Raw genomic sequence first — 57,671 nt, 5'->3', positions numbered from 1 at the left:
ACTTGTTTCATGGCTAAACTATACCACCACATGGGATAGAGATTGAAAATACTTCGGGGATTGACCCCTCGCATTTTCCGCTATCCCCCTACCCCTTACTTCGTTGAAGGGGTAGCCCCTCGCGATTCGGGTGGTGTACATTGCCAATCAGGATATCGCCGATCCAACCTTAGATTTGCTGCACGGGGAAACTCTTGCCACTGTTAAAAGTATGCTACCGAGTAAGGTGGCTTTACATAGCCTCAAAGAAAAAGGAATTGCACCTGCACAACTGTTGGATAAATCCTCCTGGTTAGGAGTAATCAATAGCGTGTCCAAAAACGAAGCCCCTTTTGGAATTGTCTATAAAGACACCTACCAGGAACTCTCATCCAGTACCAAGGCGAGGATTAATGCTTTTGCTGAATCGCAGGAAAAGGTCATCTTTCATAGTATCCATATTAGTCCCAATGCCACGGATCATAAGAGTGAATTAGAGCGTGTTCTCTTAGATGATGAATGCGACTCCAGCCGGAAAAGACGTGCTGCAAGAACTCAACATTGAAGGATGGTGTAAAACGTCATCAGAGGAAATTAGCACGGCTAAGGAAATTATGATGGCGGCTTAAACCATTCGATTCATCCCCAACTAACTTTTTAGTAGAGTCGGGGATGAATCGCCAAATTCGATAAATATACCACTTAGGACAGATGACATTTAGATAATATCTGCATTATACGTTTCCTGTTGTCTGTTCCCTGACAAAATTCCATCATCGTTTTCGAGAACGACTGATATATTGCCCATGAATATTCACTCCATAAGGAACCAGGTAGGTAAGTAATTCAGAAATCCAGCGATCGCGCGTCATCTTGCCCTGTACTACGGCGGTGCCATGATTAATCAGAAATAGAATAGAACCAACCATGGCAGCTACCTTAAGTGCTGTTGGCATAAGATTTTCGTCAACCAGTGCCGCACAGTAATCCTTTAGTGGTTTCATCATTGGCACAATTGAGACATCATTGAATTTCGTTACAAATCTTTTTCTTTGGCTTAAAGACAGTTTTCGGGTAAAATATTAACTTCATAACATAAATCGTATTTATTTAGCGAACCAGACTTGTACTCTAGTAGAGAAGAGTTAGACCATTATCAATGGAGATTCAGACCCCCGATTGGGTGAAGCACGCCGTCTTTTATCAAATATTTCCCGATCGCTTTGCCAAAGGCAATCCACCCCATTCGCAAGTGGCTAAAACCCTTCCCCTAGAACCCTGGGATGCCCTGCCCACTTTACAAGGCTATAAGGGCGGAGATCTTTGGGGCGTAATGGAAAAACTTGATTATTTGCAAGATTTAGGCATTAATGCCATTTACTTTACTCCCATCTTTCAATCTGCCAGTAACCACCGTTACCATACTCACGATTATTATCAGATCGACCCCCTATTAGGGGGGAATGGTACATTCATGAAACTCTTGGAAGAATGTCATCGGCGGGAGATGAAAGTCGTCCTGGATGGTGTATTTAACCATGCCAGTCGCGGCTTCTTCTTCTTCAATGACATTCTCGAAAATGGTCCGTATTCCCCATGGTTAGATTGGTTTAAGATTGAGCGCTGGCCCCTGTCAGCCTACGATGGCGACAAACCCGCTAACTATATCGGTTGGGAAGGAAATCGGGCGTTACCCGAATTCAACCACGATAATCCCGACGTGCGGGAATATATTATGCAGGTTGCCGAACATTGGATTAAACTCGGCATCGATGGCTGGCGCTTAGATGTAGCGTATGAGATTGAAACGCCAGGATTTTGGCAAGAATTTCGCGATCGCGTCAAAGCCATCAACCCAGATGCTTATATTGTCGGCGAAGTTTGGATGGACTCGCGTCAGTGGTTGGATGGGACGCAATTTGACGGGGTAATGAACTACCTGTTCACCGGACCCACCATCGCCTTTGCTGCTGGCGATCGCGTGATTCGGGGCTACGTCGAACAACCCTCTTACCAACCCTATCCTCCCCTAGATGCACCCGGTTATGCGGCTAAAATTGAGCATCTGTTACAGTTATACCCCTGGGAAATTCAACTCACCCAACTCAACCTGCTAGCCAGTCATGATACAGCCCGACTGCTATCTATTGCTGAAGGAGGGAAAAACGATCCATCCGCCGAAGCGATCGAAAGCGTTAAGCTGGCTACGCTATTACTGTTTACCTTTCTCGGTGCCCCCAGCATCTATTATGGCGATGAAGTGGGGTTACCTGGCGCATTAGATCCAGACTCCCGACGGGGTTTTCCCTTAGAATCTCAATGGAATCCAGAGATTATCGATTGTCATCGTCAGCTTATTGCCCTGCGTCATAATCGCCCCGCGCTGCGTACAGGTAGCTATCAAGTGCTGTTGGCAGAGGGAATGACGTATATCTTTGCCCGCAAACTGGAGGCAGATGAATTAATTATTGCCGTTAATGCCGGAACCACAACCGCCCAAGTTCAGGTGGAAGTGCCGCCAGAGGTATCACCACGCCATCAAATCCTGTACGGTGACGCCAGCTTTACCTGGAAACAAAACCATTTGGCGATCGACTTACCGCCTCGGACAGGTTGTATTTTGGGTTAACTTATCCGTTCAGGTACAGGTGTAGGGGGAGTTGTCAGATCACTCCCCCATTTCCCTTGTCTGCTGTTTTTAGCGGATTTCCTGAGTGAAAGTTGCAGTTTTGTAAAGTATTGCTGCTTACATCCGGAAGTCACCACAGTCAGTCCTACAATAGGAGTATCCTCCAAGAGCAACTAAGACCAGCCCTAGCTCTGCTCTATTACGACACAATAGTACAGGACGGAGTAGTCAGTATGAAGCTTGTTATCCAGGGCAAGAACATTGAAATCACTGATGCAATTCGAGAATATGTTAATCAAAAAATAGAAAAAGCGGTCAATCACTTTCAAAATATGACGACTGAGGTGGACGTGCATCTCTCTGTTGCCCGTAATCCTCGGATCAACACGAAGCAAACTGCCGAAGTTACCATTTATGCCAATAAAACCGTAATTCGTGCCCAGGAGAGTAGCGAAGACTTGTATGCCAGTATCGATCTGGTTGCCGATAAGATCCAACGTCAACTGCGTAAATACAAAGAAAAGCAGCAAAAGAAAACTCAGACCCAACCGAAAACAGGCGCTGTTATTCATGAAGCCCCTGTGGTTGACGATCTAATTGGCGATCGCACTCCCGAACTGCCCACAGAAGTCGTGCGGATGAAATATTTTGCCATGCCGCCGATGACGATTGAAGAAGCCATGGAACAGCTTCAACTGGTCGATCATGACTTCTATATGTTCCGGAATGCGAAAACTAACGAGATTAACGTTCTCTATGAACGCAATCACGGCGGATATGGTGTGATTCAGCCTCGCAATGGCAATGGTCATACCAATCATACCAATGGCAAGACTGCTCAAAATGCGGCGGCGGTAACTGATACATCAACAGTTTCATAGCATCTGTTATCAAACTTGGTGTCCTCTCTTGATTCTCCCCCGAGTGACAGGCGGGGGATTCTGTCATTTGTCATTCGTCATTTGTCATTCGTCATTTGTCATTTGGTCAGGGCGGGTTTTGCAGCCACTCTAAGGAAAACCATCAATATTAGTCCCTAAACCCGCCCCTACACACAGATACACCATGGTACGTTTCTACCATGACTGTTCTCATCTCCCCCATCTTCCCCATCTCCCCCATCTTCCCCATCTCCCCCATCTTCCCCATCTCCCCCATCTTCCCCATCTCCCCCATCTTCCCCATCTCCCCCATCTTCCCCATCTCCCCCATCTCCCTCATCTCCCCCATCTTTGGGATTACCATTGAGTTGGGACTGTAGTACATCGAGGATTAGTGGCGTGGCAAGGGCAAAGATTCTAATTGTCGAAGATGAAATTATTACTGCTCAAGCCATTGCTGGTCAACTCAAACGACTGGGTTACGATGTGGTGGATATCGCCAATTCAGGTACAACCGCCCTCGCTAAAGTCGCGGAAACTTGTCCAGATCTGGTGTTGATGGATATTGTTCTCAAACACCGAGACATGGATGGAATTGAAGCTGCTGAGCAAATCCGCAGCCAATTTAAAATACCCGTCATTTACCTAACAGCACACTCCGAGGCGGCTACCTTAGCGCGTGCAAAAGTGACAGAGCCATTTGGCTATATTGTCAAGCCCTTTAATCAGCGTGATTTAGGAATTACCATCGAAATCGCCCTTTATAAGCATCAAACCCAACAGCAGTTAATTGAACGCGAGGAATTTCTCTCCACGATTCTCGACTCAACCCATGATGCGGTAGTCGCAACGGATGCAACAGGCGGCATTACCTATATGAATCCTATCGCCCAAACCTTAACGGGTTGGTCATCTACTGAGGCGATGGGCAAACCTGTTACTGAAGTGGTGCAAATTTCCGATGAAGCCACGAATACAGTTGTGGAAAACCCGGTGATACTGCTGCTGCGGGGTGAACCTGTGCCGAATCAAGGACATAATCGCCTGCTGATTGCTAGAGATGGAACCAAGACGCCCATCGTCGATCACGTTTCCTTAATGCGCCCTAATGATGATCACATCAAGGGTGCTGTTTTAGTCGTTTGCGATATCAGCGAACGTCGTCAAGCCCAAGCCTTAGAACTGGAACGGGTTAAACTATCCACAGAAGTCGCCGAACGCCAAAAAGCTGAGGCAGAAATTCGCAAAGCCTTAATCGCGGAACAAGAATTGAGCGAACTGAAATCTCGGATTGTGGCGATGATTTCCCACGAATACCGCACGCCCTTGGCAGTAATTTTAACCTCAACGGAACTCCTGAAACGCTACAGTGCCCAGTTATCTGAGGAGAAACAACAAACCTATTTAGACCGGATTCAAATGGGCGTCAAGCAGATGGCTCAGCTTGTGGAAGAGGTTCTCACGTTTAATAAAGCCCAAGCGGGTGAACTCCAGTTTAATCCCGAACCGTTGGATGTGGAAGACTTTTGTCTGCAATTGGTAGATGAACAGCGCCTGATGGTTGGCGATCGCTATACGTTGACCTATCATCCTCAACTCTCGTCTGGTGAAGCGGAGTGGGATAAGCAGATGCTGCGACATATTGTCACCAATCTCCTCAGCAATGCGATTAAGTATTCTGCCAAAGGTACTACGGTTTCCTTATCCCTACGCCGCGAGGATGACACCCTGATCATCCAGGTTCAAGATCAAGGGATTGGTATTCCCGAATCGGAGCAACCGCGATTATTTTCCCCCTTTTTCCGCGCCAGCAATGTCAGCACAATTGCCGGGACGGGGATGGGATTGTCTATTGTTAAAAATTGTGTAGATTTGCATCAGGGGGAGATTGCGATCGCGAGTGAGGTAGGCAAAGGGACAACGGTGACGGTGACGATACCTGTCAACGCCAAGCCGTCGTCCGGAGATGCGACCCATTAAGACGTATCAATTGATTAAGTTTTATCCCATCTAAAAAATAATCTATAATTTCGCCTTAATGGGTGATAAAGCCCCGTACAATATAGTTTGATAGAATCTTTTGAGGTGGAGGTAACAGAGCAATCATGCCCGCAGCCGTTGGGACGATTGAAGCGTTAGGGTTTCCCGGGATACTTGCCGCCGCCGACGCCATGGTCAAAGCTGGCGCGGTTACCCTGGTGAAGTTTGATCGCAATGAAAGTGGTCGCTTTATGGTCAGCGTTCGGGGCAAAATATCTGAAGTTAAGGTGGCTGTAGATGCGGGTCTAGAAGCGGTGGAGAAAACACACGGCGCTGAGATAACCGGTTACTACATCATTCCTAATCCCCACGAAAATGTTGACACCGTTCTACCGATTGAATATACCAGTCAAGTTGAACAGTTTCGCTCATTTTAACTGAGTAAGGGAAGGGAAAATGTTTCAGTGACTCTAGGTCTGGTTCGCGATTAAAATGCTAAAGACAAAGAGTATGTTTCTGAGAAAATACCCATAATTCGTAGAATAAGTTTTTGAGTTCATTAATTCATTGATTGAGGAGATTAGCAATGTCAATAGTAGCAGTTGGGTCAATTGAAACCAAGGGCTTTCCCGGTATATTAGCCGCCGCCGATGCTATGGTTAAAGCGGGTCGAGTGACCATAGTCGGCTATATCCGCGTTGGTAGCGCTCGTTTTAATCTGAATATTCGTGGCGATGTTTCCGAGGTAAAAACCGCCATGGATGCTGGAATTGCAGCCGTTGAAAAAACCTATGGTGCAACCTTAGAATCGTGGGTGATTATTCCCCGTCCTCATGAAAATGTGGAGTGTGTTCTGCCAATTGCGTACACAGAAGAGGTTGAGCAGTACAGAGAAGCGGTTGAGAATCCATTAGTCCAAGGTAGAGGAAACGGGTTGCAACGTTAGGAAAATAAGGGAAAGTTTGATCGAGCTATATCAGGACACGATATTATCGTGTCCCTACCCAATCAATTATCCCTGAGCTGTGGTAGGGACACGGCATTGCCGTGTCCTATCATAGCCGTCTGTTATATATAGGGGCGGGCGCGAGCCATTGAATTTTGGTATCTACTGATAACCTCTCAACAAAATCCGTCCTTGATCAAAAAAGACAAATGACCTGAAATCGCCAAGCGATCGCGTCTTCCACCTACCCTCCCCAAAGCCTGTGAAGCCAAGCGATCGCGCCAACGAATCACACCCACGATTCAATCCACCATAATCTGTCGCCTCAACAGACTCATCATTTCTCCGGAAGCACCATAAGGAATCGGTGGACTCCATTCCCTTATCTCGGCAAACCGTAAGCGATGCAGCGTTTTGATAATGCTGTTGATCCCTTTACGGGAACCGATAACCATCACCTTAATAAATTCTTTCCTGGAAACCGGATCAGTAGAAGTCTGAGTAGCATGGTCGGGGAGTGTCAATCCCGATAAAATATACTTAGTTCCTGTATAGAGTCTTAAAACTGTTTAATATCTCTCTAATCCTTCCCTGGCAATTTTAGCAAAGTTGATTCAACCCCTATGAGACGTCGAACTAACCCCATCGCTTCTATCCTGAACGCCACCACCCTCGCCATCCTCGGCGGGATTTTTATCCTGGGAATTGGCGTCGGTATCGCTTTTAGTTCTACAGCGAGTCCTAATCTAGAAAATGTGGCATCCCGTGAAGCCATTGACCGCAGTGCGCCCAATCCAGAATTGTGTATCCAGTATGGTGCCAGCGCCATGGTCACAGATATGCGGGTTTTCGTTACTCTCAACCCCTTTAACGTTTACGTCACCCAGCCGAGTATGCGCCCTGGATGTGTTTTGCGCCGGAACAACTGGGCAATTTTAGAGAAACGGAACCTGGTTACTTCGGATCAAGTGAAATCCTGTAAAAATCGGATGAATACCTTTGGCTTTACCGGTCCATTGGAAGGTAATCCAGAAATTGAATGTATCTATCAGAATGAGGTAGAGGATAACTTATTCCTTACCAAACCAGGAGGAGGCAGTTCACCCTCTGAAACCGATAAGTTTTAACTAATCCTGCCTACCATCTAGGGTGTAGAGACGTTGCATGCAACGTCTCTACATTTTTGTGTAATCGGGCAACGAATACATTCCCTGTCCCCTGTTCCCTTCTTCTAATCCCGATGCATTAAAGGTCGTAGCGCATTTAACCCAGCTACGATCGCACTTCCATTATGCACCCCTGTGGCAACTAGGGGATGAAGTCCCACCGTTGACGCCAATCCCAACGCCGCTACATTAGGCGTAACAGCTAAGGCTGTATTCTGCTGCACAATTGCCAGAGTTTGCTTGCCGATCGCGATCGCATCCAGTAAACTGGCTAAGTCATTCTCCATTAGCACCACATCCGCTGTTTCCCGTGCCACCGCTGAACCATCACCAAAGGAAATCGACACATCTGCATACGCTAGCGCCACGGAATCATTTAACCCATCCCCGGTAAACGCCACCGTTTTTCCCTGTTCTTTTAACCGACGCACCACCTCGGCTTTGGTTTGGGGGAAGGCTTCGGCGTGAACGTGAGACAAGGGAATCTCTAACTCCTGCGCCACGGCGACGGCTTTCGTTTGGCTATCCCCGGTTAACAGATGAATCTCCATGCCATACTCATGCTGCAACTGATGAATCACCCGGCGGCTTTCTCTTCGCAAGGGATCTTTATATTGAATCACCCCTTGGAATTCATCCTCACACGCCACATAAATCAGCGACGAATCAGCAGAAATCGGACAATCTTGCTGACACCCCCAGAGTTGACGACAACAGGGATGTTGATCATAAAAACAATCCACACTAATTCCAGCTTGCCGCAAAAAGCGATCGCTGCCTACTAATACTCTCTCACCGTCAATCTCCGCCCGCACACCTAATCCCACCTCATAATGCCACTCGCCACGAGGTAAGATATCAATACCCTGTTCCTCCACGTAACGCATTACCGCTTCCGCCACTGGATGAGTCAACCGTTGTTCTGCTGCGGCTGCAAGTTCTAAGATACGTTGTGCCGACAAACGATTGGTTACGGTTTCCACCGCCACAACTTGAATATTCCCCTGAGTTAACGTTCCTGTCTTATCGAAAACAATCGTATCCACCTGGGCAAGTTGTTCCAAAGCTCGTCCTGAACGGACTAAAATACCATGGCGCGTAGCATGGGTGAGGGCGGCGAGAAAGGTGGTGGGAATGGAGACGCGCATCCCGGTAACAAAGTCCAGGGTTAGAATAGACGCTGCCCTAGCCGGATTCCGAGTAATTGCCCAAACCCCACTAGCTAAGAGAAACGCAGGCATAATTGACCGTTCTGCCAGTTGTGCCGCATAATTTTCCATACGGGTATCATGGACGGGCGCTTGCTGGGCTAACTGAATACTCGCACCCGCACAGGTATCTGCACCAACCCGTTCCACTTTGATATATAATTCACCCGATCGCAGTAATGTGGATGCATAGACGGTTTGTCCAGCTTCTCGTACCACAGGCATGGATTCCCCAGTGAGTTTCTGTTGATCAATCGTGGCATTTCCCCGCAATACCAAGCCATCGACGGGAATTTGTTCCCCCGGATAAACGATTACAGTATCCCCAGGTTTTACCTCAGTCAATGGAACCTGCTGTTTTTCCCCATTACACTCCACCCAAGCATATTGTCCGATAGAATCGAGTAAATCCGTGGCTTGAGCCTGAGACGAACGAGCCGTGCGATCGCGGATAATATCTCCTAATTCGTGCAGTGTCATCATCAGGGCGGGTGTCAGCCAGTTTCCCTGAATTGAGGATAAAGTAATCGCCACTAAATCTAAGCTATCAATCGTGAGCCGACGTTCCCCCAGCAAACTGGTGATGGCACGTTTCGCCACAGGTAATCCCGCAACCGCGACAGAACCCGCCACCAGCGATTGAGGAATGGGCAGGCGCAACGGACCGGCTAACAGGGCGAGGAGAGTAGCCAGGGCGGGACGTTTCAATTCAGACCAATCATTTTCGTCTAGTGATTGGGGATTGGGATTTGGGGATTGGGATTCCCCAAGTAGGGCGGGTTTAGTCAAGTTAGCGGTTTCTTGGGTAACGTTATCGGTCAAACCCGCCCCTACAAATTGGCTCCTCTGCTTCCTGTCTCGTCTTCCAGAGGTTTGAATCAACTCCAGCAACACCCTACGCATCTGAACATCAGACAGCCTCTGAGTGTTATAGCCAATTACAATAGAGGCGGCGGCGCGACGCACACGCACCTGAGTTACTCCATCTTGGGACGCCATCAACGCTTCTAAACAATGGGCATAATCAGCATCATCCACCAACCGAGGTACGCGAAATCGCACCCGTCCGGGAATCGAATGCACTACGCGACAAGCGATTCTCCCAGACGGTGCAGCCGTGTTCCTTGACGGCTTTGCCCCATTGAAATCATTGGAGTTATCATAACTTGCGTAGCTTGCGATCGCGTCCCATCGGGTGTGCAGATTTACCATGCTCATGCCTCAGAACTGTTGATTGGGTGTTAGGCATTTCTACTATAAAACGTTAATGACGGTTAATTCAGAGTTGGCAATTTTTATTCACAAATTATTAAGATATTAACTTAAAGAGTATACGACGATGAGTTTTAAGGACTATGATGTTGTTGCATTAACCGAAAAAAACTCAGGTGATTCATAAAAAAAGTAAACCACCAATCCAGCTAATAACTGGACAAGTTGACACCATCCTTATGGACTTTGATGGGAATTAATTATGGAAATTCCTATCCAGTGGTTGATTCTATTGTTTACAACCAGTTACCATGGTTTAGCCCGGTGGTGGGACACTAAAACGTATCAACCCCCTGGTCAACGGATTGATATTGGCGGTTACAAGTTACACCTCTACTCAAAAGGGCAAGGCAAGCCAACGGTTATCATTGACCATAGTCTTGGCGGAATTGATGGTTATTTCCTTATCAACAAAATCGCTAAACTGACCCAGGTTTGTATTTATGACCGCGCTGGCTATGGCTGGAGCGATTCCAGTCCGAAATCGCGTTCGACGCAAGAAATTGTTCAAGAATTAGATAGTCTCCTCAACTTAGCAGGGATTCAACCACCTTATATTTTGGTCGGAGACTCGTTTGGGAGCTATAATGTCAGGCTTTATGCTCACCAGTTCCCGGAAAAAGTGGTGGGAATTGTCCTAACAGATGGACTTCATGAAGTCGCCATGTTAAAGATGCCTTTGATGCTGCGGGGATTAAAATTATTTTTTCTGTCGGGATTTGCGATGTCAATCTTGGGTTCAATCCTGGGAATTGTCAGAATTTTAGGTACAATTGGCATATTTGAGTTGCTGAAAAAAGAGCTGCGTCAGTTTCCGCCAAAAACGCGACAACAGGTCAAGCGTTCGTTTTATCATTATCGTCACTGGTTAACCATGTGGCGTGAATTGTGGAATTTAGACCGAAGTAGTTATCAAGTGAGTCAGGTGAAAAGTTTGGGTAATATTCCTCTGGTAAGTATCAAAGCGCATACCTTCTTCAAGCGTTCAATCTGGAATTTTTATATGCCAATTCAAGCGGCTGATACGTTGCGGGATCAGATGCACGCTGAACTGCTTAAGCTGTCAAGCAATTGTACTCAAATAGCTGCGACTCGGAGTAGTCATTTTGTCTGGGTTGATGAACCAGAAATTATTGTAGCCGCGATTCAAACCCTTTTAGCCGATTGAATCGGGCGCACGTCTGTGCGCCCCTACGGTTTCTGGATCTAAATTAGGTGTGCCATGCCACTACCCGACTGACACAGCTAAAATTGTCGGATAGATTTGCCGATTGAATCGGGCGCACGTCTGTGCGCCCCTACGGTTTCAACCGTTGCCAAGGCTTCCACCAAACTGCGGACAGCCGCAACCATCGCTACTTCATTGTCTAACTGATTCACCGCTGAACCCACGCCAACGCCAGCCGCGCCTGCGGCAATTGCCATGGGTACGGTAACACTGGATAAGCCAGAAGCACAGAGTACAGGTACAGATACGGCGCGAGAAATTTCCGATGCAGCGGCTAACGTGGGGGCGGCTTTTTCAATTAAGCCCAATGTTCCCGCCGAACGAGGTTGACTGCTGGTACCGCCTTCGGTTTGAATAATATCTGCCCCGGCTTGCACCAGTTTTTCTGCCAGTTCCACTTGCTGATCTAATGTCAGGATGTGAGGAACAGTAACGGATAGAGTAATATCAGGCAAGCGCGATCGCGTCTGTTGGGTCAAGGCTAAAACCTCTGCTGCCTCAAACCGCCGCCCTTGGGCGTAGAAGCTATCGAAATTCCCAATTTCTATCAAATCTGCCCCGGCTTCTACCGCACTGACAAATTGATGGGGTTCCACAGCAGATACACAAATCGGTAGATTTGTCAACCCTTTTACAAGACGAATCAAATCTGGATCAGCGGCGATATCGACAAACGTCGCACCACCCCGATCCGCCGCCTTAACGGTAGCACTCACCCGTTGGGAGTCAAAGTTATTCAAGCCACTAATAACTTTGAGGACTTGGCGGTGTTCAAAGGCTTTTTGTAGTTTTGGATGCATAGTCATTGTTGCACGTCTGCTCTATTATTACCGATCAACGGTTTATTTTGAGAGAAGTTAATCGCTTCGGTCGCCTACATTTATTCACGAATAGGAAATATCTATTGTGCCACTTATCGGGGCATCGTGTAAATTTGAAGAAAGATAAGATCTTTGCCTAAACTAAGAACAGGCTGGAGAGCTTGTACCATCTGATTCTGGAAAAATGAATTTTGCGCCGGGAAACCTGTCTTCCTTCCACTCGGAAATTTTACAGCAAACCCAACTTGGTCAGCTTTGCGGTCAAAATGAACTCTTTTGCGATCGCTATGAGATCTTGCGAATGTTGGGGCGCGGTGGGTTTGGCGTCACCTTTCTCGCCAAAGATGCTGAGTTACCGGGTCAACCGCTTTGCGTGATTAAGCAACTTTGCCCCAAAGTTGATGACCCGAAAGCCTTGGAGAATGCTCGCCAGCGTTTTGAACGAGAGGCAAAAATTCTCGGCAAACTGGGTAGTCACTCTCAGATTCCCATGTTACTCGATTACTTCGAGACTGAGGGGGAATTTTTTCTAGTTCAGGAATATGTCCGTGGTTCAACCTTAGCACGGCTAGTCAGGCGGAGTGGATGTTTATCTGAGGTAGCCATCAGACAGTTTTTGGCGGAAATGCTACCCCTACTCGACTACATTCACCGCAATAAGGTGATTCACCGAGATATTAAGCCACAAAATATTATCCGCTGCGAAGACGATGGTCGGCTGGTGTTGATTGACTTCGGCGCGGTTAAGGAAAAGTTGGTGCAAGCCCTAGACAGTAGCATGAAACTCGCCTCAACTCATTTTATCGGCACTGTCGGATTTGCCCCACCCGAACAGTTTTCGCTGCGCCCGGTATTTGCCAGTGATATCTACGCCCTAGGGATGACCTGTCTTTACCTGCTAACCGGAAAAGCGCCTCTAAACTTTGAGAGCGATCGCCAAACGGGTGCCTTATACTGGGAACGCTTGGTGCATATCAGTCAGCCTTTGACTCAAGTGCTGCGGAAAATGACGAATGTATCGCTGACGAATCGTTATCATTCAGTTCGGCACATTCTGCAAGACCTGAATTTTAAATCACCCTACGATGATCTGGCGCAGTATTTAGTCAAACAACCCCACCCGAAAACTAGCACCTTAGCTAATCAAGATGAAAGTAACCGCAAGGGTTATCGCACTCCCGCCGCAAAAGAGGCGATTGCCATTCGGGACTGGAAACAACGGCGAGAAAAAAAGCGGTGGCGTCCGAGTCAGCCTCCATTGGGGAATTCTAAGTGAACAGAATAGTCAACCCACCGAGAGGTAGGGGTTTGGGAACCAAACCCCTAGATTTAGGAACCAAACCCCTACCGCCACAACCCGTGATATACCGTAGGGTGGGTTGAGCGAAGTCGAAACCCACCAGCCTTAACCAGCGTGCCATTAAGCTTAACAAGCTCAATCATGTCCTTTACCTATAACCGCACCGTCCGCTTTCAAGATACCGATGCTGCTGGTGTCGTCTACTTTGCCAATGTTTTGGTAATGTGTCACGAAGCCTATGAAGACTCCCTAGCCAAGGCGGGTATTAATCTCAAGACATTTTTTAGCCACGCTGCTGTGGCTGTGCCAATTATCCACAGTAGTGTAGACTTTTTCCAGCCCATGTTTTGTGGAGACAAGCTGCTGATTGATGGGATACCTCAACGGCTAAGTGATAGCAAGTTTGAAATTAAGTATCAGGTTATCGATGCTGCTTCACCGCAACGACACCTAGCAGATGCCTTAACTCGCCATGTTTGTATTGATACGAACACTCGCACTAAAATTATCTTGCCAGACGGGATGATTAATTGGTTATATAGCACTACGAAGAAACGTTAGGACATCAGTTAATCTCCACAGGGAACAGGGAACAGGGAACAGTAGAGAATGTCTTAACCTGAATGCCACTGACTTAAGGTGAATGCCACTGACTTTAGAGTTTGTAGTAAGCGCTTTAGCGCTTCTGGCACGCTTCGTGCCTACTACGAACCCAGCTTAAGTCAGTGCCATTCGTTTTAAGCTTGCCAAGCCACTACACCCGACACCCCACACCCGACACCCCACACCCGACACCCCACACCCGACACCCCACACCCTGCCCCAGTCTGTATTGCACCCAATCGAGAAGTGCCATTGTAGCCGTGCCAATTGGCAAACTGTACATATCCAGATGTTACCCAAGCTACAGATTGGGCGAGATGGATTGGTTATTTAATAGTCAATCAAAAGAGTTACCTATTATCCTCTCTAAACCAAACTATATTTTTCTACTGTTGAAGTATTGACAGCAGGAGATTTAGTTATGGAATCTGTTCTTATCGTGATGCTTTTGGGCATTATATTCATGCTGGAAGTTTTAACCAGAAATGATCATATTTAACTTGAGCTTGACTGGCAAGTAAACGGTTATGGCGTTGTCAGCCCTATTTAGCCATCGCCTAATTGCCGTACCTGAGTCGCCCAAGCGATCGGTAAACTACCCATAATCTTCATCAAATCTTCATTTTATGAAGATTGTTCGGTGAATCTACGCGAAATGGCTGATAGAACAGCCGCAAATTTTTCAGTAAGTTTACTGAAGTTATTTAGGAGGGTTTTTAGTTTATTATTTTACTTGACAGGAAGTTTTATCCCGGTGATTTTCCATCACCAAGTCATAGCTGAGTTTACCACTGGAGTCTTGCCAGTGATTGAGTAAGGTTATTTCAGGGCAATGTTTAACATAAGATTTACGTGTAATTTAACCGCCACGGCATTAGTCTTGGCACTCCTGAGTTATAGCTTAACCTCTGTGCAGGAGAGTTCAGCGCGATCCGTCAAACAAGAGCGATTTGCTCAAATTGAGAGTGGAATTAAATTAGTTGGTGTGGTTCGGGCGCAAAAATGGCGTTATCAAAAGTAGCCGGGAAATAAATTTCCGGAACCTAAAGCTTAAGTAAGCTAAAGCTTACTCCATTAAAGAATTTGAACCCGTTTTAACAGGTTTTAGCTTTTAGCCCGTAGACGCGGAGCGGCTTCTCTTAGAGTACTTGAGTTCAGGGCGACTTGAGTTCAGGGCGACTCCTATAATGTTGCTATTCTAAATTTAACCTATAGCCGGGAAATAAATTTCCGGAACCCAAAGCTTAAGTAAGCTAAAGCTTACTCCATTAAAAGATTTGAACCCGTTTTAACGGGTTTTAGCTTTCAGCCCGAACTTTAGTTCAGGGCTTTAATTCAGGGCTAACCGCACCCGCTCCAATTCTTGCTCCAAATTCGCTAAAACATTTTGCAATAACTGTAACTGATGATGCTCAATTGTCAATTTTAATGGTTCATTCGTCAAATTAACATTAATCACCGTTTCCGCCAGTTTCTCATAGGCTTCCAAAGCGGAAACCGCCTCGCGGCTAAAACAACTTAGATACTCTGTCGCCGCATCAGTATAAGCTTGAGTCACTTGTTCTACATAAGCCGTCGAAGATTTTGGCGGTGCAGAATCGCTGGGATTTTTATTCAACAAATACGTCGCCCCACCCGCCACCGCCGCACCAACGGGTCCACCAAATACCCAACCCAATCCTGTCGCGATCGCAACTGGAGTAACGCCCTTGGTTCCTTTCGCTTGGGGTGGGGGTTCAGGAAGCTTAACTTCTGGGGGTTTGGGAAAGGGAATTATCAGATCAGTGGGGGGTTGGCGATCAAAAAATTCACTGGCTTGATGCACCCATTTAACAATTCCCTGTTGATGTTCCTGAATCGCCTCTTTAAAACCGCCTTGTTCCCACAGATTAAATGTACCCTGTTGTAGCGCTGAAACCAGTTCCGATTGATAGCGTTCTAAAAGTTTCGGTAAATACAGCCATCCTTGGAAATCCGATACACTGGCGGCGAATCCTTTTTGGATCAGGTTTTGGGCTTTTTGTTTAATCTCTAATTTGGTTTGATGCTTTTGTTGAGCCACCGCAATTTCAGCAGAAACGGCTTGCACTTTCACGGTTGCAGCCTGTTGGATTTGAGACGCGATCGCTTCCACACGGGGAAAGCGGATGGCGAGGGTTTCATGGCGCGTGGCGACAATGCTTTGCAGCGCCGATTCCAGCATATCTAACCCCGTGGTTTGGGCGGCGGCAGTATCGCCTTTGAGTCGATAGCGTAAGGCGGGGAGAGCATCGACGCGATAGATATTACTGATATTATTGGGAAGTTGCGATCGGAAACTTTCCGCTACAAACAGCAAACGGTTATAGACTTGTTTCTGCTCGTCGGGTTCCAATAAATTCAGGAAATTCACCACAAAAATAACCGTAGTAATCCCCCGATCCAATAACCAATCTCTCAGGTGTTCTCGTTCCCCTAATGTCATCAACTTACGCCCATCGAGAACCTGAATAATTAAATCAGCCGAGAGCAGTTGGTCACGAACTAAAGCGTCCTGGGCTTCCCGATCATCCGTTCCCGGTAAATCCAGCAATTCTACCCCCGTTTTCAGGAACGGATGGGGACAAAATAACTCAACATTGGTTACATCCTCCCGCATCCGCCGTTGGTCATCTAATATGGCAAACTGTTTCAGGACATCTGTACCGTTTTCGCTAATGTGTTGACCATTACTGAGGGTAATGCGCGTATGTAATTCATTCCCGTAACAGATATGAATCGCCGCGCCTGTGGTGGGGATTAAGTCGATAGGTAGGGTACGTTTCCCTAGTAAAGCATTGAGTAAGGTTGATTTCCCGTAATTAAACGGACCAAAAACAGCAATACGGAAAATCGGATTCTCCAGATAATCGCAGAGTGCGATCGCGTCTTGGCGGAGTTGGGCGTTCTGTTCCCCATCCAGCAACCCAATCGCCGATCGCAGCGTGTTAGCAAGTTCGCGGAAAACGTCCTGTTCCATTGGTTATTAGTCATTTGTCATTGGTCATTTGTCAGAGTTTGAGGAATCTTTCTCTAACTTAGTATAGTTGGCTTTATTTCCATCAACCGTAACTAAGGGTACACCATTTTTCCAATAGAAGGTGGTTCAATCCTTTAATATGAAAGACAGCAACTATTACAGATTTCACCATGATCAAAGCTTATGCCGCTCATGAACCCGGAGGACAACTCCAACCCTTCGAGTATGATCCCGGTACTCTCGGCGATGAAGAAGTCGAGATTAATGTCGAGTATTGCGGGATTTGTCACAGTGACCTGAGTATGCTGGACAACGAGTGGGGAATGACAGAATATCCCTTTGTTCCAGGTCATGAAGTTGTGGGTACAATTGCTGCATTGGGTGATAAAGTCACAACGCTAAACCTAGGACAACGGGTTGGATTAGGGTGGTTTTCGAGTTCCTGCATGACGTGCGAATGGTGTATGTCAGGGAATCACAACCTTTGCTCGAACGCAGAAGGAACTATTATCAGTCGTCATGGTGGATTCGCGGATAAAGTTCGTGCTGATCACAGTTGGGTGTTTCCCCTACCCGAGGCAGTTAATCCCGCTACCGCAGGTCCTCTGTTCTGCGGCGGGATTACCGTATTTAACCCTATTGTTCAGTTTGACATTAAACCGAGCGATCGCGTTGGCGTGATTGGTATTGGTGGATTAGGTCATATCGCGCTGCGTTTCCTCCAGGCTTGGGGGTGTGAAATTACAGCATTTTCCAGTAGTCCAGACAAAGAAGCAGAAGCACGGGAATTGGGAGCAACTCATTTTATCAATTCGGGCGATGTCAACGCCTTAGAATCCGTGCAGAATTCCTTTGACTTTATTCTCTCCACGGCTTGTGCTGACCTCGATTGGAACGCCTACATTGCTGCATTACGTCCCAAAGGTCGGTTACACTTTGTTGGAGTCATCCCCAATCCCCTATCCACCCCAATTTTCCCCTTAATTGTCGGTCAAAAGTCAATTTCAGCCAGTCCCGTAGGCAGTCCAGTCACCATTGCTCGGATGATCGACTTCGCCGCACGACAGGGCGTTGAACCGATTACCGAAACCTTCAGCTTTGAGCAGGTGAATGAGGCGATAGAAAAGCTTCGTAATGGTAAACCGCGCTATCGCTTGGTTTTAAAGCATTCATGAAAAGCACTGATCCTTGGTCAGATGATTATTACACCTTGGATGTAGAAGGACTGATGCAGACGGTAGAATTTGAACATCGTGTCACCGTGGCGAGTGACCCGCCACATCGTACCATTATCGGTCGAAAGCCGGAGGAAGGATAGAGCGCGATCGCTCCGGAATATAGTTTATTGTTTATCGTAGGGGCGACCCGCTTGCACCAATCCACAACGGTGTCCACTCAATTTGATTGGGTCGCCCTTTACTCTTTCGCAGCGACACCATTTATGGGGACAAAGGTGCGTTACGCTACGCTAACACACCCTACGAATAGAGGCTTTACGTAAGTCCTATCCTAATAATTATTGGATTACTTTGACCAACTAGGCGCATGATGTTTGTATCAAACTTATCAATAGAAAAATGGGTTGGCAACAAAAATCAAGGTGACTTAATCGAAAATCCGGATTGGAGTCAGATAGAAACAGCTATCCGCCAGTTAAATGGAAAAAATCAAACATTAGTCACCTTAGCCGCCGATGATGAGACTTACATGACGATTGGCGGTGGTTCTGCTGGAAAATATGTTGTTTCAGTCACCTTCGATAATCTGGATTTTTATAATTTAGTTGATTTATCCAAACCTGAAGCAACCGAAAAACTCGTTATTGGCGGACAAGAAGGACTTTATTCCGCCAAGATGTCTGTTGATTGGCTGCGTTGTTTGCTAGCGGCGCGAACATTTTCAGAATCAGGAAAACTCGATTCATTGCTGTCATGGGAAGAAGATAAGTCATTAGTCACCGTATAATAGATAGGCGACTTCACGATAGTGGGTATTCACTGAGACTCTCCCTTTTAGCCGTCTATCAACCCTTGAAACCGCTGATCTTCCCGAATACTGTCAAAATTTGAGTCGGTTTTAGCCTTTTCTCTGCATTTGTCAGGATTCAACTTGATAGCTTGCTGCAAGTTCTCGATTGCCAAGTCAACATTACCTTGTAAAGCATAACAGTAAGCTTTAAAGTACCAGGCATAGTGGTAGTCGGGTTTAAATTTTAGGGCTTTTTCATAACTGGCGATCGATTCCTCATATCTTTTCAATAAAAATAGCGCAATACCCCGGACGCACCAGGTCTGATGATTATCAGGTTGAATTTCTAGGGCTTTGTTGTAGCTAGTGATCGCTTCCTCATATCTTTCCAAATCAAATAGCGCATTACCTCGACGATACCAAGCATCGTCATTATCAGGTTTGATGTCTAGAGTTTTGTCGAAGCTGGCGATCGCTTCTTCATGTCTTTCCAATAAAAATAGCGCATCACCTCGGTGATACCAGGCATAATGGTCATCAGGTTTGATATCTAGAGCTTTGTCGAAGCTAGCGAGCGCTTTCTCATATCTTTTCAAGAAACATAGCACCATACCCCGGAAAAACCAGGCATAATAATTGTCAGGTTGAATTTCTAGAGCTTTGTCGAAGCTAGTGATTGCGACCTCATATCTTTCCAGCAAAGATAACGCATTACCCCGAAGATTCCAGGTATGATGATTGTTAGGTTGAATTTCTATGGCTTTTTCATAGCTAGCGATCGCTTCCTCATATCTTTCCAAATGAAATAGCGCAATACCCCGAAAGTACCAGGCATAATAATTGTCAGGTTGAATTTCTAGAGCTTTGTCGAAGCTAGCGATCGCTTCCTCATGTCTTCCCAAGTCATATAGCGCATTACCTCGACGATACCGGGCATCGCCATTATCAGATTTGATTTCTAGAGTTTTGTCGAAGCTGGCGATCGCTTCCTCATATCTTCCCAAATAAGATAGCGAAATACCCCGAAAGTACCAGGTATTATGATCGTCAGGTTTGATTTCTATAGCTTTGTCGTAGCTAGCGATCGTTTCCTCATATCTTCCCAAATGATATAGCGCAATACCTCGATGAAACCAGGTATCCTGATCGTCAGGTTTAATTTCTATAGCCTTGTCGTAGCTGGCGATCGCTTCTTCATCTCTTCCTAAATGAAATAGCGCATCACCTCGGTGATACCAGGCATAATGGTCATCAGGTTTGATTTCTATAGCTTTGTCGTAGCTAGCGCTCGCTTCCTCATATCTTTTCAAGAGATATAGAGCAATACCCCGTAAGCACCAGGCATGATGATTGTCAGGTTTGATTTCTAGAACTTTATCGTAGCTGGCGCTCGCTTCCTCATATCTTCCCAAGTCAGATAGTATCATTCCTCGAATCAACCAAATTTGGTCATTGTTGGGTTGGAGTTCTAAGAATTGCTCGAAGCTAGCTAATGCGTCTTCAGATTCATTGCCAGCCAAAAAAAGACATCCTTGTGTAAGCACTAAAGCAGTTTTTTGCTTTAATATCTGATACTCTTCTGTCAGAATTTCTTTGATTTCCAATAGTTTTTGCTTCCGCTCCTGTTCGGGGGGAGCCAGTCTTAAAATCTCTCCAGGGTTAATTTTAGAAAGAAGGTGGCTTGCTTCTTGTTCAACCAAGTCTGAACTCGTCGGAAATTCCCACACTCCCGAACGCCAGTCAAAAAAATCAGGAGCGCGACGGATGAAATATTTAAGAGCGTATAAAGGCAGCAGAAAGACAAAGCAAATCGGGAAATCATCGCGGAATCGTTCTCGCTGAAGGTTCAAATGACCTAAAATGCGGGGTACAGTGTCTTCCTTATAATAGTCACCTTCTCCACCAATCCCAGGCTTGATATAATCCACCAACGATTTTTCAAGCCCCTTGATAAACAAAATATCCAGCTTTTCTTTGTTCGGGAGATGGTCAATAATTTCGTAGAGATTATCAATAGGTTCGTCTAAGGATAAAAGATCAACTGTTTTCTGGGGAATATCCTTTCGTACTCTGGCAATCAACCGTTCCCCTTGGGCGGGAGAACAGCGGACAAACAGCAAGCCAAATCCTCTGCGCCGTTTTAAGGCACGCCGTAGCGGTTGATACTCTTCCCCTAAATCGAGAGAAAAATCATCAATAAAATTAGCTGGGATTGGTTTCATCGGGATTATGCTGATTCTCCTTTCTTAATTGTATCAAGCGCTTCTCGAAATTCATCAATTTCTTTAATCAATGGGTGGGCATCATGCCAGCGCTTAATTTCTCCTGTTTCATCGACATGGCGATACTCTAACAAACAGCGGTTAAATAATAAATTGCGATAATCAAGATCGTTAGGAATACTTTTTGAAACCGAAACTTCGGCTAACTTCTGCCAGTCCTCTGCATCTACTGCATTACGATAGTTATTACGGGCTTTAGTAATCGCTCGTTGCACGGCATTGTTAGTAATGGGTAAATCATCTGTCCAGTCGAGTGCTGTTTGCATCAACTGCATCACTTCCCGCACATGACCCCCACTTGCCAGACACAATCGCTCAATGGTTTCAGATTGATCAAAAATTTCGGTATCTAGGGAAGCATCAGGGGCAAATTGACCGACTCGCTTACCTATCAGTTCTTTGAGTGTTTTTAATCCAGGTTCATAAACCGAGTTATCGGTATTTCGCACCATAATCATCGGTAAAACTTGGCAGTCTCCGTAGTTATCGCGCACTTGTGTAGCTCGATTCGAGTAGACTAATGAAATGGGTACAGTATAGATAACATGACACTGTAACGCCCTGAGTTGTCCGCATCGGTCTAAAAATATCTCATCATGATTGCTGCGTCCATCTGCGCGAGTGACAGGTACAATTCGGTCGAGGTTGTCGGCAATTACAGCTAGTTTCGAGTCTTTTAGATTGGTCTTAGCTTCCGTGATAAATTCATTCAGGGCATCAATTAGAGAAATTGAATGGATATCAACTTGCTTGCGGATGGTTTCTCGTGTACTGGGAACGGCTTTTAATGTGGCTGTTAGTTTGGCAAATTGGGAGATTGTCGTCTCTAAATTCACCTTTTCCAAAGATACTTCTGTCAAGGCTAAACCCTTCAGAGATTCCCATCGCCCTTTCAACCACTCTTGCAAGGGTTTGGGACTCGCCAGATTTTCGAGTTCCTCTAAAATATGCCGGGTACAAGCGAGGAGAATATCGGTATATTGGGCATCTTCCGAGTCAATATCTTCCTGATCCGCCGCAAAGTAAACGACAAAAAAACCTTTTTCTTCCAGATGGTTTTTGAGCCGTTTGAGTTCCGTTGACTTGCCGACTCCTCGATGTCCCGTGTAAAGTTGACAAGTGGGTTGTTTCGATCGGATAATTTTCTTGCCTAACTCGCGAAAAATATTCTCATCCCCGCGTACTTGATGACAGTCCACATAAACTGGATCATCAGGTTCTAACGGTTGAAATGGATCGAAGGCGTTGTAAATATTGGTAATTAACTCCTCGCTCATCAGCTTCCTCACTTATTGTTGCAGAGTATTATCATTAGATCATACCTTTTAACTATTCGGAGTCTGGGATAAATACTCTCATATTATGTATCATGTTCGCTTGAATACCCATAATTAGGACTGACGCGGAGACTCGGAGACTGGGATAATTTTTTATCCTGGGTGATTTGCTGGACATACTATAACTCTACTGGACTGACACAGCTAAAATTGTGGAATAGATTTGACGTTTAACCCTGAGCGAAGTCGAAGGGTTAAACTGGGCGCAAGCCTTGCGCCCCTACAATTCTAATCTACCATTTTAGGTGTGCCACGCCACTACTACCGCTTGTCCCAACCGTTTCAAAATCCGTAGAACCGCACTTAACTCATGTCGCCTAGGAAACAGCGAAAAAGTCCGCGATACATCGTACTCTGGACTATCTCCTTGACTTAGCTTTAAAAACACAAACTCATCCCCATTTGTCGCCATACCAAATGCTGAACTCCCCCGCTGGGGACTCGCTAACATATAAGCCAGTAACTGCGGTAAAGCTGCCGGAACCGGAATACTGGTTCGCTTCGACTCAATTACCAAAATCCAAAGTTGTTCTTGTACAACCAGCGTATCAATTAAACCGCGAATCGTTTCTTCAGGATCATCAAGTTCTAACCCAACCCCATAAGGCGAACGAATGCGGAAAGGTGGATCAAGAAACCCTGCAAGTTCCAATAGTGGCGAAACCACCACCAGATTAATCGTACCTTCCAATAACAAACCATCGCCACGATGATAATCATAGCGTTGCTTAATCCGAGTAATACCCGCCTCTTCTTGTTCGTCGAGTTCAGGTAAATTGCCAACCCACTCACAGAAAAAACGATCATCATCCGCCTGACGCAAATTACAGCGCACCCGCAGATCGTTTAAGCTTTTTATAGTGTCCGTAATTCCTACACCCGTAACCATCTGTTGCTATCTATTTGTTAACCTTAGTGTAGCAAACTGTTCCGGATACCCCATCTCCTCCAAGCCAGTGATACCGAATCGAGTTGACTCCATTGATAACCAAACCTGCCCATTTCCCACCACCCGCGATCGCACCATGATAGTGTAGGGGCGGGTTTAGGGATTAAATCAGTGGACACACCCCATATAAAACAACAAAACCCGCCCATTCTCCACCACCCGCGATCGCTATTTTCTTTGTTTATGGTTCGGATTAACCTTCTAGATACTCGCACAACTAGCTTCGGCGATTTAATTAGCAACGGAAAAATCTATCGAGTTCCGCCGTTTCAACGGGATTATTCCTGGACAGAGGAGAATTGGGAAGACCTTTGGCAGGATATTTTAATGCTGCATAATAATGTTAGTATCAGTCATTATATGGGAGCCATTGTCCTGCAACGTTCTGGGACGACTGATCAATCGTTTACCATTATTGACGGTCAGCAACGCCTAGCCACACTTAGTATTATTGCCGTTGCTGTTATTGAAATGCTCCAAAAGCTGGTTGAGAAAGGCATTGATCCTCAAGCTAACCAAGAACGACAAGAAATTCTAAAGCGTACTTATCTCGGCGATCGAGACCCTCGTTCTCTACGATATTCAAGTAAACTGATTTTGAATGAAAATAATAATGATTTTTATCAAAGTAATTTAGTTAACCTGAGAAAACCCCTAAATATTCGTTCTCTCTCGAAATCAAATCAACTCCTATGGCAAGCTTTTGAATACTTCTTTACTCAATTAGAAAAACTGCCAGAGGTGACTCAAGATGGCGAAAAATTGGCAATGTTTATTACCGATACCGTGGCTCAAGGACTGCTGTTAATTCAAATCAGCGTTGAAGATGAACTGAATGCTTATACGGTTTTTGAGACATTAAATGCTAGAGGAATAGAGTTAACCTCCACTGACTTGTTGAAAAATTACCTCTTCTCACTCTTTCGAGGACCTGATGACTTACAAGAAGCACAGCGCCAATGGCGACGCATTATCAATACGGTTCAGATGGAGAAGTTCCCAGAATTTCTGCGTTACTATTTGAGTTTAAAACATACTCGAGTGCGGCGTGAACGTTTATTCAAGCTGGTTCGATCATCGGTTAATGATGCAACCAAAGCGTTTGATTTATTGGATCAGCTTGAGAACTTTAGTGGTTTATATGTCGCCCTCAGCAATCCCAATGATGAATTCTGGCGTGATACTCCGGAGAACCAACCTTACATCCGTGAGTTGAATTTATTTCGAGTCAAACAGGCTTACCCGACTCTATTTGCTGCCTATCAGCGGTTTTCTCCGGACAATTTTACGCGCTTACTTAAGCTTATCGTTATCATCTCGTTCCGCTATAGTATTGTTAGCCGCTTAAATCCGAATGAATTAGAATCCCTTTACAATGCTATTGCCACTAATATTGCTGAAGGAACTATCACAACGCCACGACAAGTATTTGATACTCTTCGTCCGGTATATGTCACCGACGAAAAATTTAAACAAGATTTTTCTCTACTCTCAATCTCGACAAAAGGGCAAAAGCGTAGACTGGTTCGTTATATCCTCAGTCAGTTAGAGGTAGATGCGTCAGGTATACAGGTGGAGGAAAATAGTTTTTCTATCGAACATATTCTCCCGGAAGTGCCCACCGATGAATGGCGGCAATATTTTACGGAGCGGCAAATAGAGGAAATGGTTTATCGTCTGGGAAATCTGACCCTCTTAGAACCCTCGTTTAATCGGGATATTGGGCAGAAAAACTATCAGAGTAAGCAAGAAAAATATCAGCAGAGTGTCTATCAGCTCACTCAACGAATTACGGCTGAAGAATGGAACCCGGATACAATTGCTGCACGCCAGAGGCATTTGGCTCAACGTGCTGTTCACATTTGGCAATCGGATTTTTTATAGCTCAGACTCTGCTAAGATTTTAAACATGAGGGCAAAATTTTTACAATAAATTGATGTTTGTCGGTTAAATTAAGTAGACACACCCCAAATAAAACAACGAAACCCGCCCTATTCTTAACCGTAAGTGGTGGATTTTGAATTGAGGTTATCGGTTAGGTTCAATACCGTTGAAGGGCGGGTTTTGTATGAAATGTATGGATTTACCCGTTCATTGAGTTCCTAAACCCGCCCCTACATTGGAATTTTCCTGTAAACTGATTTCTTTCTGGCAATATCTAGGGTTGTATGACATTATTGAACCCTTTTCTTACCCGATTGTAGAGACGTTGCATGTAATGTCTCTACACAGTATCTTGCAATCGCGCCACTAACTCCGCACGCGCCGAGACATTCAACTTACGGAACATCCGTTTCAGCGCCTGTTTTACTGAATTTTGGGTAATCCAAAGTTCTGCACCAATTTCTGCATTTGTCAACCCCTTAGCAACTAAATCAGCAATTTCCCGTTCTCGTGGAGTGAGGCGATTAGCGACGAGAGACTGGGATTTTTTGGCTTGCGATCGCAAGGTAGCCAGACGTGATGATAAATGCAAGCATAATCCGGTTAAGTCAGCCAAATCTTTATAATCAAACGCAGGCGCATCAGAAGCACGGGCAAAATATACCCCACCCATTAAACGCCCCCCACTGACAATCGGACCCATCATCACATGTTCGTGATCGTAGCGAGCATAACAATTCTGGTACAGTTCAGATTGTTTCCAAACCTCTGGAGAGAATACCAGTTGTTCATGGGCGGGAGCATGGTGTTCGATGACGTAGCGTAACACCGGATCGACCTTTCGCGCCAGCTTATTGTAATCGGCGACAAACCCCTCCGTATCCGCTCCCCCTTGCATCTGCACCTCAGCCGCGTGAGAATCTTCGTTGAGCAGACACAGCCCCCAATACTGCGCCTGAAAATGCTCCCCTAATTCGTCCATGATTTGCAGGCGAAGTTCCTGCTCATCACGAGCATCTGCGATCGCTTGGAAGAAACTGTGGAGAGAACGGTTCATCGTACTTGGCACGGTCATAATCTATCATTTTGAACGAATTGTTAAATAAGTCAGCATGGTTTAACCTGAACGCTTAGGAGAGTTCATTTTTTTTATCGGGGTGAACAGTAATTACAGTATAGCGACATTATCTTGACGCTAAAAATTTTATTTTGATATAATTTGCCATTTTTATATGCTACTCTGAAGAGGTACTACCACAGTAGAGTAGCTAGGAGCGAGAAATCTACTCTTGATGATCTGACGGGCTTTGAGCAATAAAAGCCTTAGCCAATCACGACACCTCCAAGACAATTAATGGTCCCTCGGTTGAGTCGTACCGATAAACCGTTTTTCGTGCTGGATACGACTGACACAGCCAATTCATTGACCCAAAGGAGGAGTATTAATGAACATTCAAGCACTCGATATTAAAGTTGGCGATCGCATCATTGCCTACTGCAAGAATAAGAGGCAACCCTGTACGGTGCAACGGTTACTCGATTCGACCCCTAACACGATCACACTAAAAGTATCTACCTGTAGCCGTATCCATTATCGGGAATCAGCCTCTTGTGTGATTCAGTTTCACCGAGAGGCTGTGGTTGAAATGGCTAGCTTAAATAGAAGTTTCTCCAAGACGGTTTAAGGGACAGTTTAACAGGAAGCTTTCCAGGAAAGGATTTCAAGTATGTAGATAAAATTCTAAATTGTCGAAATACTTGGCAATTACCAAAAACTATCCTGATGAGTAAAAAAAATAAAAGAAACTAATTAAAATGACAATCAGAAAAGAAACGGCTTTAATTTACTGCGAAAATCAATTTAGTTTAGCCGACGGAAAAACTGCCGCTGGGTTGGTTCGACACTCTGAACGGTATACAATTGTTGGGGTGATTGATAGTTCACGAGCGGGTAAAGACGCCGGGGAAGAATTAGGGCAAGAAAAGAATGGTATACCCATTTTTGCTAATTTAAATGAAGCATTAATTAACCTTTCAGAGGTTCCCAACTGTTACATTTATGGCAAAGCTCCTTTAGATGCCTTTATATCCCAGGCAGAACGGCTTCTTATCTTAGAAGCCATGGAAAAAGGAATGGATATCATTAACGGTCTTCATCAGTTTTTCTCTGAAGATCAAGAGTTTACCCAGATGGCTGCCCAACATAATATCCAAATTAAAGATATCAGAAAACCTCCACAATTACAAGATTTGCACGTCTTTACGGGTCAACTCTCTAAAATTAATGTTCCTGTAATCGCCATATTAGGTACAGATTGTGCTTGCGGCAAAATGACAACCGCAATAGAACTCAACAAGTCCCTCAACACTCTCGGCATAAAGTCAGTATTGGTAGCGACGGGTCAAACTGCTTTGATGCAGGGAGCAATGTATGGCATATCGATTGATGCTCTGATTTCCCAATTTGTGATTGGTGAAATAGAAAACTCTATTATTCAAGCCTTTGACAACGAACGTCCCGACATCATTTTAGTTGAGGGACAGAGTGCCGTTAGTCATCCCGCTTTTATGGGTTCTCTCGGCATCTTGAAAGGAAGTATGCCCGATGGTATTATCCTTCAACATCCACCAGCTAGGAAATTTCGGTGCGATTTTCCTCATTTGTCAATGCCAACTGTTGAAAGCGAAATTAAACTGATTGAAGCGATTTCTCAAGCTAAAGTTATGGCGATTGCATTAAGCCATGAAAACCTAGCAGATGAAGAGATTTTGACAATCATAGAGGATTATGAGAGGCAGTTTCAATTGCCGACAATGGATGTCTTGAATCATGGATGCCAAAAAATCATTCAAGCTTTAGGTGATCATTTTCCCAACTTGAATCAAATTATCAAGCGGAAGACTTTAGAAAAAATGCCTGTATTGGGAATGAGGTAGACGTAATCGTCTGGAAATAATCAATGAAATTGTTTATGCCAAGGATAGAAATTTCCCTATCTAAAATACGGGACAATGCCCGAATGCTATGTGAACTTTATGGGCACAGAGGAATTTCATTGATGGGAGTCTCCAAAGCAGTGCTAGGAGAACCTTCTATTGTCGAGGCAATGATTCAAGGTGGAGTCAGATTTATTGCTGACTCTCGCATTGAAAACATTCAAAAAATGAAAAATGCTGGGATATCCACTCAGTTTGTGCTTCTACGCACTCCTTTCAGTCAGGCTGAAGCTGTGGTTACAAGTGTAGACATTAGTCTAAACACTGAAATCGAGACGATTAAGCAACTTTCCTATTATGCAAAACTACATAATAGAAATCATCAAATAATTGTGATGGTAGAGTTGGGAGATCTGCGGGAAGGGGTACTTCCTGGTGATCTTTCTCAATTTATCAGAAAAACTCTTTCTCTATCCCATATAAAAATTGTTGGTATTGGCTGCAATTTGGCTTGTTATGGTGGAGTAAAGCCAGACAATAAAAATATGCATAAATTGTCTGAACTGGTTAATGACATCAAAAAAGAATTTCAGATTGATTTGGAAATAATATCCGGCGGTAATTCGGCTAATTATGAATGGTATAAATCGGCTCAATATATCGGCAATATCAACAATCTTCGCTTGGGTGAATCCATCCTTTTAGGGTGCGAAACTGTGAACCGAAAAGCGATTCCAGGTTTACACACAGAGGCATTCAAACTCGTTGCCGAAGTTATTGAGTCCAAGACAAAGCCCTCCCTACCATTTGGCGAGATCTGTCAAGATGCTTTTGGAAACGTTCCTAGTTTCTCAGATCGAGGAATTAGCCAGAGAGTGATTATTGCTTTGGGAAGGCAGGACGTTCTGGTATCTAGCTTGAAATCGAAGAAAAAGCTAGAAATACTCGGAGCTAGCAGTGATCATATTATTCTCGACGGCAAGAACCACAACTTACAAGTTGGAGATGAAGTGAATTTTAACCTGGATTACGGGGGTCTTCTGTCCGCGATGACTTCTCCTTTTATTAGAAAGCAATTTATCCTGGCAACTGAAGCTATAATTCCTGTGGTTAAAACGTTAAAAATTGTCTCACCTATAAATTAAAAGTTGTAAGTCAATAAATGGGGTTGATGTTAAAATCTTTGCCGTTTAACTTACATCTTGCACCACTCACTATTTTCCCCTGCTCCCCAGTGGCGTAGTTTACGCAGACAGTACCCACTTGGGGTCTATACAGGCTAGATAGTCCCGACTATGCTAGTTTACAGCAACGCAAAAGTAAACATATAGGAGAAGCAGATGGTTGGAGTTCAAACATCAGCGCGTGATTTCTTTCGGGCGGCGTATGAGAACCGCTACACCTGGGATAAAGATTTCCCCGGTTACACCGCAGATGTGACATTCAAACAGGATGATCAGGTAGTTACAGGGAAGGTTCGGGTTAACCCGGATATGAAAGCCGAAGTCTTCGATGTCGAAGACGAAGACGCCAAGCAAGCGATTCACTCTCAACTTTGGGAAACCGCGATTCACCGGGTTCGTCGTTCCTTTGAAGACACCCACGCAAAGAACACCTTCTCCTTCGGGGATACCGATGAGACAGGTGCTGTGGAACTTTTAATGGGTGGTAAAGCAGAAGGCGATCGCTATAAAGTCCGTGATAATGAAGTAACCCACGTCCACCGTCACATTCACGGTGTTGTCGTTACGATTAACACCTTTAGTTCCCACAACACGGGCGAAGGTTATCTTTCTCACCGTTATGATTCCGTCTACCATGACCCCAAAACGGGTGAACAAAAGGGCGGTAAAAGTGTGTTTGAAGATAATTACGAAAAGGTTGGCGACTATGTTATCCTGACCCAGCGCATTATTCGCACGGAGACTGATGGTAAAGAATCCGTTCAGGAGTTTAATTTCTCGAATATCAAACTTCTGTAAATGGTGAATAATTCCCTAATTTTTCCAAAGTCCGCCTCGGCGGGCTTTGTTTTGTTTAGTTACGCGATTTTAGCCGTTCGAGTTCCCTCCCCTTGGCAAGGGGAGGGTTAGGGAGGGGTCGATTTAGGGAGGGTTAGGGTAGGGTTATAAGGTTCTACGCAGCCGTGCGATCGCCAGCCTTGAACCAACTATAATCAGTGAACAAGAGACTCTCCGGTAAAGACATGACGACAGTTGCTATCTTGCCAGTATCCAATGCGAGCGGTGGTAGACTTTATCGAGCGATTGCAGGTAACAAGCAATCAACAGGTAAAACCGCAGGTGAAGCGCTAGATGCATTGACCGCTCAGTTAGAAGGGAATGAATTAGATACCCTACTAATTCTCCAAAGTTTTCGTCCTGACTGGTTTTTTAGTGCTTTTGAACAACAGCGTTTATCTGAATTGATGAATCAATGGCGAACAGCACGCGATCGCGGACAGACGGTACCTCCAGAACAACAAGCTGAACTCGATAGTCTTGTCGAGGCTGAATTGAAAGCAGCCACAGCCCGAAGTGCAGCTTTGGTGTAGCAACGAATCGCAAAACCTGTGTAGAGACGTTGCATACAACATCTGGAACAATCTAGACAAAACAGGATTTTATCCCCCAGACCCTTTAAGATCGAAGGATGAAGAAATCGTTCGGGCTTGGGTCTATGAAACGCATCGTCTTAATCGCTGGGTTTGAATCGTTCAACGCCGACTTGTACCGCCAAGCGGCTGATTGGGCGACAAAGCGCTGTCCAGACTTGGATATTCGCGTATTTAGCGACCAATCCTTGACCACAGAACCGGATATCGTCGCCGCCGCCCTCCAGGATGCTGATGTCTTCTTCGCCAGTCTGCTGTTTGATTATGACCAAGTATTATGGCTGCGGGAGAGAACGCAACATATCCCCATCCGCCTTGTCTTTGAATCCGCCCTAGAATTAATGAGTCTGACTCAAATCGGGGCGTTTAAAATTGGCGACAAGCCCAAAGGAATGCCCAAGCCGATTAAGTTTATTCTGGATAAATTTAGTAATGGACGAGAAGAAGATAAACTCGCGGGTTACATCAGCTTTTTGAAGACGGGTCCCAAGCTGCTGAAATATATTCCGGCGAAAAAAGTTCAGGATTTACGCAACTGGCTGATTATCTACGGGTATTGGAATGCTGGCGGTTCGGAAAACGTGGCTTCAATGTTTTGGGTACTCGCTGAAAAATACTTAGGATTACAAGTTGGAGACATTCCCCCACCAGTCGAAACCCCCAACATGGGATTATTACATCCCGACTATGACGGGTATTTTACCTTGCCACGGCATTATCTGGAGTGGTATCGGCAAAAGCACAATAATGCTTCCTCCCCATCTCCCTCTAACACCCCCCTTATTAAGGGGGGCTGGGGGGGATCTCTTCCCGTTGTCGGGATTCTCCTTTACCGCAAACATGTTGTCTCTAAACAACAGTATATTCCTCAATTAATTCGCCAGTTTGAGAAGGCTGGATTAATCCCTGTTCCTATCTTTATTAATGGTGTGGAAGGACATGTGGCTGTGCGAGATTGGCTGAGTTCGGCGGATGAAACTGCCCAACGAAAACAGGGAACAATTGATACACCCTCTTTATCCAAAGACGCTGTTGAAGTTGATGCAATTGTTTCTACAATTGGCTTTCCATTAGTCGGAGGACCCGCCGGTTCTATGGAAGCAGGGCGTCAAGTTGAGGTGGCAAAACGCATCCTCACGGCGAAAAATGTTCCCTATATTGTCGCCGCACCGTTACTGATTCAGGATATTCACTCTTGGACGCGACAAGGAATTGGTGGCTTGCAATCGGTGGTACTCTATGCATTACCGGAATTAGATGGGGCAATTGACACGGTTCCTCTGGGCGGATTGGTGGGAGAGGATATTTATCTGATTCCCGAACGGGTGAAACGGTTAACTGGGCGTCTGAAGCGTTGGATTGAACTGAGACAGACACCCACCTCAGAACGGAAAATTGCCATCATTCTCTATGGTTTCCCGCCCGGATATGGGGCGACAGGAACAGCAGCTTTACTCAATGTACCGCGATCGCTCCTGAAAGTCCTCCACGCCCTCAAGCAGCAAGGCTATACCGTTGGCGAGTTACCGGAGGATGGCGAAGAACTTATCCGTCGGGTTAAAGAAGCCGATGAAGCAATGAGTCATGAGGGTTCACCGACAAACTCCGTCAACGTTAAAACCCTAGAAAAATGGCTCGGCTATCTGTTCACCACTCGCATCGAAAAGCAGTGGAAATCCCTCACCGGAACCGGGATTAAAACCTACGGGGATGAGTTGCAAATTGGTGGCATTCAATTAGGAAATATTTGGATAGGCGTACAACCTCCGTTAGGTATTTCAGGTGATCCGATGCGGTTAATGTTTGAACGGGATATGACACCTCATCCTCAATATGCCGCGTTTTATCAATGGCTCCATCATGAGTTTAACCCTCATGCTGTGGTTCACTTTGGGATGCATGGCACAGTAGAATGGTTGCCCGGTTCTCCATTAGGAAATACGGGCTATTCTTGGTCAGATATTTTGCTCGGTGATCTACCCAATCTCTATATTTATGCTGCCAATAATCCCTCAGAATCCATTTTGGCAAAACGGCGCGGCTATGGTGTCCTAATTTCTCATAATGTCCCTCCCTATGGGCGGGCGGGATTGTATAAAGAATTAGTCGCACTGCGAGATTTAATTGCTGAGTACCGAGAAGATCCAGATAAAAACTATGCCTTAAAACCTGACATTTGTCAGAAAATTGTGGATAGTGGCTTAGATGCTGATTGTCCCTTTGATGAGGCGAAGAAATTAGGGATTACGTTCACACCTGATAATGTCCGTTTATTCAGCGCTGAAGCATTTAATCATTATCTAGTCAAATTGTATGAATACTTACAAGTCGTAGAACAACGACTATTTTCCTCCGGATTGCATACCTTGGGTGAACCGCCAAACTCAGAAGCCTTGGCGAGTTACTTAAACGCTTATTTTGGCGACAATGGTGCAGCGGATTTAGTTAAGGAGGTAATGGATAAAATAGGAGATGATAAAACGACTCAATTATCGACAACATCTCTGGTTAAGGATAAAAATGGCAAATCCGATTCCCTTGCTACTGAAATAGAAACAATTGCCCATTTATTACAGCAAAATACTGATGAACTGACCAATCTATTACGGGGATTAAATGGAGAATACATTCCCCCAGCACCGGGCGGCGACTTATTACGAGATGGTGTAGGCGTATTACCCACCGGACGAAATATTCATGCCTTAGACCCCTATCGGATGCCCTCACCGGGAGCCTATCAACGAGGACGAGAGATTGCCAAAAAAATTATCGCCCAACACCTCCAAGAACAGGCAGACTATCCGGAAACCGTGGCGGTGATGTTATGGGGATTGGATGCAATTAAAACCAAAGGAGAATCCTTGGGGATTTTACTCGAATTAGTGGGGGCAGAACCCATCAAAGAAGGAACGGGGCGAATTGTTCGCTATGAGTTACAACCCTTAGCAGACGTGGGACATCCCCGGATTGATGTCTTGGCAAATTTATCGGGTATTTTTCGGGATAGTTTTGTGAATATCATTGAATTACTCGATGACTTATTTAAACGGGCGGCGGAGGCGGAGGAACCCGAAGATCAGAATTTTATTCGCAAACACGCCTTAGCGTTAGAAGCCCAAGGAATCCAGAATAATTCTGCCCGATTATTTTCTAATCCAGCGGGTGATTTTGGTTCCTTAGTCAATGACCAAGTGACGGATGGAAACTGGGAATCGGGAGAGGAATTAGGTAAAACCTGGGAAAGTCGCAATTCATTTAGTTATGGGCGTCAAGATAAAGGACAAGCGCGTCCAGAGGTTCTAACTCAACTCTTAAAAACAACCAGCCAGGTGGTTCAAGAAATTGATTCCGTGGAATACGGTTTAACTGATATTCAGGAATATTATGCCAATACCGGGGGATTGAAAAAAGCGGCTGAGAAACAACGGGGGAAGAAAGTGAGTGCCAGTTTTGTGGAAAGCTTTTCTAAAGATACAACCCCGCGCCAATTAGATGACTTACTGCGGTTAGAATATCGCACCAAGTTGCTGAATCCCAAATGGGCAGAAGCAATGGCAAGTCAAGGTTCAGGTGGTGCTTATGAAATCTCCCAACGGATGACGGCGTTAATTGGTTGGGGTGGGACGGCAGATTTTACGGATGATTGGGTGTATGATCAAGCAGCAGATACTTATGCTTTAGATGCGGAAATGGCAGAGAAGTTAAGACAGGCAAATTCTGAGGCATTTCGGAATATTGTCGCCCGGATGTTGGAGGCAAGTGGACGAGGATTTTGGCAACCCAGTGAGGAAAAGTTACAGAAGTTGCAGGCGTTGTATGAGTTGACGGATGAGGAATTAGAAGGGGTGACAGTTTAAAGATTAGTTTAGGAATGGGTTAACGTACTCATGGGAGGGAGTATGTCACCTTTATAGTGGCGTGGCACACCTTATTTTATGAATTAGATTCGGCTTGTAGTAGGGAACCTTGGTTCCTAGATTCCGTTGGGTAACATGCGTCAACCCAACCTACAACCTTAATGGTTAAATCTATGCCACCATTATAGCCAGTAGGGTGCGTTACGCTTTGCTAACGCACCATTGTTCAATGATTTTGCAGCAGTATTACTCAAAAATTTTGCTGATTTTCGGGTTTACTGTTCAAGGTTTAATATAGGAATATAACGTTAATAAAATATAAGCGTTAAGCCCTTACTACAAACAAGATGACGACGATTAGCCCAAAGGTTGAGGTATCTAGGGAAGAGATTGCTGCATTTTGCCAGCGCTGGCAAATTACTGAGTTTGCCCTATTTGGTTCTATCTTACGAGATGATTTTCGTCCCGATAGTGATGTCGATGTACTGATCAGTTTTGCGCCGGAGGCTAAGTGGAGTCTGTGGGACATCATTAAAATGAAAGAAGAACTGAAAACGATGTTTAGGCGGGAGGTTGATTTAGTGGAAAAGGAGTGTTTACGTAATCCTTTCCGGCGTTATGAAATTCTAAGTACAAAACAGGTAATTTATGCAGCCCAATAGTCGCGAATCGGGTTATCTTTGGGATATGTTACAGGCGGCACGTCGCCTTCAAGAATTTACGGCTGGTTTATCCTATGAAGCTTATCTAGAGAGTATTTTGCTTCAGAGTGCCGTTGAGCGACAGTTAGAGATTCTAGGCGAAGCGGCGAGACGAATGTCAGATGATTTCCGTCAAGCACATCCGGAAATCCCCTGGAGTGATATTATCGGACAACGGAATGTTATTGCCCATCAGTATGAGGAGATTAGGCAAGAACGAATTTGGTCTGTTGTGACTTCCGATATTCCCACGCTGATTACTCAATTAGAACCTTTGATACCACCCTTGCCACCGGAAATAGAATAGTCCTAAAATAGTCCTTATTCGCTAGAAAAATACGGCTCGATCATATCGGAGGACTATTACTTGCCCGATACTTATGATAGACGCTGCCAGCTTGGTGCTTCTCGGCGTCGGTGTGAAGATGCTCAAGTGTTACATGACCAAGGGCGTTGGACAGGTTCTATTTATTTGGGGGGCTATGCCATTGAATGCTCTCTCAAATCTCTTATTTGTGACAGGGAAGGAAAAACTAACTTTAAAGATACTCGTGTATTTAAACAGGGACTATCTGGTTCACAATTACATAGTCTGAGCAAGTTACTGGAAAGTGTACCTGCATTACAACGTGCGATAGAATTAGACCGCACTAATCGTTATCGAGATGCCTGGAATACAGTTTCAGACATTTGGCGTAATGATTCCTTACGCTATTCAGATAAAATGGGAGATGAGCAGGAGAGTCAACGCTTTATCAAAGCTATTAAAGTATTGCATCGGTTTATTTTAGATCAACAAGGGGAGACGTCATGACCCATTCAACTCAATTTTCTCAACAGATTGAAGACCATATTATTAATTCTTTAAAATCTGAAGATACTGAGGCACAGGTAAAAATAAAGCTAACTTCACTAGGATGGTTGAAACTTAGGGTTATTACTCATTTGTTTACAAACCAGCCCTTAGAATGGCGCGAACAAAAAATTGATTCTTTTTTAGAACCTATTAATACTGATTTGGGTCAATACCCCATTGCTGGCTATGAGTTGTTAACTCCCCAAGAAGCAACAGAAAAACCTTCATATACTATCCAATTACCACTGTGGTCAGACATTTTAATGGCTCCAGAATCTGACCAACCGATTCAGATCGATGAAGATAGTCCTAAGCGTCCTTTGATTGTTACTTTTTACTCATTCAAGGGAGGTGTAGGACGTTCTACTGCTCTCGGCTTAGTCGCCAGTATATTGGCAAGGCGTAATCGTCGAGTTGTTATGGTCGATTTTGACCTAGAAGCCCCAGGAATTTCGATTATGTTTCGCTCAGATACAGAAACGTTCAATGGAGAAATATACGGGGTACTGGATTACTTGCACCAACGCTATTTGACTCCTGATCAGAATATTCCTCCCATTGAGAGTTGTGTCTATCCTATTAACTTACCCACTCGTGGGGAACTGTTTTTAGTGCCAGTGGGAGAGTATAATGAAAATTATATTCATCGTTTAGCTGATCTGGATCGACACACTCTAGAAAAGTTCTATCAAGGTGAAACCAATCCCGTTAATCAGCTTATAGAAGATATCAACACTCAGATAAATCCAGATGTGATTTTGGTTGATGCACGTCCTGGATTTAATGATACCAGCGCGATCGCACTTTTTGATCTCGCTGATACGGGTATCCTCTGCTTTTCACCCACAGACCAGAGTTTTGAAGGATTACGCTGGGTTGTAAAAGGGGTGCGGAAACACCGTGACTATCAAGGAAAACCTGATCTTCGCTTTCTGCTTACGCCTATGCCTCTAGTTGCACCAGAACAGCGTCAAACTTGGATCACTAGGGTTGAAGATTGGATTGAGGAAAACTGGGGTTTACCGAGTGAAATGACTGTGGGAGAACTTTACTATGAAATTCCCTATAATCCCAGCATTACAAGTTCATCCAGTTTAATTGATATTTCTAGAAATTTACTGAATAATTATTTGCCAATTGCTGATGCTATTGATGCAAGTTTACCTGATGTAAAGCCTGAACTAGAAAAAGATGAAACTTCAGGAAAACGTGAAGATATTTTAAATGAATTAAGCTTTGATGCAGCAACCGCCCAAGAAATAGAGGCAGATAACATACCAAATATATTTCACCGCACTGAAGATTTTCCCAGATTTTTAAGCAACAAAAATTGGTTAATTCGGGGGGCTAAAGGGACTGGAAAAAGCTTGCTGTTTCGTCTGTTTGTCGAACAAGCCCAAAAAGCGAAAGAATTAGCCCATTCTGAGGTTAATTTAAGCAATGTTAAGTTTTTAGCCGCCCATGGTCAACCTAGATTACCTGGACCCATCCTAGAAAGTAATGATTTAGCGAGTTATGAGCAACAAGTGGGTGAGAATAGTTGGTCAATTTTTTGGCTAAACTATGCTCTGTTGCAACTGTGTTATTCTATACCAGAATTACGTTCACTCCCTGAATTAGATCAACAGTTAGTTGAATTAGTAGATCAAGACAACCCTCCCCATTCTCCAATCGTTAAGTGGTTAGTCCATCGAACTCAATCTCCACAAGCTTGGTCGCAAGCGGCTGATGAATTACGAGCGATTGACCGCTGGTTGCAAGAGAATAAACAGGTCGTATGGCTGCTTTATGATGAGTTAGATGCTGGTTTTGGTTCGACTCCAAAAGACTATGTTCGTCGAAAACAAGCACTTGGAGCGTTACTGGCTTGGTGGCTGGAGAGTGGGACAAGTCTCAGATGTATTGTCCCTAAAATATTTTTACGGGAAGATATTTGGAATCAACTTAACTTTACCAACAAAGGGCATTACACTGGGCGATCACTCCAACTCCGTTGGGATGAGGCTGATCTCTGGAGACTTGTGCTACGCCAAGCTTTAACCAGTTCGGCTACTCTTAGCCAATTTTTAGAGCAAAAATTGGGGGTAACAGTGGAACGACTAAATGCCATTGAGCTAGAACAACTTCGGACTAGCTTGTATCCTCTCTGGGGTGAGCGGATGGGACGGACGAAAAAAGCGTATACTTATCATTGGGTGCGGACTCGTATTGCTGACGGTCAAAAGAACTGTTTTCCGAGAAGTTTAGTATTGTTATTACAAGAAGCAGTTAAACGGGAAAAAGACTTCTCGACAGAGTATAGTAAAGAGATAGTCCTGCGCCCCAAAGCTTTGATTGATTCTTTTCCCTATGTTTCCGAACAACGTGTTGATGAATTCCGCAACGAGTATCCTGAACTTCAAGTTTATCTGGATAGATTACGAACTGAACGTTCTCCGATTGATGAAGAGAGACTAGGGGAAATTTGGAAACTGGAGGATAACGAATTAACGGAAACTATCAGGGATATGATCGAAGCTGGTATTCTCACAGAACGTTCTCGTGCCAATGATCCGCCGCCTCGTGTCTATGCGGTTGCTGAACTGTACCTGTATGGATTGAATATGGTTCGCAAAGGACAACGTTAACATTGCTTAATTTGGCTAATCCCACACTTATGGGAAATAATGCAGGTGCAAACTCTAATCATAAACGAGATTGTGATGACTGCATTTTTATTCATAACCGACTTAGATAACACTCTAGTTGGCGATGACGATGCCCTTAAGGAACTGAATCAGCAGTTAGATCAGCATCGCCAAGACTATGGTACTAAGATAGTCTATGCTACCGGGCGATCGCCTGCCCTCTACCGGAAACTGACTAGCGAAAAGTCCCTGCTGTCACCGGATGCGCTGATTACCTCAGTTGGCACCGAAATTTGCTTCAATCCAGAGGAAGAAATCGTTGATCAAGAATGGGCGGATATGCTGGCACAGGGGTGGAACCGGGATGCGGTTGTGGCTATTGCTGCCCATTTTTCTGATCTTGTGCTGCAACCTGAAACCGAACAGCGCCCGTTTAAAGTCAGTTATGTGGTAAGTGAAGAAATTTCCTCAGACGTTTTGCCCCGTCTTGAATCCTCTTTAAAAGAAAAAGGGTTAGATGTCAAGTTGATCTATAGTGGAGGTCAAGACTTGGACATTCTACCTCGTAAAGGGGATAAAGGTCTAGCGGTACAATTCCTGCGGAACAAATGGGACATGGACGCCACAAAAACCGTTGTCTGTGGTGATTCTGGTAATGATATCGCCCTGTTTAGTGCTGGGGAAGAACGGGGTATTCTGGTGGGAAATGCTAAACCTGAACTGCGTCAATGGTATGAGGAAAACAAAAAAGATTACCATTATTTCGCTCAGGCAGATTATGCAGATGGTATATTAGAGGGTCTGCATCATTTAGGATTTCTGGTTTAGGAATTGGGGATAGGAGAAGAGGGAACAGGGAAGATCGCCAACAGTGTAGAGACGCGCCATGGTGCGTCTCTACTGATGTAACGGTCAGTCTAAATTTGGATACTTATAATTAATGATTAGTTATCTCAAGGGAACAGTCGCGACGATTCAGAAAGGGAATGGGAATCGAGTTACTCTGATTCTAGAGGTGAACCAAATCGGGTATGAGGTGCAAATTACTCGACAGCTATCCCAAGAGGTTCAGATCGGATCAGAACAAGTGGTACAAGTCTTTACTCACCTGCAAATCCGGGAAGACCAACAAATCCTCTATGGCTTCGCATCCGCCGCCGAACGGGATTTATTTCGCCAGTTGGTGAGTGTGAGTGGTATTGGCGCCCAATTAGCGATCGCACTTATCGATACCCTGGGACTACAAAGTCTGGTTCAGGCGATTGTCACCGGGAATACTCGCGCCTTAGCCAAAACACCGGGAGTGGGTAGCAAAACGGCTGAACGCATCGCCTTGGAACTGAAAACCAAGTTATCTGAATGGCGAAAATTCGCGGGTGTGGAAACCCCAGCCAGTGCAACGGGACCCTCCCCCGCTATTTTAGAAGATGTGGAAATGACCCTATTAGCCCTAGGGTATGAAACCGCCGAAATTACGCAGGCGCTGAACGCGATTAGTCAGGATGCACTACTGGCGAAAAACCCCAACGCCGAGGAATGGATTCGACGCGCGATCGCATGGTTGAGTCAGTAGCTGTGGGAGTGATTATCTCCGGTCAAATACCCTGCGTCAAAATAGCCTAAACTCCTTATAGCATGGCAATTATGGGCAATCATCAAGACATGAGCGGATCAGGATTCGATTTGTGCGATCGCCTCCTCTGGTGACATACCACTTTCAAGGACTAATTTAATCCCTGGTAGGTATTCATCCATCATTGTCACGTTGGCATAAACTAATCGTTTGAGTAAGGCTAAACTGAGTCTATCGCCTTCAACATCAATACTGGTTTTGTAGCGAATCTCACCATCGGTGAAGTCTAATTCAAAATTACCAATCATCATGCCATAATTGGCTCTAGCGATAAACTCTCCCAGAATTCGACGCTTGGCTTTTGGCACTTTTATCGGGCAAATTGAGTAAAAAACAAATTGCTCTTCGTCTTCTCTCGCTTTAGCGTAACAGTTCCAACTCCCATTGTCTCCCTCAAATGCCAAGTACAAAGCAGGTTCTCCTTGAATTTTGGCATAAGACCAATCATCTTCTGTAAAGAAGTTGACCATTGTCTGGAAAATGGGTTGGGTTGTAATAGTGTCTTGAGGTGTTGGTTCTGGCGTATCTTGAGCTAATTCTTGAAAAAAGTTAGATATTGAGCCGATTGTTTCATTGGCAAAATCTTTCGCAACAGTATCCAGACTACCACCGACTAAATCTGTAAAGAAGTTGGTAATAGCTTGAGATATTTCTTCAGAGTCAGATGTTTCTTTGGATAGGGCTTGGGGACTAAGATAAGACCAAAAGGTACGATAGCCTGTTTCCCCTGATTCCTGTGGCTGTTTGACGGATAAAGCTAACCAACTTTCGGTGGATAGTAAGGAGTAGGGGGATTGGTAATTATCGGGTGATTCGTCAGTTTCCTGTGTTCCAGATTTTTCATTAGTAGACTTGGATGTTAGTTCAGGTTGCTTTTGGCTAAGGTTTACAAGGTAGGTTGCGACTTCTTCAGCGTTGGTGGCTTTTTCGAGTAGGAGGGGAAGTAAGTCTGGTTTTAGGCTAGCTTCGATTTGGATATCAGGTGAGGGTTGGAAGTCGCCGTTGGTGAAAGGGGTGCGGACTTCTGGTTTGAGGTTGAATAAGGCTTCAGTGTCGATGCGGTGGTAAAGTTCGGGGGTTACTTGGAAGGTGAGACGGCATTCGATGATTTCTTCGTCCTGCTGGGTTAGGGATAGGGAAACTGAGTAAATGGTTAGGGAAGATTGAAAGTGATTGCGTAAAGTTAGTTCGTTGTTTAGTTGATATTTATCCGTCTTTTTCATCATCAGCTAGTAGAGCCAAAATTACGTAATCAGTTGTAATCCATTTTTTAAAATAGTTAGACACTAAATAACTTAATATTTACTTATGAATTGTTGTTGTTAAATTTATTCACAAAAAACTTTCAAACTATGTATTAATATTTCTTTCTTTTTTTAATTAAATTAACCGCGAAATTTCTTCATCATTAATACCTTGAGTAATTAAATTGAAGCACTGTTCAATAACAGCACAGATTTTATATCTATCTCTTGACTCTAATTTAAGTATCACATTATTCCAATTTCCTCGAAGTAATGTAATACGGTAACAACCATTCGGATCTGATTCTGGATACCAGCCAAGATCCAATGCGTATCCATTGTGATCGATAATCCAAGTTGTTCCGTTGAAGCGGATAGGTTCAATTGATAATAAATCCTCACTATAGAACTCGTCATTAACAATACAACCATTATCAATAACTGGATCTTGATCTCCAAAAGAATTATGAATTACAGCCCAACCACTAGGAATTTTGAGTGGAAATAGTTTTGTATACATCACGTACTACCTACTAAGTCGTGGATGAGAATGAATAGTGGGTGCGCCACTATTTGCACCAGTCAACTCTGCTCTAAGCCAGTATGCATCCTCTCCATTAGCATAACCGATTTGTTGAGAAAATTGTTTATAGGCATGATATGTACCGCTACCCTTATCAATAACATCACCTGTAAGCAATGTGTCTTTTTCCAGTTGTCTTACCGTATCAGGCGTCATTGAGTATAAAAATTGTCCTGGACCTCCATTGGCACTGTTTTGGCGACGCTCCTCTTCAGAGTTACCTCTCCAGTGTTTAGCTCGCGAATATTGCGCTGGCGGTATATGAGTTGCTTTGTTTACAATAGCACTCAATTCTGCCTTTTCATCCCTTTCCTGTTTCGGTAGTTTTTCTTCAAGTCCTTTTAACTTTGCTTTCGCTTCTTTGAGTTCTTGACTTACCTCATTAATATCTCCTTCAGATGGTCGATCTCCTAACAACTCTCTTAGGGCTTCAATATCTCCTTTAATCTGCTGTAACTCCGTCTTACACTCCCACTTTTTAGGATTATTATCAGGAACACTATTTATCTTTATTTCTAGCTGATTAGCACGTTTTTCTAGAGAAAATACTGGATTGATTCCATTTTTACCATTTTCTTTGTTCGGAACCTTAGCATTCGTTGTATCTTCTTCTTTAGGATTAATTTCACCATGGATTCCCCAATATTCACCTTTTTTAATTGGCTCCAGTACTTTAAGCTTATATTTGCGTTTTATTCGGTTTAACCGAGGTTTAATAGTTTCTTGTTTTACTTCTTTTCCACTAAATTCATTCAGGTAGCTTTTAGCCGCGTTTATGGCTTGGGTAAGCTCTTGTGCTTTTTCTTTCTTGGTGCGCTTGTCAGATGTACCTTTCTTATCCTTATTCCCTTTACCTTTCTTCCCCTTAAACAGACTCTTCGCCTTTTTCAGAACCTTATCGATCGCCTTATCAATCCGGCTGCGAATCTTCTTGACAATATTCTGTACCTTCTTCGCCAACCCACTAATACCCAGCAGTGACGCCAAGAAACCAATCACCACAGGGAGCGATCGCACCAAGGCATTCTCCACCAACTTCGCTGCACCACCAACCGCACCGGATGCGATCGCGGTTATCGCTTCAATCACCGCATTCACCAGTTCTACCACCTGGCTACCCTGGTTAATGAAGAACATCACAATGTCATAAATTGCCATCGCCGCCTTCACAAATGCTGAAGCCGGATTCAACAACCCAATAATCCATTTCACCCCAGCCGTAATCACCTGGGTGATCAGCATCCCCTTGATTTCCTCAATTACCGTCTCTTTCAAGTCACCGAACTGCTCTTGAACCTGTTCCCACAGTCCCATTGGTCCCTGATTCGCGATAATTTGGAATATCTCAACACTCTTCTCCATCCCAGCAACCATTGGTTCGCCGAACAACTTCACCGCCTTGCGACGGATGTAGTCCCACGTCATCCCTAATATCTGCGTTACTAAGCTGAAAATCCCCTTGAGACTGAAGATATCATCGGGTAACAGAATCCCCATCGAACCCATCGCCCCCGTCAGCCAGCCAATTAAACCCCCTTGCAGGTGGTTCATAATGTTGGCAATAAAGTTATCCAACCCCTGCTTCACACCACTGACGAGATTACCCAAGAACCCAATCGGATCTTTTATAATTGACCCAATCGCACTCGCTGCTTTGGCTAACACGTTTTGCAGCATGTTCTTGAGCTTATTAATCGTGTCGATTACCCCAGCCATCGCATCAAACGCTTGAGCAAACCACGGTTGATTCGATGCCTTCATCTCCTTAATTTGAGCATCCAGTTGCTGGAGATTCTCCTGGTACTGCTGTGCTAGTTTATCGACTAATTCCGTCTCTTTATCTTTAACACTCTGTTCTAGATCATCAAACTTGGTCTGAATATCCTGTGCTGCTTCGGTACCCACTTGCTTAAGCGCTTCCGGTAAACCCGCAACGTACTCTTTAATTTCCTCTCTGCCTTCAGTGATTCTCTCTTTCGCCTTGTTTAGCTGCTCACTGACATAGTTGGCAATATCGGTTAGACCTTTATCTATCTCATTTAGATACTGATTACGTCCTTCATCAAAGAAGGCTGTTACTTCAGGGGGTACACCCATCAATTTGTCTTTTACCCAACGTCCAGCCCCCCATAGCCCGTCATACCGCTTTTTATACTCTTCCATCTGAGGAGCAACATAGTCCTCAAATTTTTGTTTGGCGGTATCAGCAGTTACCTTGAAACGGTTGGTAACTTCTGTATCTAAACCATTGAGGATACCTTCAACGTCTGTTTTCGTCTCCTGGTAAATCCCATCAATGTCTTTAGCGACTTTATCCCGTTCCTGCTCATCCTTCGTTTTCGTCTCATCCTGACGCCCCATCACTTGAGCCAAGAGCTGCTCCCGCTCACCATGCATTCCTTGGAGCTGGGTTTGACTGGTCGTTTGGGCTTCAGACTGGGCTTGATTTAACGTCCCTTGCTCCTGCTGACGATACTCCTGTGGTGCTTCAACGGCTCGTTGTTGAGCGCCTTTCTTCGTATCCAAGGCTTGCACAAATTGTGGTTCATTGGAAGAAGCCAGTTGTTCTGGCGTCACATCAGCCTCAGCCATTTGCTGATCAAGTTTCTGACTCTCAGCTTGCATGGGTGCAGAAACTTCGGATTCCGGTTTGGGTTTCGGTGTGGCTTGAGCTGCACCGATATCTCCTGGTGTTGAACCTGCATCCGGCTGATCTAAGGGTTTTACCTGTTTGGGTTCAATCTCACTGGTATCAGGAGCTTCCTGGGTTTTCTCGGCAACGGGACCGGCGGCTTGTTCTGCTGTTTCTTTCGCCTGATTGGACATATTGTCCTTCACCGAAGAAAGCAGATTATTGTCTTTAAATTTATCAGCATCTTCTAGGGTTTTGGGAGCCGCCTGGTTCACCTTGTCCATTACAGCAGCTTTAAAGGCTTCGGCATTAAATTCCCCAGGGGGCTGCTGCTCCATCTCCTGGACTTGCTTGTCTTGCGCCTTACTTTCTACTTCATTGCTGGGGGGTTCAGAGGCATCCTGGGCTTCTTTTGATTCAGACTCGGCGGGATCATGTTGTTTTTCTTTCTCAGCAACTCCCTTAGCTTTTTTGACTGTAGCTTGGAAATCGGGGTCAGCCTCTGGGGAAGCTGGCGATGCAGCGCCACTGCCAGCCGCTTCACTCTTGGGAGCATCACTTGCAACCGCTGGCTGAGTACCTATTTCAGTTGCACTCGCGGGTGCGCCACCTGCTGCCATTTCCGGTGCAGCCGCCATACCCCCAGGTTCTGCTGTCTCTGGTACTGCTCCAGTTCCCCGACTGTCTACTTGGGGAGTGGCTGGAGTCATCTCACCACCTGATTCGGGTGCTGCCGAGGGTGCTGCTGGAGCTGGTTGTGCTGGCTGGGGTTGGACGCCTGCACTGGATTGTTCGTCTTGAGGATTTTCTCGGCGTTGGATTTTCGGTTGTGGGATAGAAGTCGGTGTCAGGTTTGGTTTCGGCTGTAACTTATTGCTTTTCGTCGCGACTTGCTTAACTGATTTTGCCTGAACCTGATTGCCATTTTGCTGCACGACATGAGTTAACTCATGTGCCAATAATTCCTGTCCCGGTTTACTATCGGGTTGATATTCTCCCTTTTTAAAGAAGATGTCTTTACCCGTTGTAAATGCCTTTGCCTGTATCGACTTATTCAGTTTGTCTGATTCAGAATCAGTATGAACTTTTACCTGACTAAAATCTGCCCCAAACGCCTGCTCCATCGGCTGGCGCACGTTCTCGGATAGGGCTTGTCCACTACCGCGCTTCTGTTGAATGGATTGTTCCAGAGATGGTGTAGCTGTGGCGTCAGAGGATTGTGACTGTGCTTCTTTTTTCTGAACCGTTTCTTCTTCGGGTTCCTGGAAGGGCTGGTTTTGGATGTCTTCATCCTCAGTATTATCCTGACGTTGAACCGTTTGAGCGGGTGACTGATTCAATACAGGATTAACTGGCTTTACAGGTGACTCAATTCGCTGGGATTTAAAGGTATTGAGTCGATTTAATCCGGGGTTAGAAATGGGTTTTATTGGTTGGACAACCTGATTCGACAACCTGCCCAAATTAACCTGTCTGGGGATCGAGGATGACGGTGTACCGGGAACGTTGACCGGAATTTCGAGAAAATTATGATACTCTTCTGATTGTTCAGTTTGTTGATCGGGTGTATCTGAAGTTTCTCCTTGGCGTTGAACAGTTTGAGACTCACTCGATGATATCTCGTCTGCTTCCGCCTCTGGTATTTCCTGGCGTTGGATGGTTTCATCCGATTCCTGCGCCTCTTGTTCAGCGTCTGGCTCAACCTTTTCCTCGTTTTCAACGGGCTGCTGTTGAATGGAATTGCCTAATTCCCCCAAGTTCCCTTGTCTTTGTATAGAGGATGGTGATGTACCCGGAGCGTTGATGGGAAGTTCTAGGAAATTACGAGCAGGTTGTTTCGCTTTCGCTTGAATTTCAGTTTCTTCTTCTGACTTTTCAATGTTATCTGTATCAGATTCAGGTATTGCCTCGGCTTCACTATCGGGTATTTCCTGACGCTGGATACTACTATCTGCTGCGGAAGCATCTGAGGCTTCAGCAAAAGCAAGATCATCTGGCTCTTTCGTCTCGTCTTGAACTTCCGACGCATCCGCTTGAATCTCTACAGCATCAGTAGTGGGTTGCTGCTTTGTGAGATCACCTGCCTTTGAGTGAATCGGACTGGCTTCGGCTGTTGGCGCAGGAGCTTGAATTGGAATTTTTTGAGAGTTATAACCTAACTGGGAAATTTGATCGGCTTGTTGTTTGAGCTGTAATTTTTCCTGGGGCGATAATGTCGGTGACAGCACTTTGGCACGACGCCTCTGTATCTTGAAGGGATTCGGCACGGGGGTCGAATTGGGCTTTGAGAAGCCTTTTTTCCAGAGGTGTTCGTGAGAAGACATTGCCGAGTGCCTCAACGATCGCAGTCATGCTGCGGCATAATCCTTCTATTCTACCTGCTTAGTGCTGGACATTGATTAAATTTTGATCAAAATTTAGGCGGCTAGCTAAATAAGTTTTGTGAAGGAGCGCGATCGCATGGTTGAGTCAGTAGCCGTGGGCGCGATCATCTCCGATTAAAGAGAAATGGTATGATCACCTTTTAGAGTACGTTCCGGTTAACCTATCGCCGTTTGCCGACGTCTGAACCAGTTAATCACCAGTTTTTCCAGTTCAATCCAAACAAACATTAAAGCGCTAAAACCAATACAAATTAAAAGTTCGAGAGGACTTAACCAGTGAGTGCCGAAGAAATCCCGCAGGGGAGCCACGTAAATTAGCATTAATTGTAATGCTGTGGTCAAGGTGACAGCACTCAGAACATAAGGATTGGAGAAGGGATTGAGTTGCACCGTTAGCTGAGTATGGGAACGAATCGCGATCGCGTGTCCCATCTGGGCTAAACATAAGGTGGTGAATACCATCGTTTTCCACCGATCAGGATCTCCCGATTCCTGGGCGTAGTTATATGCCCAGACCATGAGTATGATGGTCAATATGGCAAAGATAATCCCAATCCGCACCATGTAAAGCCCCAACCCACGGGCAAAAATACTCTCGCGTGGATGGTAGGGGGGGCGCTGCATCACGTTGGGTTCAGCGGGTTCCATGGCGAGGGCGAGGGCGGGTAATCCGTCGGTGACGAGGTTCATCCAGAGAATTTGTAGGGGGGAAAGGGGAACGCCTCCCAAGCCAATTAACGGCGCCGCCGCGATAGTCAACACTTCCCCAATGTTACTCCCCAGAATATATTTGATAAAGCGGCGAATATTGGTATACACCACTCGACCTTCTTCCACCGCATGAACGATAGTGGCAAAATTGTCATCCAGCAGAATCATATCGCTGGCTTCTTTACTCACATCAGTTCCCGTAATACCCATCGCTACGCCAATATCCGCTTGCTTGAGGGCGGGGGCGTCATTCACCCCATCCCCCGTCATTGCCACAAATTCACCTTGAGTTTGCAAGGCTTGGACAATTCGCAGTTTATGTTCCGGGGAGACGCGGGCGTATATACTCACCTGGTTCACCTGTTGCTCTAATTCGGCTTGAGAGAGTTTTTGCAACTCTTGCCCGGTGAGAACAATATCCCCCTCTTTAGCAATGCCCAAATTAGTTGCGATCGCGCGTGCCGTTAACTGATGATCTCCTGTAATCATCACCGGGCGAATTCCCGCCTCCCGACATTGAGCCACAGCCTCCCGCACCTCGGAACGCGGCGCATCCAGCATTCCTACTAATCCCAACCAGATTAATCCTTGCTCACTCTCCTCCCAAGAACCATCCGGGGGAATGTCTGACAAGAGCTTATAGGCAAATCCCAATACCCGCAAGCCTTTCCCAGCCATCTGGTTATTTTGTTCCAGAATCTGCCCCCGTTGTTTTGGCGTGAGTTCACCCTCCTGAATCTGGGTGCAGCGCTCTAAAATTAGCTCCGGTGAGCCTTTGGTAAACATGATGTAGGATGTAATGTCTTCCCCATTCTGTGTCTGGCAAATCGCACTCATGCGCTTGCGTTCGGAGGAAAAGGGAAACTCGGCGACTCGGGGAAACTGTTGACGCAACGACTCTTCAAAAAAACCTGCCTTACCTGCCAAGGATAGCAATGCTCCCTCCGTGGGATCGCCCAAAATCGTCCATTCCTGCTTTTCCTGCTGCAATCGGGCATCATTACATACGACACAAGCGGTTAGCAGAGTTTTCAAGTCGGGATAGTCTTCAACGGTGATCGCTGATTCCTGAATCCGGAATTCTCCAATCGGTGCATACCCGTCACCCGTCACCGCAAAGGTATCTCCAGGGGTGTGAACGAACTGGACAACCATTTTATTTTGGGTAAGGGTACCCGTTTTGTCGGAGCATATTGTTGTCACAGAACCCAGGGTTTCCACCGCTGGTAGCTTACGAATCAGGGCATGGCGGCGCACCATCCGCTGAGTGCCAATCGCCAGGGTAACGGTAACCACAGCAGGCAAGCCTTCCGGGACAACTGCCACTGCCATACTTAAGGATACTTCTAAGAGTTCTTCAAACAGTCCCAACCCCCGGTTCAGCATACCCCCGACGACAACCAGCGCCACCAAGAGTAGGGAACCACTGACTAAAACATTTCCCAACTGAGACATCCGCTGCTGTAGCGGCGTGGGTTCTGTTTCCACCGATTGCAGCATTGTGGCAATTCGCCCTAATTCCGTCTGCATCCCGGTGTTAGTCACCAGTACCTTGGCTCGCCCCTGAATTACTTCGGTTCCCTGAAATACCAAGGTTATGCGATCGCCTAAGGGGGCGTCTTCACTCAGTTGCACATCCGGTTGCTTGTGTACCGCCTCGGCTTCCCCGGTTAGGGCAGATTCGCGGATTTGCAGGTTTTGGGCTTCAATTAGACGACCATCGGCAGAGACTTGTACCCCAGCTTCTAATAGCATGACATCTCCCGGCACCAATTCCTTACCGGAAATTTCCATCAATTTCCCGTCTCGCAGCACCCGCACTTTGGGGGAGGAGAGGCGTTTGAGGGCGGCGAGGGCTTTTTCAGCGCGGCTTTCTTGGAGATAGCCGAGCAAACCATTTAAAATCACAATCGCAAAAATCGCGATCGCGTCTTTGGGAAACACCTCATTTCCTAAATCCAGGATGGCTGACACGATGGCTACGGCAATCAGCATCACTAACATGATATTTGTGAACTGATCCCATAAGATTGCCAGGGGACTACGCCCCCCTGTTTCTGTTAATTCATTTAACCCATACTGCTGCTGTCTCTGGGTAATTTGTGCGGGTGTTAAACCCCTGTCAGGGTCACTTTTTAGACGTTCTAGTGCTTGCTCAATGTCCAGAGTATGCCAGGGTTGAGTGGTATCGGGAAGAGGACCTGAAGTGGCAGATGAGAGTGTAGGAAATGACATAGTTGGCGGTGATTAGTTTAAGGGAAGAACGTTTAGGGGGAAACCAAACCAAGAAACGAGGCACCTGAATCCTGAAAGGGATAAACATTTCACAGAATGGGGAAAACTAAAAGCCTTATCCGGAGCCGGAGAGAGGTTTTACAGATTCCGTGAAAAGCAAGGGGTATGGGCGGGTTTTATAGCGCTACGCGCTAGGCAATAGGCAATAGGCAATAGTGAAGAAAAACGCTTACTCATCAAGGGATTTACCCTTCGACCCTTCGGCACACTCAGGGCGTCGCTTCGCGGCAATTGAGCGTTCGACTGAGCGCTCACGCCGAAGTCCTGTCGAAATTCAGGGTCAAAGCGATTTGAAGTTTTCTTTTATGTCCTAACTAGAGTGCGTAGTGCTATAACGTCAACTAAACCCGCCCTTGGGGGAATTTTTCAAATTGGCGCTCCCGGTGAGTTGTTTTGCCGGATACCTGACGTTGATTATTTTTTATTCATAAAAAATCGTCTATTACTCGATTAGTTGTATCCAATTTTATTATCCCTTATTTTTCAAAATGAAATAGGCAGTAAATGAGTACTTTGCCAGAGTGCATAAGCAATAAAAGCAAAAGCTAGAGTCACTAAAGCGGTTAATCCGTATCCCACACACATCAGCAAACCATCTTGCTCTAAAGTCGCAACAACCAATAACAAGATGGCGGCAGTTGGCATTGGATTCGTGAACGGAAACGGTAAGATCAGTAGCAGGGTTAGCCAAGCCATACAACACCCATTCCAGCGCCATACTTTAGGACTTTCCGCCACCTTTAGCCAACGAGGGCGCACAATTTTTTCCAGCACCCTCATCACTCTCTTCAAGTTTTTTAGCAGTTTTAAACTCAGGCTAGGGGGAAATCGAAAGTTGGTAACTTTTCGCGGTAACCACGGTTTTCGCCTTCCTAAAGCCATTTGCACGGATAACACTAAGCAGCCTAATCCTAATACGCTTGATGCTCCAGGAGGCATGGGAAACAAAAAGGGTAAAACTAATAAGCCAATTACCAAGCTGAATCCCCGCTCAGAGGTTTCTGTGAGAATATCTCTGAGGGTTAGGGGCTGATGGGTTAATCTGCTGAGTAGGGATTCGATGTCTTGAGTAAATTTTAGGTGCATTGCTCATTTGTCATTTGTCTTATGTCTTATGTCTTATGTCAGGGTCTAAGAACTATTTATATAACTTAATAGAGTTGAGTTTATTTCCACTAAACTAATTAAGGCAGGGAACAAAATAGAGCGAATAACTGTAGCCATATCATTTAAATAGATATAATTTGACAATTTATTGAGTCGGTGCTAAACCATACAACCAAATAATCAGCATCGGCGTTATTACCGTCAGCAGCAAATTGAGAGGCGCACCAATTCGAGTGAAATCCAGAAACTTATAACCACCGGGTCCATAAACCATGGTATTCGTCTGATAGCCAATTGGAGTTAGGTAGCTGTTAGAAGCGGCAAAGGTGACAGCAAACATAAAGGCAAGGGGATTGAGTTCCAGAGTGGTGGCAACGTTAGCGGCAATGGGTATCATCAGAATTACGGCAGCATTATTGGAGAGGAGTTCGGTGAGTAGGGATGTCGCTAAGTAGAAGAACATTAAAAGCCAATAACCAGAAAGATTCCCACCCATGGCAACTAAATAGCTGGCTAACCATTCCGTTGCTCCCGATTTATCCATAGCAATGCCAAGGGGAAAAAGTCCGGCTAAAAGGAAAATAATATCCCAGCGCACGGCACTATACATCTCTCCCGGTTTCAGACAACCTGTTACAATCATCAAAATAACTCCTGCCAATGCCGTTACTAAGATGGGTACCCAATCGAAGGCAGCAATAACCACTACACCCAGCACAATCGCCAGGGCAATTCCTAGCTTATCTTGGCGGAGGGTTTCCGTGTCTCGCTGTTCAATGACTAGTAAATCGCGACTGGTTTGTAATCCGATTAAACTTTGCTTAGGTCCTTGTACTAAAAGCAAATCGCCAAACCGTAAGGGAATTTTACCGATTCGTTCTCGCCGCAGTTCTTCTCCTCGCCGAATTGCCAATACAGTAACATTATAGCGTTGGCGAAACCGTAATTCTTTTAGTGTCGAACCAACAAGATTGGCATTTGAAAGAATTAAGACTTCAGCCACGCCTTCTTCCACTGAACTGAGTTCAGTTTCCCCGAAAGCTTTCCCGCCAAACTGAACCTCTGGCAGAATATCTAGTCCCCGTTTGGTTCTAATTTTTAATAAATCCTCTCGACTACCCCGCACGAGTAAAATATCACCGACGGCTAATATTTTATCAGCCAAGGGTTGAGGGAAGTGGATGTCATTACGAATGATTTCCAGTACGTCTAAATCGAACGTCCGCTGAATTTTACTGGAACGTAGCGTTTGTCCGACTAAACTTGATCGCGGGGTGACGACAACTTCGCTAACATAATCATTAAGACCGTAATCTTGGGCAACTAAATCGCTGGTGGACGGTTTGCGATCGGGCAGAAGTCGGGGTGCGGCGAGAGTCAGGTAGAGTAGTCCGACAAAAAAGGTAATAATACCCAAAGGCGTAAACTGAAATAATCCGAATTCGCCATATCCCAATTCCTTAGATATACCACTTGCCACAATATTAGTGGAGGTGCCAATTAAGGTAATCATTCCCCCTAATACCGTGGCATAAGATAGGGGAATGAGCAGTTTAGACACGGAGATATTTTGCTTTTTCCCCCAATCTTCTACAATGGGTAAAAAGACAGCGACAACCGCTGTATTGTTGATAAAGGCAGTAATCGAACCGACAATCGCCCCCATGACAAAAATTTGTTGTCGAGGATTCTTTCCGCCCCATTTAAGCAACACGTCTCTAACGACTTGAATCACACCCGTGCGTCCAATTCCCTCACTCAGGATAAACATTGCCATTACCGTAATGGTAGCAGAGTTACTAAAGCCAGAGATTCCTTCTTCCGGGGTAACTAATCCCAACAGCATTAAGACAACGGCAATAAGCAGAGCGGTGACATCGACGGGCAGCCATTCGGCAATAAACGCAATTAAAGCGAGAATTAAAATGCCAAGGGTGAGGGCAATTTGCATAGATTATTTACAGGTCAATTGGGAATTATAAGAAAAAGCGAATTGTAATATATAAAGCTGCCGTTACGAGTTGTATTACCATTACAGGTACGCCGTAACGCAAAAAGGTTTTAAACGAAATCCGGCGTCCATGGAGTTCAGAAATACCCGCCGCTACGATATTGGAAGAAGCGCCAACGAGTGTGCCATTTCCTCCCAAGGTAGCCCCAAACATCATGGCATAGAAAAGGGGTAGTACTTCTGGGGGAAATTGACCCTCAAAGGTTGGAGATAGGACATCTGCTCCCACAGAACCCACGTTAACCAGGTACTGTTTAAGCAGTGGCACCATTGCCACAACTAGAGGAATATTGGGAACAACACTGGAGAGTAAACCAACTAAGAAAAGTAGCAAGAGTGAACCGAGGAAAATATTTCGTCCCAATAGTACGGCGAGTAGTCTGGATAAACCGCTGACGATACCCGTTTTTTCCAGTCCACCAATAATCACAAAAATAGACATAAAAAATAGCAAGGTACTCCAGTCTACATCCCGTAAGATGTTGTTAACCGTATCAATCTTGCTATGGTGAGCCAACAATAATGCTAACGCTGCTCCCATCAAAGCGACAGCCGCTGGGGAAATTGGAATAGGCAGAGATTCTCCTACGACAAAAAACACCAGCACAAACGCCATGATAAACCCCCCAGCGATTAAAACTCTAGGATGATTGATTTTAGGTTGGGGCAGTTGATTCAAATTATCCAGCTTTTTATGCCAAGTTTTTGGGAATAAGAAGGGCAGCATGACGACGATCACGGCAACAGCAATGACCCCCCCTAAACTTAACTGAAGCAAGTAGTCGGTAAAGCTGATATTGACGGCATCTCCTACAATAAATGTTGCCGGATCGCCGACAAGTGTGAGTAATCCAGCACTATTAGCCACCAGCACCATTAAAATTAGTAATGGCACGAAGTTTACCCCAAGTTCCTGCGCCAAGGGTGGCACTAAAGGGGCTAATAACATTACCGTTGTCGCATTCGGCAACATGGCACAAATCGGGGTAGTAATGGCAACGATTCCCAGCAGAAGTCGCTTTCCTTCTCCTCCCGCTAATACCACCATTTGTGTAGCCAAGTAGTCAAACACTTTAGTTGGTTCAAATGCCCGGACTAGCACCATTACGCCAAAGAATAAAGCCAAGGTGGCATAACTCTGACTGATGTAGTCAACGGCTTCGTTCAGCGTCATAACGTGGACAAAAATTAGCAGTAATGCCCCCAAAAAAGCCGCAATTGTTAGATGCATCCATTCGGTCATAACCAAGAGAATTACACCGACAAAGGTTGAAAATGCAATAATCTGAGACCAAGTTTCCATAAATTCCCTGATGATTGAAGTGGATAAGGGGAAGATGTTCAACGAACAGTAAAAAAGTACCCCAAGCATAAGGGGATAACAAAAGCAGATTGGGTAGAAAAAACCAACTCCATGCCTAACACCTAGGTTTAGTTATAGGAGTTAGTAGAGACTTCTAAGAAAAGTCTCTACCAAAGGGCTAATTGGGTTGCTTTTATTACATTATTGTGGGCATTCTTGCATCGATTTGGAGTACTAGACTGGTGTTTTAGTCAGTGGTGTCCTCGCGTCACCGTATACCAATTACACCCGGAACAAATTGTCGCAAAACTGAACTGAAACGACATGGACAACGCCTCAACTTCAAAAAGCAGGTACAAAAAACTGAGCAGTACCAGCGCCTGAAACTGATGAAATCGAGACATTCCTAAAAATGCTGATTCTTCAGTCTCCTCCCAATGCCTACGGAGTTAGCTGACGGGCTAGGACTGAGAGTTGTCCCTCTCGACTCGGGTTTCGAGTCTGAGATATGCCCCAAAAGTTGGTTCCCCCGCTCCAGCTTCACCTTGTCACTGAAACAGATTTCTCGGTGAAGTCTTGGATTAAGCTGACTTACTCGACTTAACCTATCATTATATTGCTGTGGGCAAAAAAAGTCAATAGAGTTTGTTCACAACTCAAACCGAATCATTGTAAGGTAAGAGCGTCACGAAAATTTGACTTCTACCATTTTTCACCCTATGGTTTTTTGGGATTAAGGATTCCAATTGCTGTTCGAGTTCGGTGATGCGATCGCGTAACGCCCGTAGCGCGGCGGCTTGTGTATCAGGGAGTTGTCCATGTTCTAACGGATCAATGCGTTTGCCAGACTGACGTACAATTCGCCCTGGTACTCCCACCACGGTGCAATCGGTGGGGACATCTCCCAACACGACGGAACCCGCCCCAATGCGAACATGATCACCAATGTGGATATTCCCCAATACCTTGGCACCTGCACTCACCACCACATTCTTCCCTAATGTGGGATGACGTTTCCCAGTTTCTTTACCTGTTCCTCCCAGGGTTGCGCCTTGGTAAATTAAACAGTAATCACCCACAATTGCGGTTTCGCCAATTACCACGCCCATGCCATGATCAATAAACACGCCCTTCCCCATCACCGCCCCTGGATGAATTTCGATTCCGGTGAAGAATCGCGCCAGTTGAGACAGGAAGCGGGGAAGGAATGGTACTCGCTGACGATGCAGCCAATGGGCGAGGCGATGGCTGATCAGCGCCTGTAAGCCGGGATAGCAAACGAATACCTCGAACCGATTCCGGGCGGCTGGATCACGTTCAAAGATAATCTGAAAGTCAGTTAAGAGGGTTCGCCAGCCTTGCTTGATTACCTGAAACGGTGTTCTGACTCTAGGGATTTTATCGGTGTCGCCTCGTTCTATTTCCCTATCCTCTATAGGTTGCTGACAATGGGTTATCCAATTGTGCCTTCTGCCTTCTGCAACTGGGGTGGCAAGCTGCGATCGCGTTGTTGAGTAATTACTGGTGGACTGTAGCATTGCATATCGCCCCTGAAACGAAGTTAATCTTTTTGAAGCTTATACCAGATGTCTGATGGCTAGGTTGCACATTAGCTACAGATTAGACTGGATTCGCTTATTAATGATGTACTCAACGCTCAAGGTTCTGATTTTATGGGCATTTCCCCGTGTTGGGGGGATAAAGGTTCTCGTATTTTTTATCCCGGATGGCAAGATTTTCGGGTCGAGGTTCTAGTATTTGTGTACTCAGAACCTGACGATAACCTCACTGTTCACGGTATGTGGAAAACCTCTCTCCAAACCTCTCTCCTGCAAGGAGAGAGGCTTTGAATTCTTCACCCATGGAACAAAAAGCGAAGCATCTGCTGGCTTCCCCCATGGAACAAAAGCGAAGCAACATCTGGTTTCCCCCATGGAACAAAAGGCGAAGCAACATCTGGTCTCCCCCTTTTGAAGGGGGACGGAAGGGGGATCTAATAGGGGAACGGAAGGGGGCTGGGGGGTTTCGATTTTTCTAGATGACGTGAAAAGTCAGGACTAAACCCGCCCCAACGATCAGTTGACACGTCTGTAGGGGCGGGTTTCACTACTATCGTTTGAAATGGTGCACCCTACACCCGCCCGGAAAAAGAGGATATAAAAGAGTAGAAACAACATAGAGGAAATAGTGTAAGATGAGGACGTTTTTGATATATGCGTTAAGTCTTTCAGCATCACTTTTTTCAGTACAGAAAGCCTGGGGATTACCATTACCCCACATTAACCAAAATCAGTCCTATCGGGCTTTAAGACAAGAACTCATCCAGATGGGATGGCAACCTGCTGCGTTTGAGCTGGAAAATGAATTTGGAGCAGTCAGGAACCATATACACCAAGTAGAAGGATGGCACGAGCTAGAAGACTGCTCTGGAACGGGTCTGGGTTTTTGTAAGTTTATCTTTCAAGACGAGCAGGGTAATCAACTGAGCATTACCACGGTTAACAACGATTCTGTTTTTCCAGCTTCAGAACGTTATCGCATTTATGGCTGGGATTATACGCCAGTTAAGTAAAAACGCCATTTATGGTAGGGGCACGGCAATGCCCATTGGTGTCAACTTAAGGTGAAAGCTCGGTTGAGCAAGGGTGTCGGGTGTCGGGTGTCGGGTGTCGGGTGTCGGGTGTCGGGATGGAATTGTCTGTTGGAGGCGAAAAAACCTCACACCTACCACCATTCACCTCACC

The 57,671-nt window shown here is 45.3% G+C and carries 48 protein-coding genes and 1 riboswitch (1 of these 49 running past the window's edge); of the genes, 28 read left to right on the top strand and 20 right to left on the bottom strand.

All coding sequences use genetic code 11. From position 1 onward, the window contains the following. Positions 1 to 74: the start of an RNA-guided endonuclease InsQ/TnpB family protein gene (locus RIG66_RS17955; protein ID WP_446380131.1), read on the bottom strand. Its footprint begins 1,210 nt before the window's first position; 74 of the gene's 1,284 nt are visible here — the first part of the coding sequence; it begins with the start codon at positions 72 to 74; its stop codon lies beyond the left edge, outside the window. Positions 75 to 133: 59 nt separating this feature from the next. Between RIG66_RS17955 and RIG66_RS17950 the strand changes: the two genes are divergently transcribed. Continuing rightward, a complete protein-coding gene (locus RIG66_RS17950; protein ID WP_446380130.1) occupies positions 134 to 544 on the top strand; it encodes a hypothetical protein in 411 nt (136 codons plus the stop codon). 208 nt (positions 545 to 752) lie between these two features. Here RIG66_RS17950 and nrtS read toward each other — a convergent pair whose 3' ends face one another. Then, positions 753 to 983 carry a nitrate/nitrite transporter NrtS gene (gene nrtS / locus RIG66_RS17945; protein WP_446380189.1) on the bottom strand — a complete coding sequence of 77 codons (231 nt, stop codon included), beginning with the start codon at positions 981 to 983 and terminating at the stop codon, positions 753 to 755. A gap of 155 nt (positions 984 to 1,138) precedes the next feature. Here nrtS and RIG66_RS17940 point away from each other — a divergent pair, with 155 nt between their 5' ends. Further along, positions 1,139 to 2,608: a glycoside hydrolase family 13 protein gene (locus tag RIG66_RS17940; RefSeq protein ID WP_446380129.1), complete on the top strand. Its 1,470-nt coding sequence runs from the start codon at positions 1,139 to 1,141 to the stop codon at positions 2,606 to 2,608. Positions 2,609 to 2,841: 233 nt separating this feature from the next. After that, positions 2,842 to 3,489 carry a ribosome hibernation-promoting factor, HPF/YfiA family gene (hpf, locus tag RIG66_RS17935; protein WP_446380128.1) on the top strand — a complete coding sequence of 216 codons (648 nt, stop codon included), beginning with the start codon at positions 2,842 to 2,844 and terminating at the stop codon, positions 3,487 to 3,489. 148 nt (positions 3,490 to 3,637) lie between these two features. On the opposite strand, the gene RIG66_RS17930 is transcribed toward hpf, so the two are convergent. Beyond that, positions 3,638 to 3,874 carry a hypothetical protein gene (locus RIG66_RS17930; RefSeq protein ID WP_446380127.1) on the bottom strand — a complete coding sequence of 79 codons (237 nt, stop codon included), beginning with the start codon at positions 3,872 to 3,874 and terminating at the stop codon, positions 3,638 to 3,640. 14 nt (positions 3,875 to 3,888) lie between these two features. Between RIG66_RS17930 and RIG66_RS17925 the strand changes: the two genes are divergently transcribed. The 3 genes from RIG66_RS17925 to RIG66_RS17915 all read left to right on the top strand — a co-directional run bounded on the left by RIG66_RS17925 (position 3,889) and on the right by RIG66_RS17915 (position 6,415). Further along, positions 3,889 to 5,469, top strand: coding sequence for an ATP-binding protein (locus tag RIG66_RS17925; RefSeq protein ID WP_446380126.1), 1,581 nt, complete (start codon positions 3,889 to 3,891; stop codon positions 5,467 to 5,469). A gap of 125 nt (positions 5,470 to 5,594) precedes the next feature. Next, complete coding sequence (locus RIG66_RS17920) at positions 5,595 to 5,906, top strand: carbon dioxide-concentrating mechanism protein CcmK (RefSeq protein WP_446380125.1); 312 nt, start codon at positions 5,595 to 5,597, stop codon at positions 5,904 to 5,906. A 149-nt stretch (positions 5,907 to 6,055) separates the two neighbouring features. Then, positions 6,056 to 6,415, top strand: a complete 360-nt coding sequence (locus tag RIG66_RS17915) for a carbon dioxide-concentrating mechanism protein CcmK (protein WP_446356939.1) — start codon at positions 6,056 to 6,058, stop codon at positions 6,413 to 6,415. Between the two features lie 302 nt (positions 6,416 to 6,717). Here the strand turns inward: RIG66_RS17915 and RIG66_RS17910 are convergent, their stop codons facing one another. Continuing rightward, positions 6,718 to 6,939: a hypothetical protein gene (locus RIG66_RS17910; protein ID WP_446380124.1), complete on the bottom strand. Its 222-nt coding sequence runs from the start codon at positions 6,937 to 6,939 to the stop codon at positions 6,718 to 6,720. Between the two features lie 99 nt (positions 6,940 to 7,038). Here RIG66_RS17910 and RIG66_RS17905 point away from each other — a divergent pair, with 99 nt between their 5' ends. Then, complete coding sequence (locus tag RIG66_RS17905; protein WP_006098983.1) at positions 7,039 to 7,542, top strand: DUF3172 domain-containing protein; 504 nt, start codon at positions 7,039 to 7,041, stop codon at positions 7,540 to 7,542. A 104-nt stretch (positions 7,543 to 7,646) separates the two neighbouring features. On the opposite strand, the gene RIG66_RS17900 is transcribed toward RIG66_RS17905, so the two are convergent. Then, positions 7,647 to 10,001 carry a heavy metal translocating P-type ATPase gene (locus RIG66_RS17900; RefSeq protein WP_446380123.1) on the bottom strand — a complete coding sequence of 785 codons (2,355 nt, stop codon included), beginning with the start codon at positions 9,999 to 10,001 and terminating at the stop codon, positions 7,647 to 7,649. Between the two features lie 262 nt (positions 10,002 to 10,263). Here RIG66_RS17900 and RIG66_RS17895 point away from each other — a divergent pair, with 262 nt between their 5' ends. Continuing rightward, the gene (locus RIG66_RS17895) at positions 10,264 to 11,229 is read left to right on the top strand and encodes an alpha/beta fold hydrolase (protein WP_446380122.1); all 966 of its coding nucleotides are present in this window, start codon (positions 10,264 to 10,266) and stop codon (positions 11,227 to 11,229) included. Positions 11,230 to 11,306: 77 nt separating this feature from the next. Here RIG66_RS17895 and RIG66_RS17890 read toward each other — a convergent pair whose 3' ends face one another. Further along, positions 11,307 to 12,095 carry a DUF561 domain-containing protein gene (locus tag RIG66_RS17890; protein WP_446380121.1) on the bottom strand — a complete coding sequence of 263 codons (789 nt, stop codon included), beginning with the start codon at positions 12,093 to 12,095 and terminating at the stop codon, positions 11,307 to 11,309. A gap of 199 nt (positions 12,096 to 12,294) precedes the next feature. Here RIG66_RS17890 and RIG66_RS17885 point away from each other — a divergent pair, with 199 nt between their 5' ends. Both RIG66_RS17885 and RIG66_RS17880 read left to right on the top strand, forming a co-directional pair. After that, a complete protein-coding gene (locus tag RIG66_RS17885) occupies positions 12,295 to 13,386 on the top strand; it encodes a protein kinase domain-containing protein (RefSeq protein WP_446380120.1) in 1,092 nt (363 codons plus the stop codon). 165 nt (positions 13,387 to 13,551) lie between these two features. Continuing rightward, positions 13,552 to 13,971, top strand: coding sequence for an acyl-CoA thioesterase (locus tag RIG66_RS17880; RefSeq protein ID WP_446380119.1), 420 nt, complete (start codon positions 13,552 to 13,554; stop codon positions 13,969 to 13,971). Between the two features lie 193 nt (positions 13,972 to 14,164). Here RIG66_RS17880 and RIG66_RS17875 read toward each other — a convergent pair whose 3' ends face one another. Continuing rightward, entirely contained in the window at positions 14,165 to 14,296 is a 132-nt protein-coding gene (locus RIG66_RS17875) for a hypothetical protein (protein WP_446380118.1), read from the bottom strand. Between the two features lie 549 nt (positions 14,297 to 14,845). Here RIG66_RS17875 and RIG66_RS17870 point away from each other — a divergent pair. Continuing rightward, a complete protein-coding gene (locus tag RIG66_RS17870) occupies positions 14,846 to 15,034 on the top strand; it encodes a hypothetical protein (RefSeq protein ID WP_446380117.1) in 189 nt (62 codons plus the stop codon). A 309-nt stretch (positions 15,035 to 15,343) separates the two neighbouring features. Here the strand turns inward: RIG66_RS17870 and RIG66_RS17865 are convergent, their stop codons facing one another. Next, a complete protein-coding gene (locus RIG66_RS17865) occupies positions 15,344 to 17,011 on the bottom strand; it encodes a dynamin family protein (RefSeq protein ID WP_446380116.1) in 1,668 nt (555 codons plus the stop codon). 170 nt (positions 17,012 to 17,181) lie between these two features. On the opposite strand from RIG66_RS17865, the gene ahr reads away from it, so the two are divergent. From ahr to RIG66_RS17850, 3 genes are all read left to right on the top strand, one after another. After that, positions 17,182 to 18,186, top strand: a complete 1,005-nt coding sequence (gene ahr, locus RIG66_RS17860; RefSeq protein ID WP_446380115.1) for an NADPH-dependent aldehyde reductase Ahr — start codon at positions 17,182 to 17,184, stop codon at positions 18,184 to 18,186. Then, positions 18,183 to 18,329, top strand: a complete 147-nt coding sequence (locus tag RIG66_RS17855; protein WP_446380114.1) for a hypothetical protein — start codon at positions 18,183 to 18,185, stop codon at positions 18,327 to 18,329. The genes ahr and RIG66_RS17855 overlap by 4 nt, the downstream gene beginning before the upstream one ends. 227 nt (positions 18,330 to 18,556) lie before the next feature. Further along, a complete protein-coding gene (locus tag RIG66_RS17850; RefSeq protein WP_446380113.1) occupies positions 18,557 to 18,976 on the top strand; it encodes a hypothetical protein in 420 nt (139 codons plus the stop codon). Between the two features lie 47 nt (positions 18,977 to 19,023). Here the strand turns inward: RIG66_RS17850 and RIG66_RS17845 are convergent, their stop codons facing one another. The 3 genes from RIG66_RS17845 to RIG66_RS17835 all read right to left on the bottom strand — a co-directional run bounded on the left by RIG66_RS17845 (position 19,024) and on the right by RIG66_RS17835 (position 23,487). Continuing rightward, on the bottom strand, positions 19,024 to 21,201 hold the full coding sequence (locus RIG66_RS17845) for a tetratricopeptide repeat protein (protein ID WP_446380112.1): 2,178 nt from the start codon (positions 21,199 to 21,201) through the stop codon (positions 19,024 to 19,026). Between the two features lie 5 nt (positions 21,202 to 21,206). Beyond that, positions 21,207 to 22,538: an ATP-binding protein gene (locus tag RIG66_RS17840; protein ID WP_446380111.1), complete on the bottom strand. Its 1,332-nt coding sequence runs from the start codon at positions 22,536 to 22,538 to the stop codon at positions 21,207 to 21,209. 301 nt (positions 22,539 to 22,839) lie between these two features. Further along, complete coding sequence (locus RIG66_RS17835) at positions 22,840 to 23,487, bottom strand: type I restriction endonuclease subunit R (RefSeq protein WP_446380110.1); 648 nt, start codon at positions 23,485 to 23,487, stop codon at positions 22,840 to 22,842. A gap of 243 nt (positions 23,488 to 23,730) precedes the next feature. Here RIG66_RS17835 and RIG66_RS17830 point away from each other — a divergent pair, with 243 nt between their 5' ends. Continuing rightward, a complete protein-coding gene (locus tag RIG66_RS17830; RefSeq protein ID WP_446380188.1) occupies positions 23,731 to 25,431 on the top strand; it encodes a DUF262 domain-containing protein in 1,701 nt (566 codons plus the stop codon). 341 nt (positions 25,432 to 25,772) lie between these two features. Here RIG66_RS17830 and RIG66_RS17825 read toward each other — a convergent pair whose 3' ends face one another. Further along, positions 25,773 to 26,507: a helix-turn-helix transcriptional regulator gene (locus tag RIG66_RS17825; RefSeq protein WP_006098879.1), complete on the bottom strand. Its 735-nt coding sequence runs from the start codon at positions 26,505 to 26,507 to the stop codon at positions 25,773 to 25,775. A gap of 370 nt (positions 26,508 to 26,877) precedes the next feature. Here RIG66_RS17825 and RIG66_RS17820 point away from each other — a divergent pair, with 370 nt between their 5' ends. From RIG66_RS17820 to ruvA, 12 genes are all read left to right on the top strand, one after another. After that, entirely contained in the window at positions 26,878 to 27,117 is a 240-nt protein-coding gene (locus RIG66_RS17820; protein WP_446380109.1) for a hypothetical protein, read from the top strand. A gap of 130 nt (positions 27,118 to 27,247) precedes the next feature. Continuing rightward, entirely contained in the window at positions 27,248 to 28,369 is a 1,122-nt protein-coding gene (locus RIG66_RS17815) for a DUF1611 domain-containing protein (RefSeq protein ID WP_446380108.1), read from the top strand. A gap of 23 nt (positions 28,370 to 28,392) precedes the next feature. Continuing rightward, complete coding sequence (locus RIG66_RS17810) at positions 28,393 to 29,514, top strand: alanine/ornithine racemase family PLP-dependent enzyme (protein WP_446380107.1); 1,122 nt, start codon at positions 28,393 to 28,395, stop codon at positions 29,512 to 29,514. Between the two features lie 195 nt (positions 29,515 to 29,709). Then, entirely contained in the window at positions 29,710 to 30,351 is a 642-nt protein-coding gene (locus tag RIG66_RS17805) for a DUF3386 domain-containing protein (RefSeq protein ID WP_446380106.1), read from the top strand. Between the two features lie 224 nt (positions 30,352 to 30,575). After that, positions 30,576 to 30,923: a hypothetical protein gene (locus RIG66_RS17800; protein ID WP_446380187.1), complete on the top strand. Its 348-nt coding sequence runs from the start codon at positions 30,576 to 30,578 to the stop codon at positions 30,921 to 30,923. 125 nt (positions 30,924 to 31,048) lie between these two features. Beyond that, the gene (bchH, locus tag RIG66_RS17795) at positions 31,049 to 34,840 is read left to right on the top strand and encodes a magnesium chelatase subunit H (RefSeq protein ID WP_446380105.1); all 3,792 of its coding nucleotides are present in this window, start codon (positions 31,049 to 31,051) and stop codon (positions 34,838 to 34,840) included. Positions 34,841 to 35,187: 347 nt separating this feature from the next. After that, entirely contained in the window at positions 35,188 to 35,502 is a 315-nt protein-coding gene (locus RIG66_RS17790; RefSeq protein WP_446380104.1) for a nucleotidyltransferase family protein, read from the top strand. After that, positions 35,489 to 35,848: a HepT-like ribonuclease domain-containing protein gene (locus tag RIG66_RS17785; RefSeq protein ID WP_446380103.1), complete on the top strand. Its 360-nt coding sequence runs from the start codon at positions 35,489 to 35,491 to the stop codon at positions 35,846 to 35,848. Before RIG66_RS17790 ends, RIG66_RS17785 begins: the two co-directional genes overlap by 14 nt. A gap of 60 nt (positions 35,849 to 35,908) precedes the next feature. Continuing rightward, positions 35,909 to 36,355, top strand: coding sequence for a hypothetical protein (locus tag RIG66_RS17780; RefSeq protein ID WP_446380102.1), 447 nt, complete (start codon positions 35,909 to 35,911; stop codon positions 36,353 to 36,355). Further along, positions 36,352 to 39,024, top strand: a complete 2,673-nt coding sequence (locus RIG66_RS17775) for a P-loop ATPase, Sll1717 family (RefSeq protein ID WP_446380101.1) — start codon at positions 36,352 to 36,354, stop codon at positions 39,022 to 39,024. The genes RIG66_RS17780 and RIG66_RS17775 overlap by 4 nt, the downstream gene beginning before the upstream one ends. A 75-nt stretch (positions 39,025 to 39,099) precedes the next feature. Further along, positions 39,100 to 39,852 (top strand): sucrose-phosphate phosphatase, encoded by a 753-nt coding sequence (locus RIG66_RS17770; protein WP_446380186.1) that lies wholly within the window; start codon positions 39,100 to 39,102, stop codon positions 39,850 to 39,852. Between the two features lie 112 nt (positions 39,853 to 39,964). After that, positions 39,965 to 40,597: a Holliday junction branch migration protein RuvA gene (gene ruvA / locus RIG66_RS17765; RefSeq protein ID WP_446380100.1), complete on the top strand. Its 633-nt coding sequence runs from the start codon at positions 39,965 to 39,967 to the stop codon at positions 40,595 to 40,597. A 98-nt stretch (positions 40,598 to 40,695) separates the two neighbouring features. Here the strand turns inward: ruvA and RIG66_RS17760 are convergent, their stop codons facing one another. The 8 genes from RIG66_RS17760 to cysE form a co-directional block, all read right to left on the bottom strand. Then, entirely contained in the window at positions 40,696 to 41,883 is a 1,188-nt protein-coding gene (locus RIG66_RS17760) for a YbjN domain-containing protein (protein ID WP_446380099.1), read from the bottom strand. Positions 41,884 to 42,037: 154 nt separating this feature from the next. Beyond that, positions 42,038 to 42,421: a hypothetical protein gene (locus tag RIG66_RS17755; RefSeq protein WP_446380098.1), complete on the bottom strand. Its 384-nt coding sequence runs from the start codon at positions 42,419 to 42,421 to the stop codon at positions 42,038 to 42,040. A 6-nt stretch (positions 42,422 to 42,427) separates the two neighbouring features. After that, positions 42,428 to 47,440 (bottom strand): eCIS core domain-containing protein, encoded by a 5,013-nt coding sequence (locus RIG66_RS17750; RefSeq protein ID WP_446380097.1) that lies wholly within the window; start codon positions 47,438 to 47,440, stop codon positions 42,428 to 42,430. 216 nt (positions 47,441 to 47,656) lie between these two features. Then, on the bottom strand, positions 47,657 to 50,446 hold the full coding sequence (locus RIG66_RS17745) for a cation-translocating P-type ATPase (protein ID WP_446380096.1): 2,790 nt from the start codon (positions 50,444 to 50,446) through the stop codon (positions 47,657 to 47,659). A 543-nt stretch (positions 50,447 to 50,989) separates the two neighbouring features. Beyond that, entirely contained in the window at positions 50,990 to 51,592 is a 603-nt protein-coding gene (locus RIG66_RS17740; RefSeq protein WP_446380095.1) for an exopolysaccharide biosynthesis protein, read from the bottom strand. Positions 51,593 to 51,758: 166 nt separating this feature from the next. Next, positions 51,759 to 53,564 carry an SLC13 family permease gene (locus RIG66_RS17735; protein WP_446380094.1) on the bottom strand — a complete coding sequence of 602 codons (1,806 nt, stop codon included), beginning with the start codon at positions 53,562 to 53,564 and terminating at the stop codon, positions 51,759 to 51,761. Positions 53,565 to 53,589: 25 nt separating this feature from the next. Continuing rightward, positions 53,590 to 54,927, bottom strand: a complete 1,338-nt coding sequence (locus RIG66_RS17730) for an SLC13 family permease (protein WP_446380093.1) — start codon at positions 54,925 to 54,927, stop codon at positions 53,590 to 53,592. A gap of 423 nt (positions 54,928 to 55,350) precedes the next feature. Then, positions 55,351 to 55,488, bottom strand: a riboswitch (cyclic di-AMP (ydaO/yuaA leader). 95 nt (positions 55,489 to 55,583) lie between these two features. Then, a complete protein-coding gene (gene cysE, locus RIG66_RS17725; protein ID WP_446380092.1) occupies positions 55,584 to 56,465 on the bottom strand; it encodes a serine O-acetyltransferase in 882 nt (293 codons plus the stop codon). A gap of 656 nt (positions 56,466 to 57,121) precedes the next feature. On the opposite strand from cysE, the gene RIG66_RS17720 reads away from it, so the two are divergent. Then, the gene (locus RIG66_RS17720) at positions 57,122 to 57,499 is read left to right on the top strand and encodes a hypothetical protein (RefSeq protein ID WP_446380091.1); all 378 of its coding nucleotides are present in this window, start codon (positions 57,122 to 57,124) and stop codon (positions 57,497 to 57,499) included. The last annotated feature ends 172 nt before the right edge of the window (positions 57,500 to 57,671 follow it).

The sequence above is a fragment of the Coleofasciculus sp. E2-BRE-01 genome, from assembly GCF_040221695.1.
GTDB lineage: Bacteria > Cyanobacteriota > Cyanobacteriia > Cyanobacteriales > Coleofasciculaceae > Coleofasciculus.
Note: the sequence above shows the minus strand (reverse complement) of the source record. Positions and strands in the feature narration are given on the sequence as shown.

Excerpts from the sequence above, each read along its gene's own strand:
- RIG66_RS17835 (WP_446380110.1), bottom strand. The coding sequence starts at position 23,487 with ATGGTTACGGGTGTAGGAATTACGGACACTATAAAAAGCTTAAACGAT.
- RIG66_RS17855 (WP_446380114.1), top strand. The coding sequence starts at position 18,183 with ATGAAAAGCACTGATCCTTGGTCAGATGATTATTACACCTTGGATGTA.
- RIG66_RS17755 (WP_446380098.1), bottom strand. The coding sequence starts at position 42,421 with ATGTATACAAAACTATTTCCACTCAAAATTCCTAGTGGTTGGGCTGTA.
- nrtS (WP_446380189.1), bottom strand. The coding sequence starts at position 983 with ATGAAACCACTAAAGGATTACTGTGCGGCACTGGTTGACGAAAATCTT.
- RIG66_RS17820 (WP_446380109.1), top strand. The coding sequence starts at position 26,878 with ATGAACATTCAAGCACTCGATATTAAAGTTGGCGATCGCATCATTGCC.
- RIG66_RS17920 (WP_446380125.1), top strand. The coding sequence starts at position 5,595 with ATGCCCGCAGCCGTTGGGACGATTGAAGCGTTAGGGTTTCCCGGGATA.
- RIG66_RS17905 (WP_006098983.1), top strand. The coding sequence starts at position 7,039 with ATGAGACGTCGAACTAACCCCATCGCTTCTATCCTGAACGCCACCACC.
- RIG66_RS17865 (WP_446380116.1), bottom strand. The coding sequence starts at position 17,011 with ATGGAACAGGACGTTTTCCGCGAACTTGCTAACACGCTGCGATCGGCG.
- RIG66_RS17740 (WP_446380095.1), bottom strand. The coding sequence starts at position 51,592 with ATGCACCTAAAATTTACTCAAGACATCGAATCCCTACTCAGCAGATTA.
- RIG66_RS17875 (WP_446380118.1), bottom strand. The coding sequence starts at position 14,296 with ATGTACAGTTTGCCAATTGGCACGGCTACAATGGCACTTCTCGATTGG.
- RIG66_RS17790 (WP_446380104.1), top strand. The coding sequence starts at position 35,188 with ATGACGACGATTAGCCCAAAGGTTGAGGTATCTAGGGAAGAGATTGCT.
- RIG66_RS17880 (WP_446380119.1), top strand. The coding sequence starts at position 13,552 with ATGTCCTTTACCTATAACCGCACCGTCCGCTTTCAAGATACCGATGCT.
- ruvA (WP_446380100.1), top strand. The coding sequence starts at position 39,965 with ATGATTAGTTATCTCAAGGGAACAGTCGCGACGATTCAGAAAGGGAAT.
- RIG66_RS17785 (WP_446380103.1), top strand. The coding sequence starts at position 35,489 with ATGCAGCCCAATAGTCGCGAATCGGGTTATCTTTGGGATATGTTACAG.
- RIG66_RS17895 (WP_446380122.1), top strand. The coding sequence starts at position 10,264 with ATGGAAATTCCTATCCAGTGGTTGATTCTATTGTTTACAACCAGTTAC.
- RIG66_RS17800 (WP_446380187.1), top strand. The coding sequence starts at position 30,576 with ATGACGACAGTTGCTATCTTGCCAGTATCCAATGCGAGCGGTGGTAGA.
- RIG66_RS17850 (WP_446380113.1), top strand. The coding sequence starts at position 18,557 with ATGATGTTTGTATCAAACTTATCAATAGAAAAATGGGTTGGCAACAAA.
- RIG66_RS17870 (WP_446380117.1), top strand. The coding sequence starts at position 14,846 with ATGTTTAACATAAGATTTACGTGTAATTTAACCGCCACGGCATTAGTC.
- RIG66_RS17915 (WP_446356939.1), top strand. The coding sequence starts at position 6,056 with ATGTCAATAGTAGCAGTTGGGTCAATTGAAACCAAGGGCTTTCCCGGT.
- RIG66_RS17750 (WP_446380097.1), bottom strand. The coding sequence starts at position 47,440 with ATGTCTTCTCACGAACACCTCTGGAAAAAAGGCTTCTCAAAGCCCAAT.
- RIG66_RS17770 (WP_446380186.1), top strand. The coding sequence starts at position 39,100 with ATGACTGCATTTTTATTCATAACCGACTTAGATAACACTCTAGTTGGC.
- RIG66_RS17815 (WP_446380108.1), top strand. The coding sequence starts at position 27,248 with ATGACAATCAGAAAAGAAACGGCTTTAATTTACTGCGAAAATCAATTT.
- RIG66_RS17900 (WP_446380123.1), bottom strand. The coding sequence starts at position 10,001 with ATGGTAAATCTGCACACCCGATGGGACGCGATCGCAAGCTACGCAAGT.
- RIG66_RS17760 (WP_446380099.1), bottom strand. The coding sequence starts at position 41,883 with ATGATGAAAAAGACGGATAAATATCAACTAAACAACGAACTAACTTTA.
- bchH (WP_446380105.1), top strand. The coding sequence starts at position 31,049 with ATGAAACGCATCGTCTTAATCGCTGGGTTTGAATCGTTCAACGCCGAC.
- RIG66_RS17930 (WP_446380127.1), bottom strand. The coding sequence starts at position 3,874 with ATGTACTACAGTCCCAACTCAATGGTAATCCCAAAGATGGGGGAGATG.
- RIG66_RS17890 (WP_446380121.1), bottom strand. The coding sequence starts at position 12,095 with ATGACTATGCATCCAAAACTACAAAAAGCCTTTGAACACCGCCAAGTC.
- RIG66_RS17840 (WP_446380111.1), bottom strand. The coding sequence starts at position 22,538 with ATGAGCGAGGAGTTAATTACCAATATTTACAACGCCTTCGATCCATTT.
- RIG66_RS17830 (WP_446380188.1), top strand. The coding sequence starts at position 23,731 with ATGGTTCGGATTAACCTTCTAGATACTCGCACAACTAGCTTCGGCGAT.
- RIG66_RS17810 (WP_446380107.1), top strand. The coding sequence starts at position 28,393 with ATGAAATTGTTTATGCCAAGGATAGAAATTTCCCTATCTAAAATACGG.
- hpf (WP_446380128.1), top strand. The coding sequence starts at position 2,842 with ATGAAGCTTGTTATCCAGGGCAAGAACATTGAAATCACTGATGCAATT.
- cysE (WP_446380092.1), bottom strand. The coding sequence starts at position 56,465 with ATGCTACAGTCCACCAGTAATTACTCAACAACGCGATCGCAGCTTGCC.
- RIG66_RS17735 (WP_446380094.1), bottom strand. The coding sequence starts at position 53,564 with ATGCAAATTGCCCTCACCCTTGGCATTTTAATTCTCGCTTTAATTGCG.
- RIG66_RS17805 (WP_446380106.1), top strand. The coding sequence starts at position 29,710 with ATGGTTGGAGTTCAAACATCAGCGCGTGATTTCTTTCGGGCGGCGTAT.
- RIG66_RS17845 (WP_446380112.1), bottom strand. The coding sequence starts at position 21,201 with ATGAAACCAATCCCAGCTAATTTTATTGATGATTTTTCTCTCGATTTA.
- RIG66_RS17730 (WP_446380093.1), bottom strand. The coding sequence starts at position 54,927 with ATGGAAACTTGGTCTCAGATTATTGCATTTTCAACCTTTGTCGGTGTA.
- RIG66_RS17940 (WP_446380129.1), top strand. The coding sequence starts at position 1,139 with ATGGAGATTCAGACCCCCGATTGGGTGAAGCACGCCGTCTTTTATCAA.
- RIG66_RS17885 (WP_446380120.1), top strand. The coding sequence starts at position 12,295 with ATGAATTTTGCGCCGGGAAACCTGTCTTCCTTCCACTCGGAAATTTTA.
- RIG66_RS17720 (WP_446380091.1), top strand. The coding sequence starts at position 57,122 with ATGAGGACGTTTTTGATATATGCGTTAAGTCTTTCAGCATCACTTTTT.
- RIG66_RS17745 (WP_446380096.1), bottom strand. The coding sequence starts at position 50,446 with ATGTCATTTCCTACACTCTCATCTGCCACTTCAGGTCCTCTTCCCGAT.
- ahr (WP_446380115.1), top strand. The coding sequence starts at position 17,182 with ATGATCAAAGCTTATGCCGCTCATGAACCCGGAGGACAACTCCAACCC.
- RIG66_RS17775 (WP_446380101.1), top strand. The coding sequence starts at position 36,352 with ATGACCCATTCAACTCAATTTTCTCAACAGATTGAAGACCATATTATT.
- RIG66_RS17825 (WP_006098879.1), bottom strand. The coding sequence starts at position 26,507 with ATGACCGTGCCAAGTACGATGAACCGTTCTCTCCACAGTTTCTTCCAA.